At 50.9% G+C, this 57,671-nt stretch carries 53 protein-coding genes (2 of these 53 cut by a window edge); 19 read left to right on the top strand and 34 right to left on the bottom strand.

Features of this window, described 5'->3' with window-relative positions; genetic code table 11:
- Positions 1-1,184, bottom strand: partial view of a glutamate synthase large subunit gene (gene gltB, locus BOC67_RS06595; RefSeq protein ID WP_291908482.1) — the 5' end (the start) only. Its footprint begins 3,346 nt before the window's first position; the window shows 1,184 of its 4,530 coding nt (coding positions 1-1,184); its start codon is at positions 1,182-1,184; its stop codon lies beyond the left edge, outside the window.
- Positions 1,185-1,694: 510 nt separating this feature from the next.
- On the opposite strand from gltB, the gene BOC67_RS06600 reads away from it, so the two are divergent.
- Positions 1,695-2,774, top strand: coding sequence for a hypothetical protein (locus BOC67_RS06600; RefSeq protein ID WP_291908483.1), 1,080 nt, complete (start codon positions 1,695-1,697; stop codon positions 2,772-2,774).
- A gap of 196 nt (positions 2,775-2,970) precedes the next feature.
- On the opposite strand, the gene BOC67_RS06605 is transcribed toward BOC67_RS06600, so the two are convergent.
- From BOC67_RS06605 to BOC67_RS06615, 3 genes are all read right to left on the bottom strand, one after another.
- Positions 2,971-4,509, bottom strand: coding sequence for a family 10 glycosylhydrolase (locus BOC67_RS06605; protein WP_291908484.1), 1,539 nt, complete (start codon positions 4,507-4,509; stop codon positions 2,971-2,973).
- A 74-nt stretch (positions 4,510-4,583) separates the two neighbouring features.
- On the bottom strand, positions 4,584-6,203 hold the full coding sequence (locus BOC67_RS06610; RefSeq protein WP_291908485.1) for a mechanosensitive ion channel family protein: 1,620 nt from the start codon (positions 6,201-6,203) through the stop codon (positions 4,584-4,586).
- 58 nt (positions 6,204-6,261) lie between these two features.
- The gene (locus BOC67_RS06615) at positions 6,262-6,714 is read right to left on the bottom strand and encodes a methylglyoxal synthase (protein ID WP_073082560.1); all 453 of its coding nucleotides are present in this window, start codon (positions 6,712-6,714) and stop codon (positions 6,262-6,264) included.
- Positions 6,715-6,888: 174 nt separating this feature from the next.
- Between BOC67_RS06615 and BOC67_RS06620 the strand changes: the two genes are divergently transcribed.
- From BOC67_RS06620 to BOC67_RS06635, 4 genes are all read left to right on the top strand, one after another.
- Positions 6,889-7,485 (top strand): NifU family protein, encoded by a 597-nt coding sequence (locus BOC67_RS06620; protein WP_073082557.1) that lies wholly within the window; start codon positions 6,889-6,891, stop codon positions 7,483-7,485.
- 116 nt (positions 7,486-7,601) lie between these two features.
- Positions 7,602-9,287, top strand: a complete 1,686-nt coding sequence (locus BOC67_RS06625; protein ID WP_291908486.1) for a PNGase F N-terminal domain-containing protein — start codon at positions 7,602-7,604, stop codon at positions 9,285-9,287.
- A gap of 58 nt (positions 9,288-9,345) precedes the next feature.
- Positions 9,346-9,972 carry a nicotinamide riboside transporter PnuC gene (pnuC, locus tag BOC67_RS06630; protein ID WP_291908487.1) on the top strand — a complete coding sequence of 209 codons (627 nt, stop codon included), beginning with the start codon at positions 9,346-9,348 and terminating at the stop codon, positions 9,970-9,972.
- The gene (locus BOC67_RS06635; protein WP_291908488.1) at positions 9,969-10,490 is read left to right on the top strand and encodes an ATP-binding protein; all 522 of its coding nucleotides are present in this window, start codon (positions 9,969-9,971) and stop codon (positions 10,488-10,490) included. The genes pnuC and BOC67_RS06635 overlap by 4 nt, the downstream gene beginning before the upstream one ends.
- Here BOC67_RS06635 and mtgA read toward each other — a convergent pair whose 3' ends face one another.
- On the bottom strand, positions 10,491-11,225 hold the full coding sequence (mtgA, locus tag BOC67_RS06640; protein WP_291908489.1) for a monofunctional biosynthetic peptidoglycan transglycosylase: 735 nt from the start codon (positions 11,223-11,225) through the stop codon (positions 10,491-10,493). It abuts the gene before it with no gap.
- A gap of 71 nt (positions 11,226-11,296) precedes the next feature.
- On the opposite strand from mtgA, the gene BOC67_RS06645 reads away from it, so the two are divergent.
- On the top strand, positions 11,297-11,914 hold the full coding sequence (locus BOC67_RS06645; RefSeq protein ID WP_291908490.1) for an L-threonylcarbamoyladenylate synthase: 618 nt from the start codon (positions 11,297-11,299) through the stop codon (positions 11,912-11,914).
- 163 nt (positions 11,915-12,077) lie between these two features.
- Entirely contained in the window at positions 12,078-12,368 is a 291-nt protein-coding gene (locus tag BOC67_RS06650) for a hypothetical protein (protein ID WP_291908491.1), read from the top strand.
- Positions 12,369-12,485: 117 nt separating this feature from the next.
- Here the strand turns inward: BOC67_RS06650 and BOC67_RS06655 are convergent, their stop codons facing one another.
- The 3 genes from BOC67_RS06655 to polA all read right to left on the bottom strand — a co-directional run bounded on the left by BOC67_RS06655 (position 12,486) and on the right by polA (position 17,223).
- Positions 12,486-13,631 carry a C1 family peptidase gene (locus tag BOC67_RS06655; RefSeq protein WP_291908492.1) on the bottom strand — a complete coding sequence of 382 codons (1,146 nt, stop codon included), beginning with the start codon at positions 13,629-13,631 and terminating at the stop codon, positions 12,486-12,488.
- 97 nt (positions 13,632-13,728) lie between these two features.
- On the bottom strand, positions 13,729-14,274 hold the full coding sequence (locus BOC67_RS06660) for a GNAT family N-acetyltransferase (RefSeq protein ID WP_291908493.1): 546 nt from the start codon (positions 14,272-14,274) through the stop codon (positions 13,729-13,731).
- A gap of 129 nt (positions 14,275-14,403) precedes the next feature.
- The gene (gene polA, locus BOC67_RS06665; RefSeq protein ID WP_291908494.1) at positions 14,404-17,223 is read right to left on the bottom strand and encodes a DNA polymerase I; all 2,820 of its coding nucleotides are present in this window, start codon (positions 17,221-17,223) and stop codon (positions 14,404-14,406) included.
- A 112-nt stretch (positions 17,224-17,335) separates the two neighbouring features.
- Here polA and BOC67_RS06670 point away from each other — a divergent pair, with 112 nt between their 5' ends.
- Positions 17,336-17,665: an arsenate reductase family protein gene (locus BOC67_RS06670; protein WP_291908498.1), complete on the top strand. Its 330-nt coding sequence runs from the start codon at positions 17,336-17,338 to the stop codon at positions 17,663-17,665.
- Between the two features lie 53 nt (positions 17,666-17,718).
- Here BOC67_RS06670 and BOC67_RS06675 read toward each other — a convergent pair whose 3' ends face one another.
- Positions 17,719-18,813, bottom strand: a complete 1,095-nt coding sequence (locus tag BOC67_RS06675) for a glycosyltransferase (protein WP_291908499.1) — start codon at positions 18,811-18,813, stop codon at positions 17,719-17,721.
- A 335-nt stretch (positions 18,814-19,148) separates the two neighbouring features.
- Here BOC67_RS06675 and BOC67_RS06680 point away from each other — a divergent pair, with 335 nt between their 5' ends.
- Complete coding sequence (locus BOC67_RS06680; RefSeq protein WP_291908501.1) at positions 19,149-19,397, top strand: hypothetical protein; 249 nt, start codon at positions 19,149-19,151, stop codon at positions 19,395-19,397.
- A 117-nt stretch (positions 19,398-19,514) separates the two neighbouring features.
- Positions 19,515-20,654 carry a formimidoylglutamase gene (locus BOC67_RS06685; protein ID WP_291908503.1) on the top strand — a complete coding sequence of 380 codons (1,140 nt, stop codon included), beginning with the start codon at positions 19,515-19,517 and terminating at the stop codon, positions 20,652-20,654.
- Positions 20,655-20,749: 95 nt separating this feature from the next.
- On the opposite strand, the gene BOC67_RS06690 is transcribed toward BOC67_RS06685, so the two are convergent.
- The 6 genes from BOC67_RS06690 to BOC67_RS06715 all read right to left on the bottom strand — a co-directional run bounded on the left by BOC67_RS06690 (position 20,750) and on the right by BOC67_RS06715 (position 26,448).
- Complete coding sequence (locus tag BOC67_RS06690; RefSeq protein WP_291908505.1) at positions 20,750-21,163, bottom strand: lysozyme inhibitor LprI family protein; 414 nt, start codon at positions 21,161-21,163, stop codon at positions 20,750-20,752.
- Between the two features lie 66 nt (positions 21,164-21,229).
- Complete coding sequence (locus BOC67_RS06695) at positions 21,230-21,625, bottom strand: lysozyme inhibitor LprI family protein (RefSeq protein WP_291908506.1); 396 nt, start codon at positions 21,623-21,625, stop codon at positions 21,230-21,232.
- Positions 21,626-21,637: 12 nt separating this feature from the next.
- On the bottom strand, positions 21,638-22,918 hold the full coding sequence (locus BOC67_RS06700) for a pitrilysin family protein (protein ID WP_291908507.1): 1,281 nt from the start codon (positions 22,916-22,918) through the stop codon (positions 21,638-21,640).
- 41 nt (positions 22,919-22,959) lie between these two features.
- Positions 22,960-24,198 carry a pitrilysin family protein gene (locus tag BOC67_RS06705; protein ID WP_291908508.1) on the bottom strand — a complete coding sequence of 413 codons (1,239 nt, stop codon included), beginning with the start codon at positions 24,196-24,198 and terminating at the stop codon, positions 22,960-22,962.
- Positions 24,199-24,260: 62 nt separating this feature from the next.
- Positions 24,261-25,187 (bottom strand): retropepsin-like aspartic protease, encoded by a 927-nt coding sequence (locus BOC67_RS06710; RefSeq protein ID WP_291908510.1) that lies wholly within the window; start codon positions 25,185-25,187, stop codon positions 24,261-24,263.
- Between the two features lie 13 nt (positions 25,188-25,200).
- Complete coding sequence (locus BOC67_RS06715) at positions 25,201-26,448, bottom strand: aspartyl protease family protein (RefSeq protein WP_291908513.1); 1,248 nt, start codon at positions 26,446-26,448, stop codon at positions 25,201-25,203.
- A 172-nt stretch (positions 26,449-26,620) separates the two neighbouring features.
- On the opposite strand from BOC67_RS06715, the gene mqnC reads away from it, so the two are divergent.
- The 3 genes from mqnC (at position 26,621) to BOC67_RS06730 (ending at position 29,229) form a co-directional block, all read left to right on the top strand.
- Positions 26,621-27,745, top strand: coding sequence for a cyclic dehypoxanthinyl futalosine synthase (gene mqnC, locus BOC67_RS06720; protein WP_291908515.1), 1,125 nt, complete (start codon positions 26,621-26,623; stop codon positions 27,743-27,745).
- Between the two features lie 228 nt (positions 27,746-27,973).
- Positions 27,974-28,597, top strand: a complete 624-nt coding sequence (locus BOC67_RS06725) for a hypothetical protein (protein ID WP_291908516.1) — start codon at positions 27,974-27,976, stop codon at positions 28,595-28,597.
- 89 nt (positions 28,598-28,686) lie between these two features.
- Positions 28,687-29,229, top strand: a complete 543-nt coding sequence (locus BOC67_RS06730; protein WP_291908517.1) for a GNAT family protein — start codon at positions 28,687-28,689, stop codon at positions 29,227-29,229.
- Here BOC67_RS06730 and BOC67_RS06735 read toward each other — a convergent pair.
- Positions 29,223-30,677, bottom strand: coding sequence for an amino acid permease (locus tag BOC67_RS06735; protein WP_291908518.1), 1,455 nt, complete (start codon positions 30,675-30,677; stop codon positions 29,223-29,225). The genes BOC67_RS06730 and BOC67_RS06735 overlap by 7 nt on opposite strands.
- A gap of 138 nt (positions 30,678-30,815) precedes the next feature.
- Positions 30,816-31,685, bottom strand: coding sequence for a TIM barrel protein (locus BOC67_RS06740; RefSeq protein ID WP_291908519.1), 870 nt, complete (start codon positions 31,683-31,685; stop codon positions 30,816-30,818).
- Positions 31,686-31,879: 194 nt separating this feature from the next.
- On the opposite strand from BOC67_RS06740, the gene BOC67_RS06745 reads away from it, so the two are divergent.
- On the top strand, positions 31,880-32,170 hold the full coding sequence (locus BOC67_RS06745) for a hypothetical protein (protein WP_291908521.1): 291 nt from the start codon (positions 31,880-31,882) through the stop codon (positions 32,168-32,170).
- Between the two features lie 83 nt (positions 32,171-32,253).
- Here BOC67_RS06745 and BOC67_RS06750 read toward each other — a convergent pair whose 3' ends face one another.
- The 3 genes from BOC67_RS06750 to BOC67_RS06760 form a co-directional block, all read right to left on the bottom strand.
- On the bottom strand, positions 32,254-34,014 hold the full coding sequence (locus BOC67_RS06750; RefSeq protein WP_291908523.1) for a carboxypeptidase-like regulatory domain-containing protein: 1,761 nt from the start codon (positions 34,012-34,014) through the stop codon (positions 32,254-32,256).
- Positions 34,015-34,155: 141 nt separating this feature from the next.
- On the bottom strand, positions 34,156-37,059 hold the full coding sequence (locus BOC67_RS06755) for an outer membrane beta-barrel family protein (RefSeq protein WP_291908525.1): 2,904 nt from the start codon (positions 37,057-37,059) through the stop codon (positions 34,156-34,158).
- A gap of 40 nt (positions 37,060-37,099) precedes the next feature.
- Positions 37,100-37,930 (bottom strand): GLPGLI family protein, encoded by an 831-nt coding sequence (locus BOC67_RS06760; RefSeq protein ID WP_291908527.1) that lies wholly within the window; start codon positions 37,928-37,930, stop codon positions 37,100-37,102.
- Between the two features lie 141 nt (positions 37,931-38,071).
- Between BOC67_RS06760 and BOC67_RS06765 the strand changes: the two genes are divergently transcribed.
- Positions 38,072-39,520: a HAMP domain-containing sensor histidine kinase gene (locus tag BOC67_RS06765; protein ID WP_291908529.1), complete on the top strand. Its 1,449-nt coding sequence runs from the start codon at positions 38,072-38,074 to the stop codon at positions 39,518-39,520.
- A 17-nt stretch (positions 39,521-39,537) separates the two neighbouring features.
- On the top strand, positions 39,538-40,221 hold the full coding sequence (locus tag BOC67_RS06770) for a response regulator transcription factor (RefSeq protein ID WP_291908531.1): 684 nt from the start codon (positions 39,538-39,540) through the stop codon (positions 40,219-40,221).
- On the opposite strand, the gene BOC67_RS06775 is transcribed toward BOC67_RS06770, so the two are convergent.
- Positions 40,218-41,072 carry a sensor histidine kinase gene (locus BOC67_RS06775; protein WP_291908534.1) on the bottom strand — a complete coding sequence of 285 codons (855 nt, stop codon included), beginning with the start codon at positions 41,070-41,072 and terminating at the stop codon, positions 40,218-40,220. The genes BOC67_RS06770 and BOC67_RS06775 overlap by 4 nt on opposite strands.
- A gap of 174 nt (positions 41,073-41,246) precedes the next feature.
- Here BOC67_RS06775 and BOC67_RS06780 point away from each other — a divergent pair, with 174 nt between their 5' ends.
- The 3 genes from BOC67_RS06780 to BOC67_RS06790 are packed head-to-tail and all read left to right on the top strand — an operon-like array spanning position 41,247 to position 44,173.
- Positions 41,247-42,275, top strand: coding sequence for a phenylalanine--tRNA ligase subunit alpha (locus BOC67_RS06780; RefSeq protein WP_291908538.1), 1,029 nt, complete (start codon positions 41,247-41,249; stop codon positions 42,273-42,275).
- Between the two features lie 9 nt (positions 42,276-42,284).
- On the top strand, positions 42,285-43,133 hold the full coding sequence (locus BOC67_RS06785) for a 3-hydroxyacyl-CoA dehydrogenase NAD-binding domain-containing protein (protein ID WP_291908540.1): 849 nt from the start codon (positions 42,285-42,287) through the stop codon (positions 43,131-43,133).
- 56 nt (positions 43,134-43,189) lie between these two features.
- Positions 43,190-44,173: an NAD-dependent epimerase/dehydratase family protein gene (locus BOC67_RS06790; protein ID WP_291908544.1), complete on the top strand. Its 984-nt coding sequence runs from the start codon at positions 43,190-43,192 to the stop codon at positions 44,171-44,173.
- On the opposite strand, the gene BOC67_RS06795 is transcribed toward BOC67_RS06790, so the two are convergent.
- The 13 genes from BOC67_RS06795 to BOC67_RS06855 all read right to left on the bottom strand — a co-directional run.
- A complete protein-coding gene (locus BOC67_RS06795) occupies positions 44,159-44,833 on the bottom strand; it encodes a hypothetical protein (protein WP_291908547.1) in 675 nt (224 codons plus the stop codon). The two genes, BOC67_RS06790 and BOC67_RS06795, sit on opposite strands and share 15 nt — an antisense overlap.
- 72 nt (positions 44,834-44,905) lie before the next feature.
- Positions 44,906-45,853, bottom strand: coding sequence for a UDP-3-O-(3-hydroxymyristoyl)glucosamine N-acyltransferase (locus tag BOC67_RS06800; protein WP_291908549.1), 948 nt, complete (start codon positions 45,851-45,853; stop codon positions 44,906-44,908).
- Between the two features lie 497 nt (positions 45,854-46,350).
- Complete coding sequence (hemN, locus tag BOC67_RS06805; RefSeq protein ID WP_367115538.1) at positions 46,351-47,724, bottom strand: oxygen-independent coproporphyrinogen III oxidase; 1,374 nt, start codon at positions 47,722-47,724, stop codon at positions 46,351-46,353.
- Entirely contained in the window at positions 47,714-48,424 is a 711-nt protein-coding gene (locus tag BOC67_RS06810) for a sulfite exporter TauE/SafE family protein (protein ID WP_291908554.1), read from the bottom strand. Before BOC67_RS06810 ends, hemN begins: the two co-directional genes overlap by 11 nt.
- 5 nt (positions 48,425-48,429) lie before the next feature.
- Positions 48,430-48,867 carry a FixH family protein gene (locus tag BOC67_RS06815; RefSeq protein ID WP_291908558.1) on the bottom strand — a complete coding sequence of 146 codons (438 nt, stop codon included), beginning with the start codon at positions 48,865-48,867 and terminating at the stop codon, positions 48,430-48,432.
- 28 nt (positions 48,868-48,895) lie between these two features.
- On the bottom strand, positions 48,896-50,287 hold the full coding sequence (gene ccoG, locus BOC67_RS06820) for a cytochrome c oxidase accessory protein CcoG (protein ID WP_291908560.1): 1,392 nt from the start codon (positions 50,285-50,287) through the stop codon (positions 48,896-48,898).
- Between the two features lie 3 nt (positions 50,288-50,290).
- Positions 50,291-51,358, bottom strand: coding sequence for a cbb3-type cytochrome c oxidase N-terminal domain-containing protein (locus BOC67_RS06825; RefSeq protein ID WP_291908563.1), 1,068 nt, complete (start codon positions 51,356-51,358; stop codon positions 50,291-50,293).
- 8 nt (positions 51,359-51,366) lie between these two features.
- Positions 51,367-51,537, bottom strand: a complete 171-nt coding sequence (locus BOC67_RS06830; RefSeq protein WP_291908566.1) for a CcoQ/FixQ family Cbb3-type cytochrome c oxidase assembly chaperone — start codon at positions 51,535-51,537, stop codon at positions 51,367-51,369.
- Between the two features lie 11 nt (positions 51,538-51,548).
- Entirely contained in the window at positions 51,549-53,777 is a 2,229-nt protein-coding gene (ccoN, locus tag BOC67_RS06835) for a cytochrome-c oxidase, cbb3-type subunit I (protein WP_367115539.1), read from the bottom strand.
- The gene (gene ccoS, locus BOC67_RS06840) at positions 53,716-53,874 is read right to left on the bottom strand and encodes a cbb3-type cytochrome oxidase assembly protein CcoS (protein WP_291908570.1); all 159 of its coding nucleotides are present in this window, start codon (positions 53,872-53,874) and stop codon (positions 53,716-53,718) included. The genes ccoN and ccoS overlap by 62 nt, the downstream gene beginning before the upstream one ends.
- A gap of 195 nt (positions 53,875-54,069) precedes the next feature.
- On the bottom strand, positions 54,070-56,496 hold the full coding sequence (locus BOC67_RS06845; protein WP_291908572.1) for a heavy metal translocating P-type ATPase metal-binding domain-containing protein: 2,427 nt from the start codon (positions 56,494-56,496) through the stop codon (positions 54,070-54,072).
- On the bottom strand, positions 56,496-57,119 hold the full coding sequence (locus tag BOC67_RS06850) for a hypothetical protein (RefSeq protein WP_291908575.1): 624 nt from the start codon (positions 57,117-57,119) through the stop codon (positions 56,496-56,498). Before BOC67_RS06850 ends, BOC67_RS06845 begins: the two co-directional genes overlap by 1 nt.
- Positions 57,120-57,143: 24 nt before the next feature.
- On the bottom strand, positions 57,144-57,671 hold the 3' portion of the coding sequence (locus tag BOC67_RS06855) for a Crp/Fnr family transcriptional regulator (RefSeq protein WP_291908577.1). Its footprint extends 180 nt past the window's final position; only the last 528 of its 708 coding nucleotides appear in the window; its start codon lies beyond the right edge, outside the window — the gene reads right to left on this strand; it ends in the stop codon at positions 57,144-57,146.

Below are 57,671 nucleotides of genomic sequence, written 5' to 3' on the forward strand. Positions count from 1 at the left end.
ACTCCGGCTTCGGAGGCCATGATCACGCGATCGTCTTTGGTTACCACGAAGCGGCTTGGGCGCAGACCGTTACGGTCGAGCGTAGCGCCGATGATTTTACCATCTGTGAAGGAGATGGAGGCTGGTCCATCCCATGGCTCCATCAGGGAGGCGTGGTATTCGTAGAATGCTTTTTTCACCGGGTCCATATCCTCGTTGCCGTCCCATGCTTCGGGAACGAGCATCATCATTACATGCGGGAGGGAGCGGCCGGAGAGGGTCAGCAGTTCTATTACGTTATCCAGGCTGGCGGAGTCGGACTGTCCGTCTGCTACGATAGGCAGGAGCATTTCCATTTCTTCAGGGGAGAAGTATTTGGAAACGAAGTCTCTTTCGCCGGCGCGCAGCCAGTTGAGGTTTCCTTTCAGGGTATTGATTTCCCCGTTGTGGGCGATGTACCGGAAAGGATGCGCGAGGCTCCAGCTCGGGAAGGTGTTGGTGGCGAAGCGGGAGTGTATCAGCGCGAATGCGGATACCATTTTCTCGTCAGACAGGTCAGGATAATAATGACGCACCTGGTAGGTGGTCAGCTGGCCTTTATATACAATGGTCTGATAAGAGAGGGAGGCGATATAAAATAACGCCTTATCCTTTGGAATGGAGTTGCGAACAGTTTTGGACACGTAGTTACGCAGCACGAAGAGTTTACGTTCAAAGCTGGTAGCGTCGCTGATATGATAAGGGCAGGCGATAAATACCTGCTCAATTTCAGGTTCTACAGACAGTGCGGTTTCTCCGATACCATCGGGGCGCACAGGCACCTTGCGGTAGCCAAGTATTTCCAGGCCGAGCTTTTCAGCGGAGCGTTGGAGGATTTCACGGCACTCTTCGCGCCAACGAGGTTCTTTAGGGAAGAAGATCATCCCCACACCGTATTTTCCGAACTCTGGTAAGCGGATACCCAGTTTCAGGCACTCATCATAAAAAAACTCGTGCGGCATCTGAAACAGAATACCTGCACCGTCGCCAGTGTTTTGCTCACAGCCGCAGGCACCGCGGTGTTCCATGTTTTCAAGCATGGTCAGCGCATCACTGATGATCTGGTGGGATTTACGCCCTTTAATATGAGCGGTAAAACCTGTTCCGCAGGCATCATGTTCGAATTCAGGACGGTATAAACCTTGCGTTTGCTTCACTTCATCCATTGATTTGATAGATTTAATTCTTAGGCACACTTCTCCCATTGACTTGCGCCATGGGTGATGGTGTACGATATTTTTCGGGAACGGTTTAAAGATACTAAAGGAATGCGACTTTTTTTATACAAACTTTTGTTATAGGCCTAAAATTTAGAAAAATTGAAAATAAAACCCTGTCAGGTTTAAATTTTTTAAAAAAATGGAGTTGCGCAAAGCCATCTGAAGCCGGCCGGGGAGGAAGTAAATCTATAATCTGAATATTTTTTTAGCAAGGAAAGGTGAATAATGGACCATAAATGGTCAAAATATCATACAGTGGCGGATTTGCGGCGGGTCAACTTATCCAGCGGTATATTAAAATATAATAATAGGTAGATAATAATATATGTATGTGGCGTAGGTATCATACCCTACAACAATTTTCGGGGGCCGGTGGCGGCCGATTACATTTCTCTTTTTATCTTCGTTAGTCTCCGACCAACATCAACCTATATCTATCATATTAACTACTACGCTATGCCTGTTCTGAATAAAATGAAACTATCAGCAGCCCTGCTCCTGTTTGCAGCCGCCGCCTATGCCCAGGACCCTGTATATAATGATACCGCTGCAGTATCCAAACCATCGGTCAAAACAATTAAGCTGAGCGACAGCCAGCGAAAGCTCTCCTCCTCCTCTACCCGCCCGATTGCAGGTATAGAGGTGGTGCAATACCTGTGGGACAGCACGCATATCGGCTATGCGCAAAAAGGGATGATGAACAGCATGGTCATTGCCGTGCCGGACACTAACGCGACCGCCTATCTGCAAAATCATATCAACAGCGCTTACGGCCACCTGTATAAGGCGGGCGGCGTGCAGGTGCTGATGGTGGTGGAAGCCCTGCGTATCGCCGAAAGGACGGGCAGCATGAGCGAAAAGGCTTACCTGCGTTTTAAAGGGACAACGTACGGCGCTGTGGACGGGAATAACTTCGTGGAACTGGCCCGCGCCGATATAGCGAAAAATAATGGCGGTATGGACGTGACGCACAAGCACAAAACCAATATCGCCAATGCCATACAGGACCTGGTAGATAGCACCATTGCGGTGCTGGATCATGCGCTGGCGCAAAACGCCGGCGTGCTGTCCAAAGAAGGTATATTGAACCTCTATGAGGCCAAAAGGAATATTCCCGCGCTGAAAGATTCCCTCGTGGACGGCGTGTATATGACCTTTGAAGAATTTAAAGCCAACAAGCCGGCGATCAGCGAATTTGATATCACGCAGGTAAAAAGGAAAATACTGGTGGTGGATAAAGCAGGGAAGCCGATTGATTGCTGGGGCGTGGTGAAAGGCGGAGAAGCTTTCAGGAACCTGGGATATACGGTATTGCCTATTTCAAGATACCAGCATGGGTTTATTATTTCGAAATACCTGGAGAACGCCCGGAAGCGGAATAGCGCTATCATCTGGTCTACCGTGGCCGGCGGGGCGATTGCCGGCGCTATTGTAGGCAAAACGGTGCAGCTGGTGAATGCGGATGCTTTTCCGGAGTTGAGCCCGCTGCCGAATGGGACGGCGATAGATATGGAAACCGGTGCATTTATTTTTTAAATGCAGGGGGAGTGGATTTGAAGTATGGAGACCGGTGCATTTTTCTTAAATGCAGGGGAATGTATTTGAAGTTGGATGGGATAGATATGGAAACCGGTACATTTTTTAAATGCAGGGGGAGTGGATTTGAGGTTAGATGGAGACCGGTGCATTTAATAATAAATGCACCGGTCCTGTACAACCAATAATTTCCCGCCTACGGCTCAAACTCAAACATCGTCTTCACTCCCGGCCTTACCCGCAGCGGCTCGCTGGCCAGGCTCTCATTCTGCAACCGATCCAGCGCAGTCACCACATACGTATAACTCTTCCCTTTCACATACGACGCATCCCTGAACTCAGGATCCGGCGCCTGCGGCACAATGGCTATAATTTTCGTAGGGTCGGTAAGGTTAATCACCTCGTTGCCCTCAAAGCGGTACAGCACATACTGCTTCGTATGGCCTAAAGTATCATTATCCGACCAGTGTATTTCCAGCCCAAAGTTGCGCTCGAAAGCATCGACAAAATAAGGCGCCTCCGGAGCCATATTCGGCAGCCACGGCATGGTCGGGATCAGCGCGGGGTATTTGTACAAATGATTCCGGAGCGTGTCCTCAATGCCGAGCGGGTTGCCGGCAAACGACTTGGCGCTGTAAAAGAAGCTGCCCTGCACGGTGTTGAGCGTCCTGGCTTCTTCTATCTGCCGGGGTATCTCATTCGGGTTGCGCCAGATGCTGTTGCTGTTGATTTTATAAACACCGTGGCCGATATAGACGTGCTTATCATAGCCATGCTGGCTCCACCAGTTCAGCAGTATTTCATAGGCTACCAACCGGTGGCCTCTCTCCCAGTATAATTGCGGCGTTACATAATCGATCCAGCCCTTTTTGAGCCACTTCAGCACGTCCGCATACAGGTCGTCGTAGTTGGACATGCCGCCGCGGGTGTAGGAGCCTTCCGGGTCACGGTCCCGGTTACGCCATACGCCAAACGGACTGATACCAAATTTCACATAAGGCTTTTCCGCTTTGATGGCCTTGCTCAGCATTTCGATGATGAGGTCCACATTCTGCCGGCGCCAGTCATCCTTGTTCATATTGCCGCCATACGTGCGGTAGGAAGCATTGTCCGGGAAGTCTTTCCCTGGCACGCGGTAAGGATAAAAGTAGTCGTCAAAATGAATGGCATCCACATCGTAGCGCTTCACTACATCCCTGATGATGTTGGTCACATATTCCCGTACTTCCGGCAATGCGGGATCAAAATATTTTTTACCGTCGTAGGTGAGGAACCACTGCGGATTGCGGCGGGTGATATGATCCGGGCTCACGCTGCTGCGACTAACGTTGAAGACTGCACGATACGGGTTGAACCACGCATGGAATTCCATGCCGCGCTTGTGCGTTTCTTCAATCATAAACGCCAGCGGGTCATAGTATGGATAAGGCGGGCGGCCTTGTGTACCGGTGAGGTATTCGGACCAGGGTTCGTACAGGGATTGATAAAAAGCGTCGGCTACAGGCCGTACCTGTACCACCACGGCATTCATGCCGTTCCTGCGCGCCTGGTCCAGCAGCGCAATGAATTCCTGTTTTTGTTGGTCTGAGCTGAGTCCGCGCCTGGAAGGCCAATCGATATTTTCTACGGTGGCTATCCACACTGCCCTCATTTCCCGCTTGGGCGGTAATTGTGCCCATGCCTGTTGCATCAGGCATATCCATAAGATTGCGCCGGCTATTAATTGCTTCAACATCTTCGTCGATTAAATCCGTGAAATGCGAAAATAGGAAAACGGATGCGGAGAGTGTTTAATTATTTGATTAGCAGTTATTCCTTTGAGGACAGGTGAACATTGAATGGAGGGGTCTGGTAATCCTTAGGCCGGTTCTCCGGCGTGATGGTGGTGTGATTGCCATCCCGGTGGGCAACATAACCGGGGGACATGATTTCCACCCCTGCCGCGTCAAATGCAATATGTATCTGCCGGTGCAGGTCGGAATAAATCACCGCCATTTTATTGGGCTGATCTGTATAAACATTCAGCTCATAGGCCACGGCAAAGTCGTTTAAAGCCGTCTGCAATACAAACGGCGCCTTGTCTTTCAACAGGCCCTCCGTAGCCATGGCGGCTTTTAGCAGCAGGCCGTGCACCACATTCCAGGGCACGTCATACCCGATGGTAACGGTAGTATGGAGGATCAGGCCCAGTTCCTGTGAGGAGGTGGAGTAATTTATCGTATGCCCGTTCAGGATACTGGCGTTCGGCACCGTGATCTCTTCATTTTTGATCGTCCGCAGGCGGGTTACCAATAAGGTTTTCTCAATCACATCCCCGGTAATATCGCCCAGTTTAATACGGTCCCCGATGCGGAAAGGGCGCATATACGTAATCACAAATCCGGCAATGATGTTGGAAATTGCCGAGGAGGAGCCCAGGGAAAAGAGGATACCCAGGAAAACGGAAACGCCCTGGAATACCTTGGAGTCCGAACCAGGCAGGTATGGGAATATCACCACAAACATAAAGGCGTACAGCAAAAACTTGATGCCGCTGGCGGTAGGCCGCGCCCAGTCCGCATAAAAGCCTTTGATCACCAGGTTGCCGTTCGCCACTTCTTTAGACAGGAATCCCACCAGCCGCACCAGCCCCCGGGTGATCAGGTAGATTACGATGATGGTTAATAATTTAGGGAGATATGCTACCGTCTTTGCCAGTACGGTTTTTAAAGGGTCGAGCGTCCAGTGAAGCAGCGTATCCGCCAACCCCTTCGTCCACGGGAAAATGCTGAATACGACAGGTAGCGTAAAGTACAGCACCAGGAGGATGACGGCTATCCGTATCATCCGCAGCACCGTAAAGGCAAATGCCAGCTGCCGGGAAGGGTTCATAATGGCGTACCCGCTGAGGTGCAAGCCTTTAAAAAGGCGCTCTTTCCGCTTGATCAGCCGCATTTTTATCTTCCGGAAAACAAAATTTATCAAAATCACGAGCCCGGTGAAGATGGCAATTACCAGGGCAAGCCACAGCAACCGGTATAGCAGCGCCTTCCAGCCAAATTCCTCCTGGTAGTTGCTGACGGCGTGGCCGATCTGGCTTTTATTATACCTGGCAATGGAGTCCCTGGACTGGTGCAGGATGACCGAATCCCTGGCGGTAACGGAAAAGAGGATCACCTCGCCGTAGCTGACATCCAGGTTGTCCTCATTGGGGGAAATAATCAGGGAATCAGGGCTGAACAGCGGGTTGTCCGCCAGCATCTTTATCTTCCGTTCAATCTGGGCGGCCCTTTCCGCCGGCGCCAGCGGTCCAATTTTATTGTAAATGAAAAACAGGGTGTCGCCAAAGGGTTTAACCGGCACACCCGGTTTCAAGTTATTAGCGGAGTCTGATTGTGCATAGCCGCTGAGTAGCAGGCAGCAACAGATGATGGAGCATAACAATCGCATTCCCGAACCTTTCTATTAAAATACGGAAAATTATCGACGTTAGACTCCGTTACCGGGGCTAGACCTTCCTACCCAGGTATTGCGTATAATCCGGCAAAATCACCTCATAATCCTGGTGCATCAGCGGGGAAGTCAGCAGAAAATCAGCAGTAGAGCGATTGTTCGCGATCGGAATGTTCCAAACCACGCCCAGTCGCAGCAATGCTTTGATATCCGGATCATGCGGCAACGCTTCCATCGGGTCCCAGAAGAAGATGATCACATCCAGCGCCCCTTCGGCCACCAGTGCGCCTATTTGCTGGTCGCCCCCCAGCGGGCCGCTCAGCAGTTTACGAACCGATACATCCAGCGCCTCTTCTATCAGCTTGCCGGTGGTGCCGGTGGCGTACAGTTCATGGCGACTCAATACCGTTTTGTTGTAGGTGGCCCACTCGATCAGCTCTGCCTTCTTGTGGTCGTGCGCGATTAACGCGATGCGTTTGCGTGCTTTAAGCGTTTTAACTGTTTGCATATGTACCGCAAAAGTAATATAGGATGTGGAATAAATAAATGTTGATTAAATGTAATATTATCCGGCGAATTGTTTTTGCCTATAATGATATTGTAAAATTCGATCCTAAAACGGGAATTCCCCCGGGGAAAACTCCCCTAAAAATGTTACCTTTGTTGCGTAAAATTGGATAAAATGATTAAAACAGGAAATCCCATTATCAGCATATACACCGAAATGACGCCTAACCCGGAAACCATGAAGTTTGTGGCCAACAAACTCCTGTATCCTGGTAAAAGCATTGATTTTCCGGACGAAGCCAGCGCTAAACCTTCCCCGCTTGCAGTGGAGCTGTTCAGCTTCCCTTTCATCAGAGGGGTGTTTATCATGGCTAACTTTATCACCTTAACCAAAACTCCGGAAACGGATTGGAACGATATTATCCCTACAGTGAAAGCTTTCCTGAAAGAATACCTGGAGGATAACCGTCCCGTTGTTAATGAGGATGAAGTGGTGGTAACCAAAACTTCCGCCACCAACACCGTGAGCGCGGATGACAGCGATGTTGTTAAACGCATTAAGGAACTGCTCGAAAACTATGTGAAACCAGCCGTAGAAATGGATGGCGGCGCTATCCAGTTTAAAGACTACAGCGAAGGTACGGTTACACTGATGTTGCAGGGTTCCTGCTCCGGCTGCCCTTCTTCCATGATCACGCTCAAAGCCGGTATCGAAGGCATGATGAAGCGTATGATCCCCGAGGTGAAAGAAGTAGTGGCAGAAGCAGAATAAGCCATAGTTGAGTGAATGATAGTGTTAAATGAAAGCACAGTCTTAGTGGCTGTGCTTTTTTCTTTATACCCGATTCAAATCTTTTTATACCCGATTTCAAAAAAGCAATGAAAAAAATGAAAGGACTACTCGCCTGGATTTGCATCGCCGCCGCCCTGCCAACTGCGGCGCAAAAGAAAAAAACCGACAGCACCGTTGCCGTCATTACCTACGGATTTGTAAACAACGGCAAGCCTTCCGGCGGCGAAGGCCTCCGCATGGCGGTTGATCACGACCGCGTTCACATCCTGCCGGGCGGAAAAGCGCAAAAAGAGCAGCAATACCTGGATTATAACAATAAAACCACCCTCCAGGTCCTCGCCCTGCCCAACGGGGAAGTATATACGCTGCAAAAGCCGTTTGCCGAACATCCCCAGCCGGAACTCCTGCCGGATACCGCCACCATCCTGGGTATCCCCTGTAAAAAAGCCAAACTCTTTGTGCGTTCCAATACCATCGAAGTATGGTACACCAACGCGCTGAAAATAAAAGGTACGCCTACCCTCAGCTACGGGCCGGACCTCGGCCTCGTACTGCGCATCGTCCGCAATGGTAACAGCGAAACCATCGCCCGCAAGATCGAATACCGCAAGGTAACCCCGGAAGAGCTGGCATGGCCCGCCAATAAAGGCAATGTAGTCAATGACGCAGCTTACATGCGCGCCGTGATCGACAGCCGCTACACCACCCTGCCAATCTTCGAACAGGAGCAGATCAGCTGGGGCAACAATACGCCCAACCCGGAAGGCGACCAGCTCAATAAAACGTATCACTACGCCGGCGGCACCATCATCCTCAAAAAAGTAAAACTCCCTGAATGGAAAAAAGGCTATAACCTGTTTGCAGAACTGGTGCAGTATTCCAACGGGGATGCCTACGACCGCACCGGCTCCGTATTCATGATTCCCGCAGGTACGGATACCACCTTCCTGGACGGACTCAAAAAAGGCGCTGCCGCGCTGCCCGTCTACCACGCCCGCAACGGCAAGGCCTACCAGGGAATGGTAAAAACGCCTTCTTTCACCCCTCCGCTGGAAATCATCCGCTTCTTTACCCCGTTTGGCGTACGCCAGTTTAACAACCAGGTGCAGATACAGGGTTACCACTGGGCGGACTCCGTCATCTACAAACAGGATATCACCGAGCTTTCCAGCGCCCTGCAGGGCGAAGTATGGCTGGGCGTGTACATCGGCAACTACGATAAAGGCGGCCATAAAGTAAGCCTCGCATTTAAATATTATCCGGGTTACGACGATGAGGAACAGGGAGCCGGCACTAACTGGGTAATGCCGGTGTTTAACACCACCAATGTGATGGAAATGGCCGGACAGGAATATGCCACCCTATTCGATAAGGATTCTCTGACCGTGACGGTTGATGTCCCGCAGGGCATAAAAAAACTACAACTCCGCTACCTTACCACCGGCCACGGCGGCTGGGGCGGCGGCGATGAGTTCAATCCCAAACAGAACGAAATTTTTGTGGATAACCAGCGGGTGTATCACTTCATCCCATGGCGCACGGATTGCGCTACCTACCGTTATTCCAACCCGGCCTCCGGCAACTTCGGCAACGGGCTGTCCTCTTCGGACCTGAGCCGCTCCAACTGGTGCCCGGGAACCCTTACCACGCCGGTGTTCATCAACCTGCCGGATGTAAAACCGGGCAGGCATACCTTCAAAGTGGCCATCCCGCAAGGGGCGCCGGCCGGTACCAGCCAGAGCTTCTGGAACGTATCCGGTACCCTCCTGGGAGAAAAATAATTACACGATGGAAGCCGTAACCATGCGGCTTCCATATTTTCGTTTTAATTTTAACCCCATGAACGAAATATACCAGGGCCTGCTGAACGGATTTCACGAGATGACGACCTTAGAGATCATCGCCGTATTTTTTGCCGTATTGTCCGTCATCTTCCAGAAAAAAAATAATATTCTCGTATATCCGACGGGGTTAGTCAGCACTGGTATTTACGTCTACCTGCTCTCCCATTCCCACTTCAAACTATATGCAGAGGCCGCGCTCAACGCGTATTACTTCGTCATGAGCGTATATGGCTGGATTTACTGGGCCCGCCGCAAAGGAGCGTCGCAGGAGCCGGTAAAGATTAGCTTCAGCTCCGCCCACACCATGGGCGTCGCTATCGGCATCGCGGCGGTGGGCTGGGCGGTTTTCTACATCCTCCTGGCAAAATTTTCAGACTCCACCACTCCTGTTGTCGACAGCTTCGTTTCCGCCACGGCCTGCGCCGGCATGTGGCTGCTGGCCAAACGCAAGGTGGAAAACTGGATATTGTTGAATATTTCCAACCTCGTAGCAATTCCGCTGTTATTTTATAAACACCTCTACCTCACCTCGCTCCTGACGATTTTCTTATTCATCATCGCCATTTTCGGCTACATCAGCTGGAGAAAAGAAGGTTTGGCAAACGAAAGCGCACACGCATGAAGAAAGTAGTAGTAATAGGCCCGGAGTCCACCGGCAAAAGTACTTTAAGTGAGATGCTGGCTACGCGTTTCCATACCGTATGGACTCCCGAATATGCCCGCGAATACATAGAGCGGCTAAACAGGCCTTACGAAAAGGACGACCTGTTAAAAATCGCCGAAGGGCAGCTGGCGCTGGAACAGCAGCAGCGGGCAAAGGCCGCGGATGTGCTGATTTGCGATACGGATCTCTATGTCATAAAAGTTTGGAGCGAACATAAGTACGGGGATTGCGATAACCGCATCCTGGGGATGATCGCGCAGCAGCAGTGCGACCTGTATCTCCTCACCAACATCGATCTCCCCTGGGAGGAAGATCCCCAGCGGGAACACCCTGAACCGGAAATGCGCCGTTATTTCTACAATATCTACCGGGATATAGTCGTTCAATCCGGCGTTCCGTTTGCGGATATCAGCGGCAGTTATGCGGAAAGGGAGGCCATTGCCGCCGCCGCTGTGGAAAAGCTCCTGGAAGGTTAATTATTTTTCTTTTACTGATTTACCGGCGCCGGTCACCAGTTCGGCAATGTCCGGATCGGGTGCAATGTTGCGCATCTGGACGAGTATCTTGCGCTGGCGGTAGGCGGTAATCCTGGCAGGCGGCACTACCGTGTATTTGACAGGGTTAGGAAGCGCCGCGGTAATCATAGCCGCTTCCTCGCGGTTGAGTTGCGCCGCCGGCTTGTGGTAGTATTCCTGTGCGGCGGACTCAAAGCCGAAGATGCCTTCCCCTGTTTCGGCCACATTGAGGTACACTTCCAGTATCCGTTGCTTTCCCCAAATCTTTTCAATCATAAAGGTGAAGTACACTTCCAGCCCCTTGCGGACCCAACTTCTCCCCTGCCATAAAAAAACATTTTTGGCCACTTGCTGACTGATGGTACTGGCGCCGCGGATTTTCTTACTCTTAGCATTGTGCTTCATCGCCTTTTCGATGGACTTAAAATCGAACCCGTCATGGTCGGTGAAGAGCTGATCCTCGCTGGCAATAACGGCCAGCTTGGCATGCTGGGAAATCTCGTCGTAACCGGCCCAGCTTTTGTGAAGCTTTTTATCGGTTCCCCAGAGGCTGAACCAACTGGAGATTTGCGTGAGCGTAATAGGGGGATTCACCCACTTCGTAATAATGATATAGGCAAATTGGGCAATAATTAAAACTAAAAGCACTCTCTTCAATCTCCTCCACATTCTCGGAACAATTCCTTTAAGCTTCATCCAAGTAGGTTTAGAAAAATCGGCCGAAAGTTAGTAAGATAATTTGACATCCATTTTCGTTAAATTTGAATATGCTTTTACAAGTTCACCCAGATAACCCGAATCCCCGCAACATCAAAACGATTGTTGAATGCCTGAAAGATGGCGGGGTGATTATCTATCCGACGGATACCGTGTATGGTCTGGGCTGCGATATCACGCAGCAGAAGGCCATCGAGCGGGTAGCGCGTATCAAGCAGATCGATCCGAAGAAGGCCAATTTCTCCTTTATCTGTTACGACCTGAGTCATTTATCAGACTACGCAAAAAGTGTGGACACGCCCATTTTCCGTATGCTGAAAAAGGCTTTGCCGGGCCCTTATACGTTCATCCTGCCAGCCAGCAAACTGGTGCCCAAACTCCTGAAAACCAAAAAGGATACGGTGGGTATCAGGGTGCCGGATAACAATATTTGTCGTACCATCGTGAAGGAGCTGGACAATCCGATCATGAGCACCACCCTCCCGATCGATTACTACGTGGAAGAATATACGGACCCGGAGGTGATCTACGAGAAGTTCGGGAAACAGGTGGATATCGTCGTGGACGGCGGCCCTGGCGGTATGGGATTTTCCACCGTGGTCGACTGTACCGGCGATGCGCCGGAGCTGATCCGTGAAGGTATCGGGAGTTATGAGGCGATCGCCTGATTTTTTAGGGGGGAGAGAATCAAGGCCGCACGGCAGCAGCGCCCCGGCCTCCGCAACAATGCCCGCCCCGGCACATCGATTCGCCGGCGCCCCGCAACACGGCAACAGCCCTCCTTACCCTCGATGAATACGCCCGCTGCCACGCAACAAAATATTTTATGAGATGAAAGGACCCAACAAAGTGAAAAGCCTCGCCTTAAGCCTCCTGCTGCTCGCCGCCGGTCATATCGCCTTTGGCCAGGGATTCAAACTGAAACCGGTGCACATCCTCCCGCCCGCGCCTAAGACCGCTGAAAAAAAGCCGGCCCCGCTGCCGCCTAATCTCTATTACAACCAGTGTTTCGGGTTTTTCTGCAAGCAGGAATGGAAAGTCCAGCAACGCACGGGGCTGCCGGTAAAAATCCGCCTGGGCGATTACTCCACCACGCAACGTATTGAAAATAAGCCGTATTGACTTTGTCAATTATTTTTAATTGACGAAGTCAACAATCTAAAACGGCATAAAAAAATCCCGCCGGAGCGGGACTTTTTTATGGGAAATATCTTACTCAAACAAAGCCGGTATAGGACCTTATTTAATTCCCAGCTTCTTTGCGATATCGGCAGGCAAAGCCTTTTTGTTGACCATGTAGCAGGTAGTTTTGTACTGGAAGTAAGGCAGGGAAGCGTAGAAATAACCCTGTCCGAAGTTGTCAGTACCCCATGAGTTTTTCACACGGAAGTATTTTTTACCTGTCTGGTCTTTTACCAGTCCTACGATATGCATGCCGTGGTCGTCCTGGGTTTCGAAGTTATCGAAAGCCTCCTGACGTACTTCAGCAGTAATATTTTTTTCCTGGATAGGTTGCAGGAATGCGTTTTTCCTTTCTTCAGGCGTCATATCAGCCCAGTCTTTTTCCGGAACGATGGCCAGGCCGTCTTTGAAGTTGAAACCTTTTTCGCTCACATCCGCCGCCCAGGCGATGGTGTAACCGTTGGTCAGCGCGTGTTCAGCGATAGTGGTGAAATCAGCCAGGTTTACGTTGTACACTTTTTCCCAGTTCCAGTTGTCCGGTACTTCCAGCACAAACTGTGAATTGTACGGGTGGTGGATAAAGGAAGAGATGTAGATATAATCATCGGCATTCAGGCCCAGTTCTTTTGCGAAGGACTGCGGCGTGTATTGTTTGCCGTTATACTCGAATTTGGCAGGCGCTTCGCCCATGTAAGCATTCAGGATGCCTTCGTAGGCTTTTTTCCAATCCGGGTTGATGGTACCGTTGGAAGCGCCGATTTTGGTTACCAGGCCTTCCAGCAGGCTAACCATTTCAGCGTGGTTATAGGTTTTCTGACGGTTGCCATCATATGCGCTTTGCGGTACCAGTCCGTACTCGCGGAGGCAGAGGATATCATCCGGGAATCCGCCGCCTTCGCCGAAGTTGGCTTTACCATGCATGCGAACGTAGTTGGCGGCTTTTAATGGATACATGTTGCGTACTACGTACATTTCGCTCAGGTTCACTCCCTTGCCCTTGCCGGCGCGCAGCGCTTCGGACTCCAGGAAGGACATGCCGGAGAAAGACCAGCAGGTACCGGTTCTGCCCTGGTTTTGTACGTCAAAGGCATCCATGTTCTTAATGGTGGTAAACTCAAGTTTGCTACCCTGTATGTTGGTGGTGGTTTGTGCAAATGCAGCCGTAGAGCAGAGCATTACGGCGCCTAACATCCAATTCTTCATGTGGTTAGATTCTGTGTATTTTTGTAACAAAGGGCCAAATATAAGGGAAACGGCCTTCTTTGCCGACGAAAAGTTTGATGAGCGGAGGGGAAGCTGTTTAGCCTTTGGCGCCTCCCTGCGGTGCTTTTTCGAATTGTTCACGGGTGATTTTCCACTCCCATAATTCTTCATTGTCCTTGTTCCTGATAGCTCCCACGAAAGACATCCCTACTTTTTGTAATATTTTAACGGAGGCATTATACTCCTCCTCCGTATGGGCGATGACGTTGGTAACGTAAGAGTGACCAAAGGCAAAATTGATCAGCGCCTGGGCCATCTCCGTACCGTAACCCTTTTCCCGGTGCTCGGGGCTGATCTCGTAGGCTATTTCCACCGTGCCATCGGCGCTGGGCTTGCCTTTGAAACCGCCGGCCCCTATCAGCTGTTTGCTTTCTTTCAGTATAACCATGTAGAAGAACCAACCCAGCAGCGTCGGGTCGTTCCGTAATTTGTCGTAAGTAACCAAAATCACTTCCGGATATTCTATCCAGTTTTCCGAAATAGTAATATCCAGTTGGCTCGCCAGTACGTCACTACCCTGAAGGAACAACTCAAAATGGTGTAGCGTACACGGCATCAATTGCAGGTGCTTAGTAAGGATCATGTTGGTAACGAGTAATGCTTTGGGAATATACAAAATAGGTTTTTGGGATTCAATAAGCAATAAGAGGCAGGATGTAAAGCATAAGCCATACACAGTAACATCCTGCCCCTTAAAAAATGAATTACAGTATTAATGCGCTTCCAGCCAGTTATTGCCGATTCCCATCTCGGCTTCCACCGGTACGGCCAATGGCAGGGCGTTTCGCATACAATCCAGGATAATAGGTTTAATAATATCAATCTCCGAGCGATGGGCGTCAAACACCAATTCGTCATGCACCTGCAGGATCATTTTTGATTTCAGGTTATGGGCTTTAAACGCCTTATGAACGGCTATCATGGCCAGCTTGATCATATCGGCAGCCGTTCCCTGGATGGGCATGTTGATGGCGTTTCGTTCGGCAAAGCCTCTCACCACCGCGTTGGAGGAATTGATGTCCTTCAGCCAGCGCTTGCGGCCGAGGATCGTTTCCACGTAACCTTTTTTCTGCGCGGATTTCACCTGGTCCTCCATGTACTTTTTAATGGAAGGATACTGGGCAAAATAGTTATCGATGAGCGTTTTGGCCTCACTGCGGCTGATGCCCAGGTTTTCGGACAAGCCGAAGGCGCTCACCCCGTAGATAATACCAAAGTTGACGCTCTTCGCATTGCGGCGCATATCGGACGTTACTTCCTCCAACGGCACGTTATAGACTTTCGCAGCAGTGGCCGCGTGAATATCCGTGCCGCTGCGGAATGCTTCGATCATCTGCTCATCCCCGCTGATGGCGGCAATAATGCGCAGCTCAATCTGCGAGTAGTCGGCAGAGAGCAGCACGTATTCCTCATTGCGCGGAATGAAGGCCTTGCGTATCTCCCGGCCGCGATCCGTACGGATCGGTATATTCTGCAGGTTAGGGTTATTGGAACTTAAGCGCCCCGTCACCGCCACCGCCTGGTTATAGGAAGTGTGAATCCGGTTGGTGCGTTTGTTCAGCAATAACGGTAACGCATCTACGTAGGTGGATTTGAGCTTGCTCAGCTCACGGAAAATAAGGATATCCTCCACGATCTGGTGTTTGGAAGAAAGCTTCTGCAGCACGTCTTCGCCGGTGGCATACTGCCCGGTCCGGGTTTTCTTCGCTTTCGGGTCCAGCTGCAGTTTTTCAAACAGCACCTCTCCCAGCTGCTTGGGCGACGCGAGCTTGAACCTTACGCCCGCCTGCTCGTACACGCTCTCCTCCGCCCTGCGGATTTCTGTTTCCAGCTCCGCGGAGTAATCGGCCAGCGCTTTGGTATCGATGGCGATGCCTTCAAACTCCATATCTGTAAGCACTTTCGTCAGCGGGTTCTCCACTTCGTAAAATACTTTTTCAACGGATTTAGCCGGCAGCATCGGCAGGAAGACCTCTTTCAGCTGCAGCGTAACATCTGCATCTTCTGCCGCGTAGTTGGCTACTTTTTCCACCTCCACGTCGCGCATGCTCAGCTGGTTCTTGCCTTTGCCGATCAGCGTTTCGATGGACACAGGTTCGTAGCCCAGGTATTGGGCGCTGAGGTAATCCATACTGCGGCGGCCTTCCGGCTCTACCAGGTAGTGCGCCAGCATGGTGTCGAATATCTGGCCTTTGAGTTCAAACCCATACCACTTCAGCATGATCATATCATACTTCAGGTTTTGGCCGATGAAGGTCATGGATTCCTTTTCAAATACCGGCCTGAATTCCTCCAGGATGCTGATCACGGCTGCTTTATCGGCCGGCAGCGGGATGTAGTAGGCCTCCCCTGCTTTAAAGGAGAAGCTCATTCCTACCAGGTCCGCCTCATTCGGGTCTTTGGCGGTGGTTTCCGTGTCAAAGGCGATCTCCTGCTGTTGCAGCAACTGCGCGATGAGCGCAGCGCGTTTTTCGGCAGTATCCGTGAGGTGATAGGTATGCGGAGTGTTATGGATATTTTTTTCCGGGTTGATGAAGCTGCCGCCTCCTTCTTCCGGGGCGGGAGCGCCGGTATCTTCGGCAGCGGCTACAGCGCCAAACAGGTCCGCCTGTACAACGCCGGGCCTTGCGGCCGGTTCCGCAGCGCCTGAACTGGCAAAGGAATCCCCGAGGATACGTTTGCCAAGGGTTTTAAATTCCAGCTCAGTGAATATCTCCACGAGTACGTCGCGGTTGTATTCCTTGAGGCAAAAATCTTCTTCGTGGAAGGTCACCGGCACATCGGTGATGATGGTGGCCAGCTGTTTGGAGAGCAGGGCGTTTTCGCGGCCGGCCTTGATCTTTTCGGCCATTTTACCGCCAATGGCGTCTGCGTTTTCCAGCACGTTTTCCAGTGTTTCATATTGCGCCAGCAGCTTCATGGCGGTTTTTTCCCCAACGCCGGCAATGCCCGGGATGTTGTCCACCGCGTCGCCCATGAGGCCCAGGATGTCTATCACCTGCGATACGTCTTTGATCTGCCACTTTTCACACACCTCCCTAGGGCCCATAATTTCTTCCTTACTGCCCATGTACGGCGGTTTGTAGATATACACATTATCCCGTACCAGCTGCCCGTAGTCCTTATCCGGCGTCACCATATACACGGTGTAACCCGCGTCGGCCGCCTGCCAGGCCAGCGTGCCGATCACGTCATCGGCTTCATACCCGTCTACTTCCAGCAAGGGGATGTTGAATCCCTGCAGGATGCGGCGGATATCGGGAAGCGCGTCCAGGAGGTCTTCCGGAGCGTCTTCACGGTTGGCTTTATAATCAGTAAAGGTAGTATGACGTTCAGTAGGAGCATGCGTATCAAACGCCACTGCTAAGTGCGTTGGCTTTTCTTTATTGATGAGATCCAGTAATGTAGTAGTGAATCCGAACTGCGCATTGGTGTTGCGCCCGGTGCTGGTCATGCGCGGATTTCTGATCAGGGCGTAATACGCTCTGTAGATCAATGCCATGGCATCCAGTAAAAATAATTTCTTTTGCATCGCTAAACCTACAAGAATTAATTTGAATGTACAAAATTAAGGGATGCCTCTGAGTATTCTTTACAGAATATCTGAGCGGAAAATTTACATTTGCTACCTGAAAAAAACGGATATGAAAAAGATATACCATCTTTCTACCTGCGGTACCTGCAAGAAGATCCTGGAAGAAACCCGGGCTGTAGACCGGGGCTTCGTATTACAAGATATAAAAAAGGAAAAAATTACGGATGCCCAGTTAAAAGAAATGAAGGAACTGGCCGGCAGCTATGAGGCGCTGTTTAGTCGCAGGTCCCAGAAGTACCGCCCCATGGGCCTTCACGAGAAAGAGCTGACAGAAAAAGATTATCACGACCTGATACTGGAAGAGTATTCTTTCCTGAAGCGCCCGGTAGCAATCGTGGATGGAAAAATTTACATCGGCGCTGATGTGAAGAATATTTAATGGAGCAAGTCCGCCATTGGCGGACTTGCTGCCGGTTTATGAAGCGTGTACGCTTATAATGATTTGATGAAATCCTGCACGACTGCCTTATAGCGGGTCATATCCTGCAGCTGGAACGATTTGAACGGGAACTTCGCAGCCTGTTCCAGCGCTGTTTTCAACTGAAATTTTTCCTGGGGAAGAGAATAGAAATACCCTTTTTCCATGAGGTATTCGCCCAAATACACTTGTTCCGACTGGCCCGGCGTAGGCACCAGTATCGCTTTTTTATCCAGTTTCGCGAGGTCCATCAGGGTGGTATAGCCGGAGCGGCTCAGCACCATATCCGAAGCCAGCATGGCTTTGTTTAACTCCGTGGCATTCAGGTGGTTAACCTGCGTTACGCCGGGCGCAATCTCTTCCTGTTGCGGTGTACCCGGCTTGCCGCTTACGATCAACGCCGTAATGCGGAGGTCTTTTATCTGCGTGATCACCATTTTTTCCAGGTTGGAGCGTTGCGGCTCCGGGCCTGAAATCAGCACCAGCAGATCGTATTTCTTTTGCACATTCTCCTGTGGTTCAAAGCGGCTAAGGCAGCCCAGGTACGTGGTCTTAACAGCTGGTAGTGCAGCAGGGTGCGCCAGTTCGCCGGAGAGGTTGTTATCTCCCTCGAAATCCGGAATCCAGCAGGCGCTGTATTTGCGGATATAACTGTAGTTGATACGCTGTAAAGTCCGCTCAATCCAGCCGCCAAACGGCGTTTTGATAAGCAGCTGGTGCGTGATGAACACCGTGGGAATATCCTTGTGATAGAGCCCGAAACGGTTGTCGGAAATAACGGCGTCTATCTGGTGTTCTTTCACTATTTTTTGCAGCCAGCGTTGCTCGTGCTTAATAGCGCCGATAATTTTCGGGATCTGCTGGATAATCTTAAGTCCGAAGAATTTGCCCTTCTGCGCATACTGGATGCGGTATCCCGGCAGCGGAAAGATGGTGATGTCCGGGAATTCCTGTTGTAAAAGCGCCGCATGTTTGCCCTCCGCAGCAATAAAAACTTTACATCCTGCGTTTAGCATTTCATGGATCAGGGGAATATCCCTGGTGGCATGTCCAAGGCCCCAATCCAGGGGAACTACAAGAATTTTTTTGGGAGAGAGGATTGTGGACAAATATTTAGATTTTTTTTGCGAATTTAGCTTAAATTACAAAAGGGCATTGTTAAGAAAAGGTAAAGTCTGAGCTAGGAATAAACAATTTAGATTAAGCATATAATCATCAGTATGAATAAGATAAAATGGGTGGTAATTATTCTTCTTTGTGGCAGTTTGGCGATGGAGGGTTGCAAGGTTTTTAAGAAAAATGATTGCGGATGTCCCACCATGAACAAAAAAAGAATGCATTAATACCCACGTTTTGAGCAAAACGGCAATGATTAGCCTTATCTTTTGGGTTATCCCATGAATACCTGACCAAACAATATTTCGGGGAACTTCAAATTTTTTTCATGAAACCTGTAGATAGAGATTTACTGATCCTGCTACACGAAGATAGGTACACTGAGCAGCAAATTCAATCTGCCGTTAGACAGATCAGTGAGATGCTGACGCTCATCGAAACGATGGATTATCTCTGTGCCGTTATGGAAGTAGCCAACTGTAACAAAAGCAAAGTGACCAATAAGAGAACTGTGCTGGAAAAAGCCATTTCACGCAAGGCGCACAAACCTTTCGAATTCATTATACACAAGAACTGATTGTTGCCAACACTGTATATTGTGCCTGTGCATTTTATGCCCATACTTTAGTGTTTTGCTTTGACGCTTAATTAAAATTCTTGTTGTACGTTTGCCATCATTAAATCCTATAAACTGATGGCTGATTTTTCGCACCTTCAGGATTTTCTGAATCCTATCTCCAAAGACTATCTCAATGACGACCAGGAATACGACGCCTTCCAGGTAGGCGGCGTAATTGACGCTTATCAGGCTAACCATATTCCTGATATCGACAGCGCGGAGATTGTGTTGCTGGGTGTGGGAGAAGAGAGAGGAAGCGATTCCGGCAAAACCGGCACCACCGGGCCGGACGTGATACGTCGTGAATTATACCGGCTGTACAACTGGCACCGGGACATTAAGCTGGCCGATGCCGGCAACCTGCGCTCCGGCGCCTTCCTGGCCGATGCGTATGCCGCCATGAAAGCCGTGGTGGGCGATCTGATTCAGGCAGGTAAAACGGTGATCATCCTCGGCGGCTCACACGACCTCACCTATGCCCAATATAAAGCCTACGCTTCCCAGCAGCTCATAATCGAAGCTACCGTTGCCGATGCGTTGATCGACCTCCGGGAAGATTCCAGCATTCGCAGCGAACGCTTTCTCATGGATATTCTTACCGAACAGCCCAACTATCTGCGGCATTACAATCACCTCGGCTTCCAGAGCTATTTCGTACATCCGAGGATGTTGGAAACGCTGGATAAGCTGCGGTTCGACTGCTACCGCCTGGGCCGCATCCGGGAAAATATGGAGGAAGCCGAGCCCGTGCTGCGGCATTCGGACCTCTTCAGCCTTGATATCAATATCATCCGCCATACCGACGCACCGGCCAACCACCTCTCCCCTAACGGTTTCAGCGGGGAGGAAAGCTGCCTGCTGGCACGCTATGCCGGCATGAGCAGTCGCCTCTCCAGCTTCGGCATCTATGGCTACCGCCCGGAAAAAGATAAGGAAAACCTCACCGCGCGCCAGATATCACAAATGATCTGGTATTTCATGGACGGCAGGGCCGTGAAAAATAAAGAAGCATTACTGGAACACCGGGATGCCTTCTGGGAGTTTCATATAGCCTTCTCCGATATAGACACCGTTTTTCTGAAAAGCAAGAAAACCGGCCGCTGGTGGATGCAGCTGCCCGACAGGGAATTTGTGCCCTGCGCTTACAATGACTATCTGCTGGCCAGCAACAATGAAATTCCGGAACGGTGGCTCCGGCACCAGGAGCGGTTTTAACATACATTAACCTGCAGTATTTTTTCCGCTATGCCGGAGGAAATATTGCAGGTTGGAAAACGCATTTGCCCCCGCTGGGCGGAACGCAATAACAACTAGCCAAGCTCATATTCCCTGTACAGCTCTACCAGCCTGTTCTTCAGGAAAGCGGCCTTATTATCGGTAGAAATCATGTCGTCATCCAGCCCCTGCATCGTGCTTTTATGCAGCTTCTCCACCCTTTCGTCTATTTTTTTGAAATAAGCATCCTTCCGCTCTTCCCAGGCAATCTGGTCCTGCTGCAGCTTATTGACGGAAGCGGCGCTCAAATGCCCGTATAAATGCTGAATGGTGGCAGATAACGCGCTGTCAATCGCCTGGTAGTAAAGCGTAGCGCAGTTAAACATATTGGAGCTTTGGGCAAGGCAACGCTGGTAGCGTTCCTCAATGATTTCAACGGGATCCTTATGCTGTTGCGCATAAGCCGTTATGCTGCCAAAGATGGCGAGGATAGCAAGTAGGTGTCGCATAGGGATAGTGGGTAAATACGCGACAAAACTACGAAATATATATGAATAAAAAATAATTCGTGAGGGTTACTGCTTCGCACCTACGGAGCCCGTGCAGGTTTCGCCGGCAGGAAGTCCGTTTAGCCATACCCGTAGCGCCTCTATCCGCTGGGTAGTGAGCAGGGCAAGGTAGTTGGATTTACAGACGGGGAACATGCTGCCGTATTCCTTGGCCGCTTCCGGGAACATCGCTTTTACCTGGGCATCCCTGAACTGCACCCAGAGCCGTTGTGCGTCCCGCAGGTTTTCCAGGAACTTTTTATTGGCGGCATATTCCTTCTGGATAGCCTGGTAGATGTTGTTCAGCTCTTTATCCGCCTGGCGGTAAGCTTCCGTGGCTTTTTTATTCATCTCTGCCTGCGACTGTCCGAAGCCTTTGCTGGCGGCAGCTAACAGCAACAGGCAGATGATGAAGTGTTTCATATGTTCGCTCAATTAGATCACCACCAGCTCAAAGAAGTCGGCAGGCGTAAAATATTGCTTCGCAATATGCTGCAACTCTTCTGCGGAAATGGTTTTGATGGTTTGAATATTATTGTAGAAATAATTTTCGTCCAGATCGTTGAGAATGAGGTTTTTCCAGCGTTGGATAATCTGGAATGCGCCATCCAGGTCGCCCAGGATAGAGCCGATCATGTAATTGCGTACCAGGTCCAGTTCTTCCTGCGGTACCGGCACGTTTTGCAGCGTTTGCAGCTCTTTGTAAATCTCCTCGATGGTAGCCTCGCAAACATCCCGCCCAGCTTCAGTTTGGATGTTAATGGCGCTCACCTGGCGGAAGTTGTACAGCTGGGAGTAGATACCGTAGGTGTACCCCTTCTCTTCCCTGATGTTACTCATTAACCGCGAGCCGAAGTAACCTCCCAGAATGGTGTTGAGCACCAGCATTTTCGGGAAGTCAGGATGGTAACGGTTCGGGAACGGCCGCGCTACGCGCACGGCGCCCTGCACCCCGTTTTCATCGTTGAAGATCCGGAACTTCTTCTCTTCCGCGGGCTGAATGGGCAGGTCCAGCCGCATCACGTGCGACTCCCCGTTCCATTTCGTACCCCCGAGGTACTGGTTCAGCAGGGGGATCATGTTCTCCGGCAGGTTGCCGGCCACAAATATTTTACAGTTGTTGTAAGTGTAATGGTTTTTGTAGAAACCTTCCAGGTCTTTGGTTTGCAGCGCGTCGTAGCCCATCATGGTGCTCACCCGGCCATACGGGTGGAATTCCCCGAACAGGTACTGGTCGATGTAGCGGTTAGCCACAAAGTCGCATTTCTGCAGGTTTACAGCCAGCTTCTGCTTCTGGTTCTGGGCATAGATGCTCAGTTCCTCTTCGCGGAAAACCGGGTCTAAAATCACTTCTGACAATACCGGCAGCAGCTCGCCAAAATGCTTCGTGAGGCAGTGCAGGGTATAAGTCGCGTTTTCATGGAAGGTATTGCGGTTCAGGTAGGCGCCGTAGTACTCAATGCTCTCATTGATCTCAAGGGCATTGTGCTTGCTGGTACCGGTTTTCATGAGAAAGTTGGTTGCCAGGGCCAGCATGCTCTTGTTTTCGTACCAGGTGCCGGCAGGGAATACCAGCTCCAGCTGTAAAGTTTCCTGTTCGTCGGACTTTACAACGTACACGGGTATCCCGTTATCGAGGGTGAATTTTTCGTATGGTTTGAGCTTCAGGTCAAACTCCACGGCGTCTTTTATGGCAGGAGGAATACTTCTGTTCATCTTTTGGATTTTTGGGCCGTTGCTTTAAACACTTGACAGTATTAGTTTTCGGCGTAATAGTAAATAGTGTTGGAGTTCCTTTCGTCAAACAGCGCTTTGGCCTCCCGGTGAATATCTTCGGTCGTTACCTGTTCGTAATTGCTGAACTCCTTGTTCATCAGTGCGGCATCGCCCAGCAGTTCGTAAAAAGCCAGGTTGTTGGCGCGGTTCAGCAGGCTCATATCCTCGAAGGCGAGCAGGCTTTCCACCCTGTTTTTTACTTTCTGCAGCTCTCTTTCGGAAATCACTTCGTTTTGCAGCTTTTCCAGTTCCAGCTGGATCGCTTTTTCAGCGTCCTTCATCTTCACGCCTTTTACCAGCTTCCCTTCAATGGTGAGCAAACCGGCGTCGATGCTGCCGAAATGGTAGCAGTCAATATTGGAGAATAATTTCTTTTCTTTTACCAACACCTGGTGCAGGCGGGAAGAGCCGCCACCGCTGAGGATATCAGAAATCAGGTCCGCGGCGTAATACCGCTTGTCCGACCTGGCCTGCATATGGTAGCATTTATAAATAGCGTCCAGCGGTACATTGGCTTTTACTTCCAGTTTGTGCGCCTCCGTTTGCTCCGGTTCTACGGGCAGGTTGCGTTGGTATTTCTCCCCGGAAGGAATATCGCCAAACCACTTTTCCGCCAGGGCTTTTACCTGCTCCAGCGTTACGTTGCCGGCTACGGAAAGGATGGCATTCACGGGGCGGTAGTATTTGAAGAAGAAGGCCTTTACATCTTCCAGCTTCGCATTTTCAATGTGCGAGAGCTCCTTGCCGATGGTCATCCAGCGGTAGGGATGCGTTGTATAGGCCAGGGCCCTCATTTTGTGCCATACATCCCCGTAGGGTTTGTTGATGTAATGCTCCTTGAACTCTTCCGAAACTACTTTCCTTTGCACATCCAGGCTTTTTTCGCTGAAAGCGAGGGACAGCATGCGGTCGCTCTCCAGCCAGAAGGCCGTTTCAATGTTTTCTGCCGGGAGGGTGATATAGTAGTTGGTGAGATCGCTGGTAGTGAAGGCATTATTTTCTCCGCCTGCCATTTGCAGCGGTTCGTCGTACTCGGGAATATTGATTGACCCGCCAAACATCAGGTGCTCAAAAAGATGCGCAAATCCTGTCTGTTCGGGGTTTTCGTCTCTTGCTCCTACGTCATACAACACGTTCAGTACAGCCATGGGCGTTGTATGGTCCTCGTGCACAATAACCCGGAGCCCGTTCGCTAAAGTAAATTTATTATAATGAATCATAAGCCAATTGATGTTGTGGATATTAGTAAAGATAATCTCTTCTCGTCAACCATGCGTCAACGCTATTCAAGAAACAGTTCTTTCTTGTTATAATTGATGGTAACGGTAAATTGTTTCCATACGGAAAAGCCGATGGCGCCCGCTATCTCGACGAATGCGCCCACATCGTCCACATCCTTGCAGTAGCTGACGGGCACATTGCTTATCTTCTTACCTGCCATCTGCAGCTCGCTCACCGTGCTGTTGATGTAGTAGAGCACTTTTACCATGTCCTTCACCCTGTCCGTATTGATGGTGGGCAGCTGCGTATTCAGCTGGTATTTTTCCACATAGGGCCAGTTGAAGAGGATGCCATAGTCGCCCCCCGTGGTAACGTGGTATTTCCCCATCAGCGTAGTGCCGTTAGGGAGCCTGATCACCGCATCTATCACGGGCGTGGTGAAGTTAAGCGTAAAGTGCAGCAGTTGCCCGGCGGTATTGACTTTTGTTTTCCCATTGGGGTAGAGAATCAATTGCCTGTTGCGGTAATCTATCTTTACGATGTACGCCTTCATGAGGGCCACGCCGATGACGCCGTCTATCGGAACGGCATCCGTGCCTATGTCCCGCAGGTCTTCCAGGTAGGCGGACAAATAAGGCATTCGTAAATCCTTGATATATAAAGCATTGATAGTAACGACCGGCACTTGTATCATGCCGTTGTTTACCCCGCTCATAAAGGCCTGTTTGCCGCTGTTGAGTTTCATTTTTTCAGCGGTGCGTGTATGCATGACCGTAATTTCCGCGCCACTGTCGAAGATAAATTGCAGCGTGTCCGTGCTACCGGATACGGTAACAGGAAATACGATATGGTTATTCACCAGCCTGAATGGGATGACCGCAGCAGGCTTGGTATTGTCTGGTTCCGCCGTTGTGTTGTGCTTGCGTTGAGCGCTTAATTGGGTACAGGCGGCGGCCATTGCTATTACTGTCCAAAAGAGTCGCCACATGCCACAAATAACGTTAAAGAATACTTTTTATTGGTAATTTTTTAACTGCCAGTTCATTATCTCTTCTGATTAATACAAATGCCCGGGTGCCGATGGCCTTCAGGAGTTCGCGGAAAAGCTGCAGGTTATTGCCCATGTTATTGTTGATACCGAGGATTACATCGCCCCGCTGGAAGCCGGCTTTTTCCGCCGGGGAGCCTTTGATCACATCGGTTACTTCCACCTGTCCGTTAATGAGGTAGATGATCAGCCCCGTGTACGAGTAGTCGAATACATCCCGGTAATGGGTATTGGGCAGGAGGTAAATCTCTTTTTTGGCGTAGTTCAGCGTGAGGTTGAAGCGCCGCAGCAGGTCGTTCCCGATCATACCGCCCAGATAGGGGTAGGACGTCACGTTATACGTATCGTCAAACAGGTAGGTGGGCACATTCCGGAAGCTGTAATTGCCGATACGGAATTCCTGGATGGTGGTGAGGGACATGGTCATCCTGCCGCCCAGGCCCTGGGCTTCCGTTTGGATCACCCTGGCCCTGCGCCTTTTATCCGCCAGGAGGTTGCTGTCCTTCACAAACTGGTTGGAAAGCAGCAGGCACATACCTGCGCCCGTGTCGAAAAAAAAGCGGTTGCTGGTGCTGGTACGCCCGTTTTTGAGGGGGGCGTACACCAGCGGTATCTGCGTCAGGCTGGGCTTCAGCATCATGCCGCCACGGGGATAATTGTATTTTCCTTTTGTGTAGATGCCGATTTCCTCTTTATCGTAATCCACCGTCACTATATATCTGCTCAACAGGCTAAAGCCGATAATACCGTCCACCTGAAGGCCATACACCTGGCTGATCAGCTCATAATCGTTGACATGGAAGTCGAGGCTATCCACCTCCAACCCTGGCAGCAACAGGGATTTATGTTCCACAAAGGATACCTGCTTTGCTCCCGCCAGTCCTTTTACCACCTTGTCCGATGGTACGGGCTTCAGTCCGAGCCGCACGCAGGTGGCGGTATCCAGGGAGATGCCGGCGCTGCCGGTGTCCAGGATGAACTGCAGGGTATCCGGGTATCCTTTGAGTACGGCCTGGATAATCACAACGCCTCCGTAATACTGTTTGAACTTGAACCGGGTAATCAGCACAGAATTGGCGGTGGTATCAACTTCGGTGTAATAGGGCTGCTTATTGTCAGCGTATAACGTGGTGGCAGTGGCTTGCTGGCAAAAAATTGTTCCTAAGAACAGGGTAAGGCTGAACAGAATTAGCTTAAACATGTTGGGGACGATGTAGGTATCGCATTTGTATAAATTTAACATTTAAATGCTTTCGTATAAAATATTTTTATTACGGACGGTATAATAATTACTTGCGCAATCAATCGCATTAGATATATGCAATTACACTACCTTTGTTTCGGTTTAGCCGTCAACTTTTAAGGAAAGCACAATGGAACTACAGGATTTATACAAAAAGGCGCAACAATTTGAATTCCTGACAGCAGAGGAAGGAGTATTCATGTTTGAGAACGCGCCGTTGGCAGAGCTGATGCACATCGCCAACGAGCTGCGCAAAATACAGGTGCCTCATGGTAAAGTGACCTGGCAGATAGACAGGAACGTTAACACCACCAACGTATGCACTGCCAACTGCAAGTTTTGTAATTTTTACCGCATCCCCGGTCACCCGGAAGCCTATATCACCGGCATCGACGAATATAAGCGTAAGATTGAGGAAACCCTGAAATACGGCGGCGATCAGCTGCTGTTACAGGGCGGTCACCATCCTGAGCTGGGGCTCAGCTTTTATGTGGACCTGTTTAAGCAATTGAAACAGCTCTACCCTACCCTGCGTTTGCACACCCTCGGCCCCCCCGAGGTAGCTCATATTACCAAGCTGGAAAAAAGCACCCATATCGAAGTGCTGAAAGCGCTGAAGGAAGCGGGTATGGACAGCCTTCCCGGCGCCGGTGCTGAAATCCTGAACGACCGTGTACGCCGCCTGATCTCCAAGGGTAAATGCGGCGCGCAGGAATGGCTGGACGTAATGCGTGCCGCCCATAAGCTCAACATTGCCTCCTCCGCTACCATGATGTTCGGCCACGTGGAAACCGTGCTGGAACGCTTCGAACACCTGGTAGACATCCGCCAGGTACAGAGCGAAAAGCCGGAAGGCCACTATGGCTTCACCGCCTTCATCCCATGGACCTTCCAGGATGTGGACACGCTCCTGGCCCGTATCCGTGGCGTGCATAACATGACCACTGCGGAAGAATATATCCGCATGATCGCCATGAGCCGCATCATGCTGCCGAATATCAAAAACATCCAGGCATCCTGGCTTACCGTAGGTAAGCAGGTAGCGCAATTGTGCCTGCATGCCGGCGCTAACGACTTCGGGTCTATCATGATCGAAGAAAACGTAGTAAGCGCTGCCGGCGCGCCGCACCGCTTTACCTACAAATCCATGCAGGAAGCGATCCGCGAAGCGGGATTCGAACCGCAGCTCCGTACGCAATTGTACGAGTTCAGGGAAATCCCGGCCAGCATCGAAGAACAGGTGATTAATTACTAATAATTATACCGGCAATTGCCGTAAATAAGGGTTGCGCCGCAGGCGCAACCCTTATTTTTTACCCCTTCCCCGCGGGAGCTGGAAAACTTGAAAAGAAGGCGGAAATAAATTGTTCATTAGCAAGACATTAACAACTCTAAAAATATTGTTAAAACCAGCAGGCAGATGTTACAAATCAGCCCCTTCTCCGTCTAACAGGTACACACATACTAAATCAAAGGAGGGTATATGAAAAAGCTGGGTTTAATGATAGCAGCCATTGCGATTTTTGCAACGGCATGTACAAGCACAAAAGTTACTTCCTCATGGAGAGCGAATGATGCGCAAAAAATTCAGAAAGACCAGAAGGTAATGGTGATTGCCCTGGTGCCTGAAAAGGACCGCACGCTCCGCAGCCAGATGGAAAATTATACGGTAACTGAGTTGAGAAGGAAAGGATATAACGCTGTTTCCGCATTCCAGGAATACGGCCCGCAGGGATTTGGTAAAATGGGTGAAAAACAGGTGGTGAACAAGCTGAAGAACAGCGGCGCCAACCAGGTACTCACCATTGTAATGCTGGAAAAAGGTAAAGAGAAACAATTTGTTCCGGGCTCCATATATTCCCCTTACGGATATTATGGTTTCTGGCCTTACTACTCCTGGTACAACAGGATGTACGCCCCTGGCTACATCGCTGTAAATACCAAATACCAGTGGGAAGGTAACCTTTACGATTTGCAGAGCGGACAGCTGTTGTATTCCGTACAGTCCAGGTCTTTCGATCCGCCAACCACCGAAAGGATGGCCGTGTTGTATGCGCAACAGGTGGTGAAAGATATGGCGCGGCAGCAGTTACTGGCCAACAACTAAGAAATTTGTGCCCATGCAAAAAAGCGGGAACGGCGCCATGCTGTTCCCGCTTTTTTTTGTAAGTTAGCCCCCTTTATTCCTTTCCCGCTATGATTGAGCTACCAGTAAACGATGAAATATACCTGAAACAACTACAGCCACTGGATGCTCCCGCACTCTATCAGCAGCTGGACGTTTCCCGTAAACACCTGCGGAAATTTTTACCCTGGGTAGACTACAATACAAAAGAGGAACACAGCCTCCGTTTTATTGAAATGATGCAACGCAAGGCAGAGGAGCAGGAGGCCGTCGCCTTCGGCATCTGGTACCGTAACGCCTTCTGCGGCGTGATCGACATCCACAGCTGGGACCGGGAATTGCATATTGCGGAAATCGGTTACTGGGTGGGAACGGCTTTCCAGGGCAAAGGCATCGCTACCGCCGCCGCAAAAGCCGTAATCAGCTTTGCTTTTAAGCAATTACATCTCAACAAAATAGAAATCCGCTTTGTGATGCAAAATGAGCGCAGCGGCCAGATCCCGATTAAGCTCGGATTCTGTAAAGAAGGCGTGCTCCGTTCCAGCGCCAAGCTGCATGGCCAGCTGGTGGACATGGTAGTCATGGGCATTCTCCGGGAAGACTGGCCTTACTGACCTATCGTCGCCCGTACCTTACTTCTCTTCTTTCCATACGCATAGTAGATGACCATACCCAGGGCCATCCAGATGATGAGGCGCAGCCAGGTGTCCAGCGGCAGCGAAACCATCATGGCCAGGCAGGAAACAATGCCGAGAATTGGCACCACTGGCACCCATGGGGTACGGAATGCCCTTGGCGCATCCGGCATGGTGTACCGCATGATCCATACGCCCGCGCATACGATCACGAAGGCCAGGAGCGTGCCTATGCTGGTCATCTCCCCTACTACCTTCAATGGTACAAAGGCGGCAAAAAGGCTGATAAAAATGCAGAAGAGGATATTGGATTTCCACGGGGTCCGGTAACGGGGATGGATATCGGAAAATATCTTTGGCAGCAACCCGTCTTTGGACATGGCGTAAAACACCCGGCTCTGGCCCAGCAGGTCCACCAGGATGACGGAAGTGTACCCCACGATGATGGCCAGCAGGATGGCCTGCCCCAGCCAGGTGTACGGCGTATGCGCGATAGCGATAGCCACCGGCGCGCCGCTGTCCTTAAATTCCTTATAAGGCGCCAGCCCGGTCATTACATGGGCAAATAATATAAAGAGGATAGTACATATGGCGAGAGAGCCGAGAATGCCTATAGGCATGTTCCTCCGTGGATTCTTTGTTTCCTGCGCGGCAGTACTGATGATGTCGAAGCCCAGGAAAACGAAAAATACGATACCGGCGCCTCTGAAGATTCCCGAAACGCCGAAGTCGCCAAAGTTCCCGGTATTGGCCGGAATGTAAGGCACGTGGTTGGCAGGATTGATATACTTCCAGCCCAGTGCGATGAAAACCAGTACCACACCCACTTTCAGCGATACTACTATCGCATTCCAGATGGCGGAGCCTTTAGTGCCCCGGATCAGTATGAGCGACATGAAAACTACTACCAGCGCGGCAGGCAGATTCATGATGCCGGACAGCGTTTGCCCGTTATGCGCCACAAATGTTTCAAATGGGGAATGCAGCCATCTTTCCGGCAGGTAGATGCCGTAGTTGTCCAGGAACTTCACCAGGTAGTTGGACCAGCTGATGGATACGGTAGCCGCGCCAACGGAAAATTCCAGCACAAGGTCCCACCCGATGATCCAGGCAAACAGCTCTCCCATGGTCGTATAGGCGTAGGTGTAAGCCGAGCCGGCAACGGGTATCATAGACGCAAATTCCGCATAGCAGAGCCCTGCAAAGGCGCAGCCGATGGCCGCTACTACAAACGACAAGGTTACGGCAGGCCCGGCGTGGTTTGCCGCAGCGATGCCGGTCAGGGAGAACAGGCCGGCGCCAATGATCACTCCCAGCCCCAGCATGGTGAGCTGAAAGGCGTTGAGCGTACGTTTCAGCGTTTTGGCGCTATCGTCTTCCGATTCTGCCAGCAGCCATGCCAGCGGCTTTTTGTAGTACTGTTTCATTATTACCCTACTTGATTTGTGGACTAATTGGCGGCAAAGGTAAGGGGCCGTACATAACAAACAAAATAAACATCCGTTTGACCGCTGTGGTTCAAACGGATGTTATTGGTATTTAATGAGATGGAAATAATAGCGAGGTTAGGCGATATCGCAGATATGCACGGCATCGCGGAGGGATGCCAGCTTATCGGTGTGTTTGGGAATGAATTCCTGCGCCACATACCCTTTGAAGCCGGTTTCGTAAATGGCTTTCATGATGGCAGGGTAATAGAGCTCCTGCGATTCGTCGATCTCATTACGACCCGGCACGCCGCCGGTATGGTAATGGGCGATGTACTGGTGGTGGTCGCGGATATTGCGGATCACATCCCCTTCCATGATCTGCATGTGGTAGATGTCGTACAGCAGCTTAAAGTTCTCCGAACCGAGGGATTTGCAGAGCGCTACGCCCCATGCGGTATGATCGCACTGGTAATCATGGTGGTCCACTTTACTATTGAGCAGCTCCATCACCAGGGTGACGTTTTTCTTTTCCGCATAACCGATGACGCGTTTCAGTCCTTTGGTGCAGTTATCGATACCCTGCTGGTCAGTCAGGCCGTTGCGGTTACCGGAAAAGCAGATCAGATTTTTAAAGCCCGCCTTTGCGGTAGCATCGATATATTCCTTGAAGTAAGCTTCCAGCTTATCGTGGTATTCCGGGTTGTTAAAACCCCGGGTAATTCCCCATTCGGGGCCGTTGCTGGCTACCATGGCGCAGGTAAGCCCGTGCTTCTTCAATACGTCGAAGTCCTTTGGATTTACCAGGTCAATGGAGGTAATTCCTATTTTTTTTGCAGCCTGGCAGAGTTCATCCAGTGAGATGTCGTTGTAGCACCATTGGCAAACGGAGTGGTTGATTTTTCCTTTCAGTTTTTCTTCCATAACGTTTTCATGTGCCGATACTCTGTTGGCCAGGGAAGTGATACCGGTGGTAGCAACCGCCATGGTGGCTACTTTCTTTATCATATCACGGCGTGAGTTATTCTGTGGCATAATAAGTGTTTAAAATACGATTAAAAATAGGTGAAATAAACCGTAAATGCAACCGGATTTGTTGCAACCGGAAAAGTTGCCGGCTGAAGCGCTGGAACTGCCTAAAATCCTACCTTTGTTAAAGTTGGTAAGTAATTTGTTTATGTATTGAAAAGCGGAGGTTGAATATGGATAAAAAGTACACCCCCAAATTATGGATCTGCGTGGTGCTCGACCTGTTAGGGTGCGCCAGTTATGCAGTCCCCGTTTTAGGCGAAGTAGCCGATATTGTTTGGGCCCCGGTTGCTGCCATTATTTTCTACCGCCTCTTCGGCGGTACCTTAGGTTCCTTCGGCAGCATGTTTACCTTTATAGAAGAGCTTTTTCCGGGAACAGATTTCATCCCTACTTTCACATTATCATGGGTGATCAGGCGCATATTTGTGGCACAGGAGCGCAGCAGTGTGGTTTCAAGGTGACGCTGCCCGCCATTTATGCAGGGTCCTTACATAAAACGAGGGTGTATCAAACTCTGATACACCCTCGTTTCTTATTTAGCGTTTTATTGCCTGCGCTGTATTTTGAAAGTACCATTAATAGGTAGCTTGCTGGAAGGAACAGTAGTGGAATCATCTACCGTACCGGAAATGGTGCCTGATAAATATTGACCGGGATTGGCTGTTTGGGTAATTGTAACAGTGATATCACTCCTATAATACCGGTTATTTAACCGTATGCTCTGGGTTATAGGAGTATGGGCGCCTGCATCCAGGCTGTTGATCTGCCAGAAAATATCATCTGCGAAGCCGCTTTTTCTACTGAAGGAAAACGAATGGATATTATTATAACTACTTAGGGTGGCAGAATCGGCAATACTGTTCAGCGAGTAGGTTGTACCGGATAAATTCACAGAAATACTGCTAAACTGTACTTCGTCACATGCTGAAAGATTAACGTTGTAACTACCGGTGGATACTACGATGTCGCTGGCGGCCTGTTTGGAATTGTCAAGATCCGTAACGATTACGTTAGCAATGACGTCGCCCTGCTGGCAACGGAGTATGCTCAGTTTATACTTACCATCTTTGATAGTGCCAGCATACCTGATACTGTCAAGCGTTACTACAACTACACCGTTGTTAACCGCTGTGCCGGCACAGGTATTGACAGTTCCGCTGATATTCGTAAGATCGTTAACGGGTATATTAATCGTAAGTGCGCCTGCATCGGTATCCCTGGTAAACGGCCCTACTGCCTGACCTTGAAACTCCTGACCACAACGATTTTTCACGGAGAGGGTAAGGGTTTCATTGGTTGGGATCATGCCGGACACCATCCCGTTTATATCCGTATTGCCGTAGCCGGTAGAGCCGTTGGGGCGCGTTATCAGTACTTGCGAGTTGGCCAAAGGCGCGCCAAACTGGTCCTTCAGCGCTACTTTGAAGTTCACCACCGGGAACTGCGCATCACAATTCCAGAAAGAAAAATGCTTCACCTTACCGATATAACTATCGCCAGATTTTGTCGCGCTGCCTTCTTCTTTCCAGAGGCCATCTTTTTCATCAAAATGCCAGAGCGGAATAGTACCGGGTGCAGTGGCCTGTAACGATGCAGGGATGGTCATTTTGATCTCTACTTCTTTAAGCCCGTTCAGGTGAAGCGCTTCGCCGGTTTCGCTTTGCAGCTCCACGGCCATCATCCCGAAGGACTGGAGGCCCACCTCTTCGTTTTTGTTATTGACGCCACGCAGGTCGCCGGGGAGCATTTTCCCAAATTCGGGATGTTCGGGATTGATAGGCGCATATATCAGGGATACCGTGCCGGTATAAGGCTGGTTTTTACTATCCAGCACCATGCCGGGGCCGAAGGTAAACCGGGCGTTGCTGGCGGTTACTACGCCGCCTTTGCCGGCATCAAAAGCGCCTGCCACCTTTTTGGGCAGCAGCATGATTTGTACAAACTGGATCTGATTTTTTCCTGTTATCACGATGGTGCGGTTACCACTGAAATAACCGGGTTTATTAACCTTTACCACGGCGGCGGCTTCCGTCATTTTCGCATTGGCGATGAGGAAAGCGCCGGCAGCATTTGTAACGGCCCTGCCATCGCCACAGGTAACCATTGCGCCTTGTACCGGGTCATTGTTTTCATCCACGATGATCCCCTGTATGCCGGCCTCGGTTTGCCTGGTGGAAATGGGGGAAGGCTGATTGGTTACGGGAGGTTCGGGGTTGAGCGGATAATCGCGCTCAATGCTGGTTTTATCACAACCTGAAAGGATAGCCAGGAGGAAAGCCAGGGATAACAGAAAATACTTACTCATAGGTTATAGTTGATACTTACCGGGCAAAGGTAGAATATAAAATATAACTTTATTTCATGATAAGATTGCGGTACAAACCATAAAAAAACCTGTCAGGACTATCCTGACAGGTTCGGTAAATATTAGTACTACTAAGGCCTTTTAGAATCGTCCGCCAGGGCGGAAACCGCCTCCCCCGCCAGGACCCTGGAACATGCGTATGTTGCGCTCCATGCCTCTTTCCATCGTGCGCTGCCTGTCGCCCCCGCGGTTGTTGGCGCCGCCAAACCTGTTCAGGAAGTAGGTAACGCTCAGCATAAAGTACTGTTGCAGCACATTGGACCGGGTATCGCGGATGAAGTTATCCGTAACAGAACGGGATATGGAGGCATACTGCCGCAGCAGGTCGAAGCCCTGCAGCTTCACCAGTAATTGTTTTTTAGGGAGGAAATATTTGGCCACATTGGCATTCCAGAGCGTAGAGCCGATATTGTTACCATCGGTTAAGCCGGTTGTCATAATGTAGTTAATATCTGATCCTACCATGAAACCCAATGGCAGCGTAACATTTACGTCCCCGTTAAGGGTATATTTCAGGTAATTGGCATTGGAAGATTTGGTGAGGGAATAACGGATAATGTTATACGAAATACTACCGCCGGCAGAGAGGTCCAGCCACTCCTTCAGCATATAGTTCACGTTGGCGTTTTGTGACAGCACGAGGGTGTTGCTGAAATTCTTCTGCATATCGTTAAACGACACGTCTTTATCATAGGAAATGTTGGTTCCGGTATTCATGTTCTGGCCCGGCGTTTTGGACAGCGGGATGGAGTTATGCATACTGGCGTTGATGCTGTAATAACCGTTTACGTTTACCGGCATGCTGATCGTTTTACCGGTAACGGAATCATAGCGGTTCGCATTAATGATCTTATTGGTTCCAAAATTGGAATTCACCTGCACAAACATGCCTGTGAAATTCTGGAAGTTGAAGGTGTTGTAGTTAACGCTGATCGTGTTGTTGTACGCGGGTTTCAGGTTAGGGTTACCCTGCTGGATATACAACGCGTCGCTATTATCGGGTACCGGTTGCAGCTGTTGCACCGTAGGCTGCGTGGTGTTACCGTTATAGTTTATTTTCAGGCGTTTGTTTTTGGAGAAAGTGTAATTGAAATAGGCATTCGGCGCAAAGTTTACGGTACGTTGCGTGATGGTGCTATCTCTCTTTGTCCGGAAGGAATAGGTATTGTTATCCAGGTGGTTGAACACCACATCCAAACCGATGCTGTAGTCATACTTGAGCTTCACCGTGCGGATGGCCAGGCCAGCGCTCTGATTGATGGTACTGTTATCGAAGATATTACTCAGCGAATCGTTGCGGTGCGTGTATTCATCCTTGACGGCATCATGATCGTAGGTAAAGCGCTCCGCATTGCTCTTGTAATGCGTGATGCCGTAGTTTACTTCCAGGTAGTTATCCTTGAATAAAGGCTCTGAATAAGTAGCCTTCAACGACATATTCCTGCTGTTGCTGTTGTTGGTGCTGCGCTGGTTATAAGCGGAATCCCTGCGGGCGCCATTGTTGTAAAACACCGTGTTGGAAATAACGGTGGATACCTGGTTGTTGGTATTGTCGTTATAACCCAGGTTGATACTGAATGCGCGGCCTTTCTTTTTGAAACGTTGCCGGTAGAGGAGTTGCCCGCCGAAGGTGGAAGTGTTGCCCTGCCCTTCGTTACGGGTGATACCACTGTTGATCGTGTCTTTATTATTGCTCGCCAGCGTCGTGTAATCGTTGAAAGAGGTGTTGTTGGCATTCGTCAGCGAATACGTGGGCGTAAACACGATGGAGTGGAATGAGTCGATATTGTATTCCATCCGTACGTTGAAGCGGTTGTTCGCATTCTCTGTATTGGATGCGCTGTTAGTGTACTGGTAGTTGGAATAGCTGGGCTGAATGTTTTGCTGGGTGGTGCTTTGCAGCACGTTTACCTTGCTGTCGTTAAAGAAATAGCTGCCATTCAGCGTCAGTTTATCCGTATAGGTTTGATTGAAGTTGATACCTGCATTCCAGTTGCTGGTAATACCGGCCGGTACGCTGGTGCTGCCGCCCCCGCCGAATCCGCCGCCACCACGGCCGCCGCCCCCGCCGCCGGCAATTCTCATTCCACCGCGGCCGCCGCCTCCGCCGAAGCTCATCTGGCCTTGTGGGCTGAAGCCGAGGTTGTTCACGTTATTGCCGCCGCCAAGAACGGACATTTGCTGGTTTTCCCGGAAGCGGTTGATGTTGGCAGTGAGGCCATAGCGGCTGTCCGTACCATAGCCCGCGGTACCGCGGCCAAATACGCCTTTGCGTTTATCTTTCTTGATAACGATGTTGATGGCTTTTTCAGTCTGCCCGTCATCGATCTGCGTGAATTCTGCCTGGTCGGATTTTTTATCGATCACCTGCACTTTATCGATGATATTGGCAGGCAGGTTTTTAGTCGCGAGTTTGGGATCATTGCCAAAGAAGGGCTTACCGTCTACCAGTACTTTGGTAACGGTCTGGCCTTGTGCGGTAATACCGCCGTCCTTATCTACCACCACGCCGGGTAATTTCTTCAGGAGGTCCTCCACTACTGCGTTTTCCCGGGTTTTAAATGCGTCTGCATTAAATTCCAGGGTGTCTTTTTTGATAACGATAGGCGGTTTTTCTTCCAGGATTTCTACGCCTTTCAGGTCTACGCCGGTATGTTCCATGGCAAGGTTGCCAAGGGTAATAAGTTTATTCTCAGGGGTGATGTTGATTGGTTTATAAACTGATTTATAGCCCATGAAGCTCAGGAAGAGGCGATAGGAGCCTTCAGGGATGCCGGTAAACTCAAAGTTTCCTTTATCATCAGAAATAGCGGTATTGGCAACGGAGGAGTCTTTAGCATGCAATAGAACGACAGTGGCAGCGGGCAACGCTTCTTTGGTTGTCTGGTCGGTTAGTTGGCCTTTAATCTTTCCTTGTGACGACTGAGCATGGGCGCCAATGACGCCCAAACTCAATACCAGCAAGATGCTTAGAAGTTTCTTCATATAGTGAATAGCAGGAAAGTTGGAAAGTTATTAATGTTTTTTAGTTCTGTTGTTGCCGCTTACGTAATTTTTCCATCTCTGCCCTGCGTATATCTCTCAATTCTTCGGGGGTTACTTTCTGTGCATCAGCGGGCACGGAAAGATCAGTATCCGTAACGGGTTTCAGGGAAATCTTCTTTGCGGTGAACGAACGGGAACTACTCTCTGCGGATAATACCACAGCATTGCTATCAGGCAGCAGGCCATTAATTGGCGAATAGCTGAAAGGCAATTCTGTAGTGTACCACACTGTATATGTTTCATCTTTCAGCTTAACAGTGGCCTTTTTGCAGGTATAGCCAGCGATCTTTTTAGTTTTATCACTGCGCTCTGCATTTGGGGCAATCACATAGTCTTCCTCTGATAGATACGTTTTCTTTTCGTCTCCGGATGTCGAAAACAGCGTTTCGTACTTTTTATTTTTAAGATCTACGAGCTGGCCGCCACCAAATCCCCTTTGCGGGCCAAATCCGCCAAACCCACCAGGTCCACCGCCCGGCCTGCCCTGGCCGCCTGCGCCATCCGGGCGCTGCCAGCGTTGCCGTGCCGTATCGCCGTCCGGGTTCCTTCTGCCGCCGAAGCCCTGGCCGCCAAAATCCGGCCGGTCGGTGGTCAGTTTGCCTATCCCGTTATTGAAAGTGAAATGCTGCTGCAGGGTGATGACATTGGGAATATCGCCTCCTTCCCCATTGCCGCCCTGGAAGCGGGCCATACGGGCGGGGTCTATCCGTTGGGTGACTTCATAGTCTATAACGCCTGATTGTTGTGCAAACAGGGCGGAGGAAACCGGCAGCATGGCGGCTGCCATAATCAGTCGGGGTATCAGATTCATAATCGCTAATTTTTATATGCAAAAATCTTCATTCATCCAGTGATTAAGCGTTAAAAAGCATTATTTACTGTTAATTATTGTTAAGGTTTTGGCCGCTTTCCGGGCGGATTAGATAGCTTTGTTGTAACTCAAAGTCAATTAATGCGCCAACGTATCCGAATTATTCTGACCCTCATGATCGTCTGTATCCTTGGAATTTTTCTTTTCCAGGGGTACTGGCTCTATAATTCATATAAGCTCAACCAGGACCAATTCGATAAAGAAATTAACGACGCATTAAGAAATGCCGTCTTTAACCAGAACTTTCAGGACGTCCGCCGCTATATCAGGTACTATGGAAAAGACAGGGATTCGGTAAAAAAGCCCATCAAAGGGTATGTGATGCAGTTGGAAGAGATTGGCATGCCGAGGGAAAACAGACCCCCTTCCAAAGCCAGGATAATGCGTATGGAGGATTCCATGCGCCCGGGGCGCCACGAAGGGCCGCCACCCCGGTTGTTCGCCGATACGCTGGCCCGCCAGATATCGGAATACCTGGTTACAAACCATTACAATGATAGTGCCGCTTTGATCAAACTGGATTCCTCCTTCAAGGCAGAGTTAAGCAGCCGGCAGATCATACCCAAATACAAGCTGGATACCTTTCATATGAGCTTCAGCGGATTTGAAAGAGGCAGCTTCAGGGATAGCATCCGGCGCCGCGAGCCCGGGCAGACCCGCAAGATTCCCGTAAACCCTAATACAAATCTTTTCGTACAGGCGACGTTTGAATCGCCCCTGGAATTCATCATTCAAAAAATGCTCGGCACCCTGGTGGCTTCCGTGATATTACTGGTGCTGATTATCCTCTCTTTCGTGTACATGCTGCGCACTATCCTGAAGCAAAAGCGCTTGTCGGAAGTGAAAAATGATTTCATCAACAATATGACGCACGAGCTGAAAACGCCCGTGGCTACAGTATCGGCGGCAGTGGAAGCGCTACAGAATTTCAATGCCCTGAACGATCCACAGAAAACGCAACGGTATCTCGCCATATCAAAACATGAACTGCAGCGGCTTTCAGACCTGGTTGAAAAAGTATTGCATATAGCCGTGGAGGAAAAGGAAGAAATTGAACTGTTCCGGGAAGAAACGGACCTCAATGACATCATCGACAACATCCTTTCCAATCACCAGATCAAGTCCACTCCGCTGCAACTACGATATGACAACAATCTGAAACGCGAAACTGTTTACGTCGATAAAACGCATATCTCCAACGCGATCAATAACCTGATCGACAACGCCATCAAATACTCCGGGGAAACGCCTGTCGTACACATCCGCGTATGGGAGGAGAAAGGTATGCTGAAGATCCGCGTAAAAGACAATGGCATCGGCATTCCGAAGGTGTACCAGGATAGCATCTGGGATAAATTTTTCCGCGTGCCTACCGGGAATATTCACAACGTAAAAGGCTTCGGCCTTGGCCTCAGCTACGTGAAAAAGATCGTGGAGCTGCATGGCGGTACCATCAGCGTTCACAGCGAGCCGGAAAAAGGCAGTGAGTTTACCATCACGATCCCGGCATCGAAATCCGCATTAAAATAACTGATCCAAATTACTATATGGCAAAAGTATTACTGATCGAAGATGAATGGCAGCTCGGACAAATTGTGAAAGACAGTCTGGAAATGCGCGGCTTCCATATGCTCTATGCCTCCGATGGCAAAGAGGGCCTGCAGCTGTTTAACCAGGAGCATCCGGATGTGGTAGTGCTGGATATCATGATGCCCCATATGGATGGCTTTTCCGTGACCACGGAAATCAGGAAAGTGGATAAGTACACTCCCATCATCTTCCTGACGGCAAAATCCCAGACGGTGGACGTGGTAAAAGGCTTTGAACTGGGCGGGAACGACTACCTCAAGAAACCTTTCAGCATGGATGAGCTGATCGTTCGGATCAAAGCTCTGTTGAAGCGCTTTGACGACCAGCCGGTGCGCAACCTGGAAGAAGGCGCCGTGGCCATTGGTCAGTACATGTTCAACTACGCCAAACAAACCCTTACGCGTAACAATACTACCGAGTTCCTCTCCCACCGCGAGGCGGAAATCCTGCGCCGGCTATACGATCACCGCAACGAGGTAATGGAGCGGAAAGCCGTACTGCTGGACCTCTGGGGCGATGATAACTTTTTCAACGCCCGCAGCATGGATGTGTTTATTACAAAGCTGCGCCGCTACCTGAAAGATGATACGAAAGTGCAGATCGTCAATATCCGCGGCGTGGGTTATAAGCTGATATTTTAGGCGGTGAGCGCCTCCTGCATGGCTGCACTCACTTCAAACGTGATGCTAACCCGGGTGCCTTCCGGGGCATTGCTGGCATCGGTAAGGTCTTCTATCTCGATATTACATTTGGAGTTAAAGGTATTCTTATAAAGCTCTATCCTTTCCAGGCATATTTCCATGCCTTTGGACTGGTGCGGCGCGCCCGCTTTCAGGTCCACATTACAACGGAGCGCAGCCAGGTTCCTGCCGATGCCGTTATCTTCCACTTCGCAGTGTAACAGGTTGTCGCCCAGGTGTTTCCACCGGACGGACACATGCCTGTTCCCTTCTTCCTTGGTCATGAGGCCGTGCCAGATGGCGTTTTCCAGGAAAGGTTGGATGAGCATTCCGGGCACCAGGGTGTCCTGCGGACTGATAGCGGGATCGGTGTACAGCGTATAGTCGAACGCGTCGTTGGTGCGCAGCCTTTCGAGGCGGAGGTAATAGTCCAGCATTTCCATCTCTTCCCGCAGGGAAATGAGGTTCCTGCCGGAAAGCATCAGTACCATGCGTAATAACCTTGCAAAGCCGGAGATATATTCCTTTGCCCGGGCGTTTTCGCCGGTGATGACGGCGCTATGTATCCCGTTGAGGCAGTTGAAAACAAAGTGGGGGTTGATTTGGGATTTGAGAGAAGTCAGCTTTATGTCTGCCAGCTGCCTGCGTAAGAGGGCCACTTCCGTGGTCAGGAAGTTACAGCGCGTTGCGGCCGCCTGCAGGTCCACCCGCGCTTGTAGCAGCTGGCGGCGGCTGCGGAAGTACAGCACAGCGCATACTACCATTGCGGCAGTAACGGCAAAGAGTGACAGGATATATAGCTCAGCAGACATATGGTGATTTGCGACTGAAAATATACGACTTTTCAGGTGTATTAGCACTTTTTGCCCTCCGGCAGAGGGCTGCCGGGGCCCTTTTCCCGGCAGACGGGAAGGGCTTTTACAGCGGGCTTAAACCTCTCCCGGAAAAAACCTAAAAAATGTCCTAAACACTTATCTTTGTTGTTTATGGAACAGTTAGTACAGCAAATAGCCACTCACAAGGAAGAAATAATGGGCTTCACCCCTGCTTCGGCGGCGGACCTGGAGCAATACCGCATAAAGTATCTCGGGACCAAAGGCATCGTGAAAGCCCTTTTCGGGGAAATGAAGCAGGTGCCTAACGACCGCAAAAAGGAATTCGGACAGATTTTAAATGAATTCAAGCAGCTGGCAGAGGCCAGGTACGAGCAGTTTGCCGACCTGAAAGAAACTGCCGGCGCTGTGGCAGCAGACGTGGATTTTACCCTGCCGGCAGAGCCGCACCGCCTGGGTACCCGTCATCCTATCAGCCTGGTACGCAACAAAATCATACATATTTTCGAACGCCTGGGCTTCACCATTGCGGAAGGCCCGGAGATCGAGGACGACTGGCATAACTTCACGGCGTTGAACCTGCCGGAGAACCACCCTGCCCGCGATATGCAGGATACGTTCTTCATCAGTAAAAATCCGGACTGGCTGCTCAGAACGCAGACTTCCTCCGCGCAGGTGCGCGTCATGGAAGAGGGCAAGCTGCCTATCCGTATCATCAGCCCGGGCCGCGTGTACAGGAATGAAACCATTTCCGCGCGCGCGCACTGCTTCTTCCACCAGGTGGAGGGACTCTATATCGACGAAAACGTATCTTTTGCGGACCTGAAGCAAACGCTTTATCATTTCGTAAAAGAGATGTTCGGGGAAAACACCGGCATCCGTTTCCGTCCTTCCTACTTCCCGTTCACAGAGCCAAGCGCCGAAATGGATATTTCCTGCTTCATCTGCGGCGGCACCGGCTGTAATGTGTGTAAACAAACCGGCTGGGTAGAAATCCTCGGCTGCGGTATGGTACACCCTAAAGTACTGGCCAACTGCGGCATAGACCCGGAAAAATACACCGGCTTCGCTTTTGGTATGGGTATAGAACGCATTACCATGCTCAAATACCAGATCAAAGACCTCCGTCTCTTCTCGGAAAACGATACCCGTTTCCTGGAGCAGTTTCAGGGGACAGTATAAAGTACAAATATGATTCAAACCATCGCAGTTTGCGGCGCCGGCACTATGGGCGCCGGCATTGCTCAGGTAGCCGCTTCCAGCGGTTTTTCCACTATCTTATTTGACATCGCTCCCGCGATGCTGGACAGGGCCAAAGCTCAGATTGAAAAGAGCCTGGCCCTGGCTGTTGATAAGGGCAGGATTACCCCCGAAAACAAGGCAGAAACCCTGCAAAAACTCCGTTTTACCAGCAATATGGAGGAATGTATCGCCGATGTGATTATCGAGGCTATAATCGAGAAAATGGAAGCGAAAGTATCCCTCTTCAACCAGCTGGCAGAATGCAACCATGCAGATACCATTTTCGCCACCAATACCTCTTCCCTCTCTGTATCCGCCCTTGCTGCCGCCATCAGCGTAAACCCTTCCCGCGTGGTAGGAATGCACTTCTTCAACCCTGCCCATGCCATGAAGCTGGTAGAGGTGATTTCGGGTGCGCAAACCTCCGAAACTGCCGCCGGCGCCATTTACACACTGGCCAGGCAGATGGGCAAAACGCCTGTAAAGGTGAAAGACTCCCCGGGATTCATCGTAAACCGGGTAGCCAGGCATTATTATCTGGAAGCCATGAAAATTGCGGAGGAAGGCATTGCCGATTTCAGCGGTATCGATCAGTTGCTGGAAGCCGCGGGGTTCAGGATGGGGCCATTTGCCCTGATGGACCTCATCGGCAACGATATCAACCTGGCCGTATCGCAATCGCTCTACAACGCCTTTGACCAGGCGCCCCGCTTTAAGCCAAACCACCTGCAGGAGCAGCGGGTGAAGGAGGGCAAGCTGGGCAGGAAAACCGGCCTTGGTTTCTATCGTTACGAGTAATATCCAAACAAACAGCCTATTTTTGAGCCTGCGATTGTAAAAAAGAAACACTTCACATGATTTTAGTAACCGGCGGAACTGGTCTTTTAGGTAGTCATCTTATTCGTTCACTTGTGGCAGCAGGGAAACCTGTCCGCGCATTGTACCGTAAGCAACCGGCTACGGCGTTGCAGGATATACAGCACAAAATAGAATGGGTAAAATGCGATATCCTGGACGTAATAGAGCTGGAACAAGCCATGGAAGGCATTGAGCAGGTATATCACTGCGCAGGCGTCGTTTCTTTTACACCCGGCAATAATGACCTCCGGCAGGTAAACGTGGAAGGGACGGCCAACGTGGTGAACCTGGCCCTGGATGCCGGCGTCAAAAAACTGGTGCATGTGAGTTCGGTAGCTGCCCTGGGCCGCGTGAAAGACGGTATTCACATATCAGAAGAAAGCGAATGGGAGCAGAGTAAGCACAACTCCAAATACAGCATCAGCAAATATGAAGGCGAGATGGAAGTATGGAGAGGCATTGCCGAAGGGCTGCCTGCCGTTATCGTCAACCCTTCCATCATCCTTGGCGCAGGCAACTGGTCAGAAGGTTCCAGCGCCCTCTTCAGGAACGCCTACAAGGAGTTTCCCTACTATACCAACGGGGTAAACGGCTTTGTGGACGTACGGGATGTGGTGAAAGCGATGATGCTGCTGATGGACAGTCCTATTACCGAGGAGCGCTTTATCCTCTCTGCCGATAACTGGAGTTATAAAGAGCTGTTCACCGCCATGGCGAAGGCGATGAATAAAAAACCGCCTGCGAAGGAAGCCACTCCTTTTATGTCAGGCATTGTATGGAGAGTGGAAAAACTGAAACACCTGTTTGGCGGTAAATCCCCACTTATCACCAAAGAAACGGCCCATACGGCCCAGCTGAAAGTGTACTACAAAAACGACAAGATCCGCGAATGTTTACCGGGTTTCAACTTCCGGCCGCTGGCTACCACTATTGAGGAGCTGAGCAGGCAGTTCCTGCAGGACGTGTCAGCGCAGCAGTAACGCGCCTATGGCCGCAGTCAGTACCCGGGTTGTGGCCGGATCGAGCCCGTTGCGCACCCATACCTCGGGCGTGGCGCCTGGTATTACCGCGGCCACCGACTTCTTCCCTGATTTAAATACATAACACAGGTTTTCGTACGAATTGGCCGGCCCGAACCGGTTATTGGCAGTGATACGGATATTTTCCCCGGCGGTGCGTAAAATGCCGGCAGGTTTGTCCGCATTCAGCTCCATGTAGGTGGAGGATTTCAGTATCATCTCCCAGCGTTGCTGCCCTTCGTTGGCAGGCAGGTCAAACAGCGCGTAAAACAACGTGGCTTTGTCCGACGCTTTGGAGAGGAAATCCGGCAGGTCGCTGTTCAGAAAAGCGATATGCGTGACTTCCGCTGTTTGCACGGTAGTGGTGGTACCGTTGCCGCTTACGTTAAAATAAAACGCTTTGCCGGGAGTTTTGATGGTGGGGGCGAGCGCGGGGGATATCCCGTTTTTCCGTGAGGAGGTGGAGTAATCCCCATAGGTGATGGTTTTGGCGGTAAACCAACCATCGTCTATGGATACACGCCATTGGTGAGCGGTGTCGTACAGGTCGTCTTTGGGAAAACGCTGGGCGGTTGCGGTACCTGCAATGAGCAACAGCATTATTACGATCATTGAGCGCATGGGCTATGCTTTAAAAACAACAGAGGAGCATATGGTATGCTCCTCTGCGAATGTAATATTTTGCGGCTGATATCAGGAAAGGTGTTTGATCTTTTCCCAGATTTCCGGAATACGTTTGATCCAGGCCAGTTCTTTTTTCTTGGTGCGGGCTTCTTCCGCAGGGTAACCGAAGTACACCTTACCGCCTTCCAGCGAGCTGGGCACGCCGCTTTGCGCGAGCACGACAGCGTTTTTGCCGATCACCAGGTCCTTGGAGACGCCCACCTGACCCCAGAGGATCACGTTATCTTCGATGATGGCTTTACCGCCGATACCTACCTGTGCGGCAAACAGGCAGTTCTTACCGATGATGGTACCATGCCCGATGTGGATCATGTTATCGAACTTGGTGCCCCTGCCGATGATGGTATCGCCGCTCACGCCCTTATCGATGGTGCAACCTGCGCCGATTTCCACATCATCTTCGATGATCACCCTTCCGCAGCTTTCCAGCTTGTCGTACATCACTTCCCGGTCCGCCCTTTTCTTGAAATAAAATGCATCCGCGCCTATGATGGTACCTGCCTGGATGATCACATTATCCCCGATCACGGAGTGGTCGTAAATGGTTACGTTTGGATGGATAATGCAGTTGCGGCCGATGCGCACATGATTGCCAATGAATACGTTAGGTTGAATAACAGTTCCTTCTCCTATCACCGCGGTATCGCTGATGGCTTTTGTTGCCGGCTCAAACGGACGGTAGTACTTCACCAGTTTCACGTAAGCGCTGAACGGGTCGTTTACCACGAGCAATGCTTTGCCTTGCGGACAATCCACCTTCTTGTTGATGATGATGATCGTGGCTGCGGAATTCAGACTTGCTGAATAGTATTTTTCAAAGTCTACGAAGGAGATATCTCCCGGCGTAACTTTATGTATCTCGTTGATGCCGGTGGCCATCAACTGGCTGTTACCAACCAGCTCCGCGCCTATCATGTTTGCGATTTCCGTTACGGCAACAGGTGCTTCGAACTTCATATGAACTGAATTATAGAATAAGATTTAAAGAGCAACAAAGGTAGTAAATCAGAGAGTGCAATGTAGTTTTTCAGCGCGGAAGTTGCAGCTATTTTCGAAGGTGCATTCTGTTGTTATCCACAATTATTTTAGTAGTGTGAATAAAATTTTTTGTAAAATTTTTCTTTTGTCATGAAATTATTTTTAATATTGTGTAGGGAATTTTGTTTCCCTGTACTTACTAACCCATTCACATAATAAGAAAGTCTGATTGTCTACACAGTCAGACTTTTTTTATTGCCTCTGAAATCCGCTGCAGCAGCACGTTTCAAGCGACGCGTATTTTTCTCCTCTGCTTTTATGCACCAACCCCGCACATGATTTTCCACTTCAAGGTAAAGTAACGTGTTCCGGTGGATAACTATCAAAAATTGAATTTTGGGGAGATAGGGATGCCGGACAGCCCGATTTTTTCTTATTCTGAAAAAATCGGGCTTATCCGGGAGCCGATGTCAGCATTAAATGGCGCTGCTGAAGAGTTGAGATGCCGGCAACTTACGCCACAAACGCGCATCGAACGCCATGCAGATATTCCTTATAAACGTTCTGCCCTGGGGCGTTACAACGATCCTGTCCGGCAGTACATCCACCAGTCCGTCCCTTTCCAGCTCCTGTAATCTTTCGATACCATCCACAATCGCATCACACTGCGTGTCTGCCTTGCGCCAGGTAGTGGAAAAGCGGCACATCAGGTTGTGAATATGACCGCGGATCAGCAGGTCTTCTTCATTGAGCAGGTGACCGCGCACTACCGGAAACTTTCCCTGGCGTACCTTTTCCTGGTAGTCGGCGATGCGCTTTTCATTCTGCACATAAGCATACCAGTTATCGCCGATGGAAGAAGCGCCCAGGCCCACCAGCAGGGAGGTATGCAATACGGTATAACCCATGAAGTTACGGTGCAGCGTACCGTTGTTCCGGGCATGGTATAACTCATCGGCGGGGAGTGCAAAATGGTCCATGCCTATCTCTGTATAACCTGCTTCCACAAACAGCGCTTTGCCCGTTTCATACAACCTGCGTTTCTCCCCTTCTTTCGGGAGATCAGCCTCATCGTATTTACGCTGCCCCACTCCTTTGATCCAGGGCACGTGGGCATAACTGTAGAAGGAGATCCTGTCCGGCCGCAGCAACGTCACCTTTCTGATCGTGTCTTCCACGGTTTGCACCGTTTGCAGCGGCAGCCCGTAAATGAGGTCGAAGTTGACCGAAGTAAACCCGATGGTTCTGGCCTGCCTGACCACCGCTTCCACTGTGTCCGCATCCTGTACGCGGTTGATCATGTCCTGCACTTTCGGGTCAAAGTCCTGTATGCCCAAACTGATCCTGCGGAAGCCGAGGCGATAGAGCAGCTGCAGGTGTGCCGGGGTGGTATTGCCAGGATGGCCTTCGAAGCTCAGCGCTGCATCGGGTAGCAGCGTTGCGTTTTCGAACAAACCTTCCATCAGTTGACTCAGGTGTTCCGCACTGAAGAAAGTAGGCGTACCGCCTCCCAGATGCACTTCCGTGATGCGGGGCTTGCCGTCAAAGGCATTGAGATAAAGTTTCCACTCCTGCAGTAAAGCGGAAATGTAGGGCGTTTCCACGCTGTGATTGACGGTAATATGTTTGTTGCAACCGCAGTAGGTGCATAACTTTTCACAGAACGGAAGGTGGATATAGATGCTGATGCCTTCCTTGTCGTTCGACTCCCGGAATGACCGCCTTAGCAAAGCCTTCCATTCTTCCTCATTAAAACTTGCTTCATCCCAGTAGGGAACGGTGGGATAGCTGGTATAGCGTGGCGCTGCCACGTTGTATTTTTGTAGTAAGCTCATTGATTCAGGGTTTATGGCAGTGAATAAAATCAGTGGGCGACTGTTCGTTTAGCTGCGGGCTGAGGTAGGGAATGCCCAGGTTCATGCCCCGCATGATGAGCATGATTGCCATGATGGCCACCATAACGGGTACCATCCTGCGCATGTAGTTGCGGATACCTGCGCTGAGCAGCTGCCCGAACCAGGCGGCAGCTGCCATGGCGGGCAGGGTTCCGGCGCCGAATGCCGTCATGAAAAGCATTCCTTTTTCTACAGTGCCGGTAGATGCAGCGCCGGCAATTCCCATATACACTAACCCGCAGGGCAACAAACCATTGAGTACGCCTATGGTGAAGAGGGTATGAAAGCGTTGGGCTGCGAGTAACCGCCCGAGGTACGATTTTATACGCGCGGTAACAATACCCGGAGCGGATAAACGAAGTTTCCGGTGGAGGGTGAGCGATTGCAGCAGCAGCCCAAATAAGAGCAGCAGGCCCGCTGTAACGGACAGCCATTGCTGAAAGCCCGCGAGGGATGCCTGTTGCCCCAGCCAGCCGAAAATAAGCCCTAAAACAGCATACATGCTTATCCTGCCGGCATTGTACAGCAGGATGCCGCCCAGTTTCTTAACGCCTTCCAGTCGCCTCACCGGAAGGGTAAGCGCAATGGGCCCGCACATTCCCACACAGTGGAAGCTGCCGGCAAAGCCAACCAGGAAAGCGGAGAGTGTGAACATATGGATTAGTTAATGTGTAAAACCTGTTCGTGGTAATAAGGCTTGTTATTCATTTCCCAGCTCACCTTTACGCGGTAGTTGCCAGGAACGAATTTTTCCCTTCCAACTACCTGAGTACCAGCTGCATCAGGGTGCAGCGGCACGCTAAAATCCCTGCCGGCATCAGAAGGGCGGTAGAAGTTCACGGCGCCTTTTACCGGCGTGCCTACCAGCTCCTGCGGGACGCGGATGGTGACCGCTTCCGCCGGCTGGGTGATGGTGACGGGCGATGAAAGCGCGCCTGCATTAGCACGGCCTTCGATCACTTCCTGGTATTTAAGTTCTTCGCTGTAGTAATCTTTGGTCACCATGTCCACCTTCGTGCGCATGCTTTTGGTAACCAGTGTGAGTATGCCTGCGGCAAACAACACAAAAACGATGATGATGCTATGTCCCCAGTTCATGATAAATAATTGAATTTGTGTGCAATAGCTACTGCTCCACCGGTCCGGAAAAGGTGGTGGTAAGCGTGGCTACCGGCTGGTTATGTTGATATAATCCTACTTTGATCTTCGACTTTCTGCCGTGTACTTCCGTGCGGGGCAGTACGATAAAGAAGGCGCCTTCCCCCTGCCCTTCCGCTTTGACGGTGATAGCAGGTTTACCGATCATTTCTATCTGGCCGGATGCGTTTTCCAGGCGGAGTTGCAGCGGGATGGCAGCCGTCGTTTTATTGATCAGCTTTATGCGGTAGAGGTTGGAGACGCTATCCGTACCCCGTTCCTGGTAGAGCATTCCCGCGGTGCGGATAATCGTGCCCGTTACCGGTTTGCGGCTCGCGAGCATAAAGGTGATGGCCCCGAGGATCAGCGCCAGGATGGCGCTGTAAACTTTCATGCGGGGGGTGAAATGCAGCTGTTCCTTTTTAGCAATGCCGTTTTCGGAAGCGTAACGGATAAGTCCACGGGGACGGCCTGTTTTCTCCATCATAAAATCACAGGCATCGATACACGCGGTACAGCTCACGCATTCCAGTTGCGTACCGTTCCGTATATCTATCCCCGTCGGACAAACCCTTACGCACTGCATACAATCGATGCAGTCGCCCTTATCATGATTCCCGTTTTTGGCGTATTTACCGCGGGGTTCTCCCCGGTTGTAATCGTAGGCCACGATCACGGAGTTTTTGTCCAGTAAAACGCCCTGGAGGCGTCCGTACGGGCAAATAATCGTGCATACCTGCTCCCTCAGGAAGGCATACACGCCATAAAAGACCCCTGAAAACACGAGGATGGCGATGAAGCCGCCGGTATGCGCTTCAAAGGGGCCGGTAATAATTTTTCCCAGCGCTTTGGCGCCAATGATATAAGCGAGGAAGATGTTGGCAATGAGGAAGGACAGCCCGTAAAATACCAGGTGCTTGGCGGATTTACGGAGTATTTTTCCCGTATTCCACGGGGCTTTGGCGAGCTGCTGCTGTTGGGCGGCGCTACCTTCTATCCAATATTCCAGCCTGCGGAACAACATTTCCATGAAAATCGTCTGCGGGCATGCCCAGCCGCAGAAGAGGCGGCCGAATGCCATGGTAAACAGCACAATGAAGAGGATAAATGCCAGCATGGCCAGCCCGAAGATGAAGAAGTCCTGCGGCCAGAAAATAAACCCGAACAGGATAAACTTCCCTTCCAGCACATTGAGCATAAACAAGGGCCTGCCATTTATGGAAATAAACGGCAGGCTGAAAAATGCAATGAAATAGAAAATGCTGAGTACAGTGCGGATCCTGTAGAAACGGCCGGACGGCTGTTTGGCGAAGATCCACCTGCGTTTTCCCTGTTTATCAACTGTGGCTATGCTATCTCTGAATGTTGTACTGTCTTCCATCTGCTACTGTTCTTTTTCGCCCTGGGGCGCTTTTGGATTGGGAGGGTTGGAGCCTTTGATCGATTCGATGTAGCTGGCCAGCATGGCTATCTGCCGTGGGGAGAAATCTTCCTGCCAGGCTTTCATCCCTTTTTCCGGTACGCCGTACTTAATGGTTTTGAACACATCGTTGATCCTGCCGCCATGGAGCCAGTATTCGTCCGTCAGGTTGGGGCCTACTACGCCCTGCCCCTGCGGGCCGTGGCAGGGTGCGCAGTTGCTGGTGAACAGTTTTTGGCCGGCGGCCAGGTCATCAGCGGAGGTGAGCATTTTCACCGTGTTTTCGTCTACGTTATTGGCAGCATTTTTCAGGAATTCCGCTTTGGCGGCAGCGGCTTTCTGTTCCGCCATGGCCAGCTCCTCGAGCTGGGTGGGCGCTGTGCCGGAAACATAACCCCGCCAGAGGTACACAACGGCAAAGGCTATACTGAAATAGAAGCCCCATTTCCACCATGGTGGGGTGGGGTTATTCAGCTCGCGTATTCCATCGTAGTCGTGCCCCATGTCCTGCTCTGCTTCGGAGGCGGCATCCACTGTTTTAGTGTTGTTGAGCTTCTCCAGCCAGGTGATGCGGGGCTTGCCCGCAACGGGAGCTTTCTTTGGCCTGCGCTTTCGCTGAATACCCACCAGGTGTTTCAGGGTAAAAAGCAGACTTATGATTACCAGGATTTCTAGAAGGATAACGGATACCAGCGTCCACAGGGAGGTTTTGGACAAAATGCCGCTGGTAGGCGCTTCCACGAGCGCATCGGCGGCGTGGGCCTTCAGTGCGCCGGACATGGCCAGCATGATTACGCCGATGGTGATCATGGCCTTGCCGGCATCTTTTTTCATTCTTTCACGGAAGATGTCCATCGCGCCCATGACCGCGTTGGCGAGTACGGCGATCGCTATCAGCAGGAAGCCGGCAATGATCAGCAGCACCAGCGCTACGGGGTCGGCAAGCTCGGAAGGCTGAGGCTTTCCGCTGGCCAGCGTCGGCACGCCCGCAAGCGTACCGGCTGTTAATATAAGAAGTGATCTGATGTTCATGTTGGTGATTAATTTTCGTCTTGATCCAGTGGAATACGGCTTACATGATCCATCATTCGTTTATCGGCGCTGAATGCCAGGAAGGCGGCTCCGATAAAGAAAAGGCAGAAGATCAACAGGGATGCAAGCGGGTAAATGCTTACGCCGGTGATGGATTGCAGGTAGTTGATGAATTTCATGATAACTGGTTTTAGAAGTCAGTGTTGGCGGTAGCTGCAGGCTGTTCCCTGATATCCTTTCCGAGGCGTTGCAGGTAGGCAATGAGCGCTACGATTTCCCGGTCCTTCCCTACCGGCAGCTTATCCTTTTTCAGGTTGGCAACGATGCCGTTGGCCTGCGCTTCCAGTTCGTCGTTGGCTTTGGTTTCGTATCCCTGCGGATAAGGAACGCCCAGCTTACGCATGACGCTGATCATGGCCGGCGTCCTGCTTTTATCGATCCGGTCCTCAAACAGCCATGGATAGGCCGGCATGATAGAACCGGGCGACATGGAGGTTGGGTCCAGCATGTGGTTGAAGTGCCAGGAGTCAGGATATTTACCGCCCAGCCGCGCCAGGTCCGGCCCGGTGCGTTTGGAGCCCCACTGGAACGGATGGTCGTACACAAACTCGCCGGCTTTTGAATATTCGCCGTAACGCGCTACTTCATCGCGGAACGGACGGATCATCTGAGAGTGGCACGTATAACATCCCTCCCTCAGATAAATATCACGCCCGTGCAGTTCCAGCGGTGTATAGGGTTTTACACTGGCGATAGTGGGAATATTACTTTTAACCAGGAAGGTGGGGACCATTTCCAGCAGGCCGCCAATACCCACCACGATGAGGCTGAATACCACCAATTGAACTGGCCGCCTTTCGATCCAATTATGCCAATGGGTTTTACCGTGGGTGGTAATCATTTTCGGCAAGGGCGCTGCCCCGGCAGCCTCATTGGCAACAAAACTGCCGCTACGTATGGTTTTGCGGAGATTCACTATCATTAATATCACCCCCCCTAAATAAAACAAACCTCCTGCTGCACGCAGTGCATACATGGGCAGAATGGCGCTCACGGTTTCCAGGAACTGGTATTTTAAAGTGCCCTCTTCTGTGAACTGTTTCCACATCATGCTCTGTGTAAAGGCCGCCCAGTACAGGGGAATGGCATAGAAGATAATGCCGAGCGTGCCCAGCCAAAAGTGTGCGTTGGCCCATTTGCGGCTGTAGAGCTGCGTATTGAATATTCTCGGGATCATCCAGTAGAGGATGCCGAAGGTGAGGAATCCGTTCCAGCCCAGCGCTCCCACGTGTACGTGCGCAATCGTCCAGTCGGTATAATGGCTGATTGCATTTACGTTTTTGAGGGAGAGCATCGGCCCTTCGAAGGTGGCCATGCCGTAGCAGGTAAGGGCGACTACGAAAAACTTCAGGATAGCGTCTTCCCGCACCCTGTCCCACGCGCCGCGGAGCGTCAGCAAGCCATTCAGCATACCGCCCCAGGACGGCGCGATGAGCATGACGGAAAATACGGTGCCGAGGGACTGGGCCCACTCCGGCAGCGCCGTGTATAACAGGTGGTGCGGGCCTGCCCAGATATAAATAAAGATCAGTGACCAGAAGTGTATGATAGACCAGCGGTAGGAATATACCGGCCTGTTGGCCGCCTTGGGTACGAAGTAGTACATCAGCCCCAGGTAAGGCGTGGTGAGGAAGAAGGCCACCGCATTATGACCGTACCACCATTGCACCAGCGCATCCTGCACGCCAGCGTACCAGCTGTAACTTTTGAATAACGCGACCGGATACTCGAAGGAGTTAATGATGTGCAGCATCGCAATGGCTACCCAGGTGCCGATGTAGAACCAGATTGCCACGTAGAGGTGCGACTCCCGGCGCTTTAAAATTGTGCCCAGCATGTTGGCGCCAAACACCAGCCACACCAGTGTGATGGCAATATCAAAAGGCCATTCCAGCTCCGCGTATTCCTTGCCGGTAGTGTATCCCAGGAAGAGCGTGAGCGCGCCGCCGGCAATGATGGCCTGCCAGCCCCAGAAGTGAATTTTGCTCAGCAGGTCGCTGAACATCCGCGCTTTACATAAGCGTTGCAGGGAATAGTACACGCCCATGAAAATACCGTTGCCTACAAAGGCAAAGATGACGGCGTTGGTGTGTACCGGGCGCAGACGACCAAAAGTGGTGGGCGCAAAACCGAGGTTGAGGTCGGGGATTACCAGCGCGGTAGCCGCCCACAGCCCTGCCAGCATGCCTATGAGGCCCCAGAAGACACAGGCGTAGGCAAACCATTTAACCGTTCGGTTGTCGTAATAAAAATGTTCTAAAGACATAAGTATGATGGATTGATGTGCGGAATTACGTTTAGTCGTTCTTGTTAGCCTGGCGGTCTTCAAACAGGATGCGGTGCGCAGGAGAAAAATCATCTTCAAACTGCCCGTGTTTCACGGACCAGATAAATGCGGCCAGGAACCCGAGCGCAACGGCAAGACTCGCGCCCAGTAAGAGAATGATGACGCCCATAGCAACAGTAGTTTGGTGGTCGTAAGCTTCCCGTGCGACAAGGGTTACCCGTTGCCCCGCAAACAACCGTTTGCGGGGCCCATTTCAATTACGGGCAATTCATACTAGCGCTTTGGAGTTCTTACTATGTATATGTTTCGTGTCGGTAGCAAAGGTAATTTTGGCGTACAGGCAGTACAATGATATAACTCACTGTCAAACATGATTTTTGTCAGGCATTCGCTGAAATCCTTTGTCAGACAGCCTTTTGCCGTATGCTTCACTCATACTCCACGTGAGCAGGATAATGCTGATGGAGCTGGCGGGCATCAGGATAGCCGCTACCAGCGGGGATAGCATGGCCTGTACGGCGAAGTAAAGTCCGGTGATGTTATACGCCAGGGACATGAGGAAGCTCACGATCACAATATGCCGGTTGGCTTTGCATAAGCGTATGAATGCCGGCAGCATGATCAGTTGTTGCGCTTCGATAATGCCATCGCTGGCGGGCGTAAAATTGTTGGCGCTTTCTGCCACGGAAATGCCGGTATCGCTTTGCCGGAGGGCGCCGGCGTCGTTTAGGCCATCGCCGATCATCAATACTTTTTCGCCCTGTTGCTGTAGTTGGATAATGTAATCCAGCTTGTCCGCAGGCTTTTGCTCAAAGCGCAGGGTGGCGCTGCTTCCCATGAGTATGCGCAGGCTTGCTGCTTCGCGGGTATTATCCCCGGAAAGCACGGATAACGTATAATGATTGCGGATAGTTTCCAGCATGCTTCTTATGCCGGGCCGGTAGCCGTTGCGGACGGTAAAAAGGCCGGTGGGCGCACCGTTGAATCCAACGTACACGATGCTGCCATCGTGCTCATCGGACCGGGGAATGCCTACAAATTCAGCGCTGCCCATGCGGATGTACTGGTCTTCTATCCATCCGGAGATGCCTTTGCCTTCGTATTCTTTAAAATCCTTTACGGGGTGTTGACTGCTATTGCCGCAGTAATTATTGATAGCGTTGCTGAGCGGGTGGGTGGATTGCGCCGCCAGGCTGCTGATCATCATTTCCTGCGCGGGGCTGAGGGTATTGCCGAAGTAGCGTACTTCCGTGCCTGACTTGCCCATAAGCGTACCGGTTTTATCGAAAACAATATGCGTGGTATTGGCCAGGTTTTCGATGGATTGCGCGTTGCGCAGGTACAGCTTGTGGCGGGAGAGGATGCGCAGTATATGCCCGTTGGTAAAAGAAGAAGCCAGCAGCAAGGCGCAGGGGCAGGCAATAATTAATATAGCCGTTACCGATGGCCAGATGCGGGACGGATCTTTGACGGCCCATACGGCGGCGGTGACAACCGCAATGAGCAGCACCACCCAGGTGAAGTACTGGCTGAGCAGGTGTACGAACGAAACGTTGCGGTCATCCTTCTTTTGCAGTTCATCGCGGTTCCAGAGGCTGGTGAGGTAGCTCTGCGCTACCTCTTTGATGGTGAGTACTTCGATATTACTCCCCATTTGCCTGCCTCCTGCGTACACGATTTCTCCGACGGATTTTGTGACCGGCGCGGCTTCGCCGGTAACGAAGCTATAGTCGATCAGCGCTTCCCCGCGGGAAATAATGCCGTCTGCCGGGATCAGCTCCTGGTGATGAATCAGCAGGGTATCGTTTGTTTTAATGTCCGGCAGCGTGGTAGGTACGGGTTTGCCGTCCTTTATAACGGAAACGGCTATGGGAAAATAGGACGTATAGTCGCGGTCAAATGATAAGCCCTGGTAAGTTTTTTCCTGCAGGATGCGGCCGATGAGCATAAAGAAGACGATGCCCGTCATGGAATCGAAGTAGCCGGATTGCCCTGCGGCCACTTCCGTCAGGCTCCGGATGAAGGTGACGAGGATGGCCAGTACGATGGGCACGTCGATATTGAGGAAGCCGTGTTTGAGCCCGGCCCAGGCGGATTTATAAAAGGCCTGTGCGCTGTAGAAGAATACAGGCAGGGAAAGGGCCAGGTTCATGTACCTGAACATATTGTTCATGGCGGCATCCGTGTGGCCTGACCCGGAAAAATATTCCGGGAAGCTGAGCAGCATAATATTGCCGAAGCAGAACCCGGCTACGCCCAGCTGGTACACTAGTTTCCGTTGTATGCGGGGCTTTTTTTCCTGCATATCATTGAGGGAAATGTAGGGTTCGTAGCCGACGGACGTCAATGCTTCCGCTACTTCGCGGAGGCTGGTTTGCGCCGGGTGATAGATGACCCTTGCTTCCTTTTTACTAAAGTTGACGGTTACACGCAGTACGCCCCTGTTGAGTTTATGAAGGTTTTCCAGCAGCCAGAGGCAGGAGCTGCAGTGTATTTGCGGGAGGTAGAAGGTAACGTGGGCCTGTTCCGCATCCTTATACCGGATCAGGTGTTGCTGCACCTTTTCATCGTCCAGGAAGGCGAATTTATCTTTCCTGACCTGCATGCGCTGGTTTACGCCTGGTTGTGCATTCAGGTCGTAATATTCGCAGAGGTTGTGCTGGTGCAGAATTTCATATACAATTTTGCAACCTTCGCAGCAGAAAGTTTTTTCTGCCATGACGATCGGGCTGCCGTGGCAATCCTGCCCGCAATGGAAGCAGGCGAGCTGTGTTTGCATGGTATCGGACATCAGTCAATGCTTGAAGAGTGAGGCAAATCGTCCTGCCGGATGATCATGGTTCCTGGTTTGGTAACGGCCGGGTACAGGATATTCCGGGTTACGTATATCCATTGGTGTACGAGTTGTTCCAGGGAGTACATATCTCCCACGCATAGCTTATAGGCGTTGCTCCAGGTGGCCTGTAGCTGGTAATTGTCCGTTACCTGACGCAGCTTTTGCAGCAGCAGGGTTATTTTTTGGTGAGAAGATCTGATGGAGTGATAGGTAGCAGGCTGTATGCAGCGAACATCCTCCCGGTTGCCATATGCCGTAATCACCACCGGAAACAATATAGTACCCTCCTTCCGGACAAGCTGAAGGATTTCAGCCTGCATCCGGGAAAACAGCAGGTGCTGGATATCGGTTGCCGGCGGCGCCTGCTGATCGTCCTGCCGGTCGATTGCAAAGTAGGACAATACCTGTTCTGCGGTTTGTTCTACCGGTGTATGGAATTTATGAGCGATGACCTCGCAGAGTTCTGCGGGGCATAGTTCATGAAAGTTGATAATGGCAAAAGGCAGCATCAGTACGGGCGTATTGTTGATGCAGCAAAAATACCGGGCGCGCAAAGCGCGTCCAATGACTTGCGTCAAGCGCAAAACTGATATTTATCAGGATTAGTCGTGCAGGTTAGCCGTGCGGATAATTTCCGGCATATCGAGGAGGCGGATCTTTTTACCTTCCAGTTCGATCATGCCGTCTTTCTTGAATTCGGAGAGGAGGCGGATAGCGGATTCGGTGGCGGTGCCTACGAGGTTGGCAATCTCTTCGCGGGAGAGGCGTACGTTGAGGGTATGGCCGTCCGCTTCGAGGCCGTAAGTTTCCTTGATGAAGAGCAGGGTTTCGGCGAGGCGTTCCCGCACTGGCTTTTGGGCCAGGTGCGTGATTTTGAGTTCTGCTTTACGCAGCTCGCTGGAGAGGATGCGCATCATCTCGAAGGAGAGGGAGGCGTCCTTTTGCAGCACGTTGAGAAACAGGTCCTTAGGGATAAAGCAGATGGAGGAATCTTCCAGGGCGGTGGCGGTAGCGGTATAACGTTCGTTACTGAGCAACGCTTTATAGCCCATGATATCGCCTGCTTTTACGAGGCGCACGATTTGTTCGCGCCCGTCATCGCCGCTGTGGGAGAGTTTGATCTTACCGTC

This window comes from Chitinophaga sp. CB10, assembly GCA_001870995.2.
In the GTDB taxonomy this organism is placed as follows: Bacteria; Bacteroidota; Bacteroidia; order Chitinophagales; family Chitinophagaceae; genus Chitinophaga.

Coding starts and splice junctions, on each gene's coding strand:
- BOC67_RS06790 (WP_291908544.1), top strand. CDS start 43,190: ATGATTTTAGTAACCGGCGGAACTGGTCTTTTAGGTAGTCATCTTATT.
- BOC67_RS06705 (WP_291908508.1), bottom strand. CDS start 24,198: ATGATTCATTATAATAAATTTACTTTAGCGAACGGGCTCCGGGTTATT.
- BOC67_RS06610 (WP_291908485.1), bottom strand. CDS start 6,203: ATGCGATTGTTATGCTCCATCATCTGTTGCTGCCTGCTACTCAGCGGC.
- BOC67_RS06615 (WP_073082560.1), bottom strand. CDS start 6,714: ATGCAAACAGTTAAAACGCTTAAAGCACGCAAACGCATCGCGTTAATC.
- BOC67_RS06680 (WP_291908501.1), top strand. CDS start 19,149: ATGAAACCTGTAGATAGAGATTTACTGATCCTGCTACACGAAGATAGG.
- ccoS (WP_291908570.1), bottom strand. CDS start 53,874: ATGGGCGTCATCATTCTCTTACTGGGCGCGAGTCTTGCCGTTGCGCTC.
- BOC67_RS06815 (WP_291908558.1), bottom strand. CDS start 48,867: ATGAACTGGGGACATAGCATCATCATCGTTTTTGTGTTGTTTGCCGCA.
- BOC67_RS06760 (WP_291908527.1), bottom strand. CDS start 37,930: ATGAATCTGATACCCCGACTGATTATGGCAGCCGCCATGCTGCCGGTT.
- BOC67_RS06690 (WP_291908505.1), bottom strand. CDS start 21,163: ATGCGACACCTACTTGCTATCCTCGCCATCTTTGGCAGCATAACGGCT.
- BOC67_RS06765 (WP_291908529.1), top strand. CDS start 38,072: ATGCGCCAACGTATCCGAATTATTCTGACCCTCATGATCGTCTGTATC.
- BOC67_RS06700 (WP_291908507.1), bottom strand. CDS start 22,918: ATGAACAGAAGTATTCCTCCTGCCATAAAAGACGCCGTGGAGTTTGAC.
- BOC67_RS06795 (WP_291908547.1), bottom strand. CDS start 44,833: ATGCGCTCAATGATCGTAATAATGCTGTTGCTCATTGCAGGTACCGCA.
- BOC67_RS06695 (WP_291908506.1), bottom strand. CDS start 21,625: ATGAAACACTTCATCATCTGCCTGTTGCTGTTAGCTGCCGCCAGCAAA.
- mqnC (WP_291908515.1), top strand. CDS start 26,621: ATGGAACTACAGGATTTATACAAAAAGGCGCAACAATTTGAATTCCTG.
- BOC67_RS06735 (WP_291908518.1), bottom strand. CDS start 30,677: ATGAAACAGTACTACAAAAAGCCGCTGGCATGGCTGCTGGCAGAATCG.
- BOC67_RS06725 (WP_291908516.1), top strand. CDS start 27,974: ATGAAAAAGCTGGGTTTAATGATAGCAGCCATTGCGATTTTTGCAACG.
- BOC67_RS06825 (WP_291908563.1), bottom strand. CDS start 51,358: ATGAACATCAGATCACTTCTTATATTAACAGCCGGTACGCTTGCGGGC.
- ccoG (WP_291908560.1), bottom strand. CDS start 50,287: ATGGAAGACAGTACAACATTCAGAGATAGCATAGCCACAGTTGATAAA.
- BOC67_RS06715 (WP_291908513.1), bottom strand. CDS start 26,448: ATGTTTAAGCTAATTCTGTTCAGCCTTACCCTGTTCTTAGGAACAATT.
- BOC67_RS06785 (WP_291908540.1), top strand. CDS start 42,285: ATGATTCAAACCATCGCAGTTTGCGGCGCCGGCACTATGGGCGCCGGC.
- BOC67_RS06775 (WP_291908534.1), bottom strand. CDS start 41,072: ATGTCTGCTGAGCTATATATCCTGTCACTCTTTGCCGTTACTGCCGCA.
- mtgA (WP_291908489.1), bottom strand. CDS start 11,225: ATGAAGCTTAAAGGAATTGTTCCGAGAATGTGGAGGAGATTGAAGAGA.
- ccoN (WP_367115539.1), bottom strand. CDS start 53,777: ATGATTTTTCTCCTGCGCACCGCATCCTGTTTGAAGACCGCCAGGCTA.
- BOC67_RS06745 (WP_291908521.1), top strand. CDS start 31,880: ATGGATAAAAAGTACACCCCCAAATTATGGATCTGCGTGGTGCTCGAC.
- BOC67_RS06670 (WP_291908498.1), top strand. CDS start 17,336: ATGAAAAAGATATACCATCTTTCTACCTGCGGTACCTGCAAGAAGATC.
- BOC67_RS06730 (WP_291908517.1), top strand. CDS start 28,687: ATGATTGAGCTACCAGTAAACGATGAAATATACCTGAAACAACTACAG.
- BOC67_RS06625 (WP_291908486.1), top strand. CDS start 7,602: ATGAAAGGACTACTCGCCTGGATTTGCATCGCCGCCGCCCTGCCAACT.
- BOC67_RS06635 (WP_291908488.1), top strand. CDS start 9,969: ATGAAGAAAGTAGTAGTAATAGGCCCGGAGTCCACCGGCAAAAGTACT.
- BOC67_RS06660 (WP_291908493.1), bottom strand. CDS start 14,274: ATGATCCTTACTAAGCACCTGCAATTGATGCCGTGTACGCTACACCAT.
- BOC67_RS06600 (WP_291908483.1), top strand. CDS start 1,695: ATGCCTGTTCTGAATAAAATGAAACTATCAGCAGCCCTGCTCCTGTTT.
- polA (WP_291908494.1), bottom strand. CDS start 17,223: ATGCAAAAGAAATTATTTTTACTGGATGCCATGGCATTGATCTACAGA.
- BOC67_RS06605 (WP_291908484.1), bottom strand. CDS start 4,509: ATGTTGAAGCAATTAATAGCCGGCGCAATCTTATGGATATGCCTGATG.
- pnuC (WP_291908487.1), top strand. CDS start 9,346: ATGAACGAAATATACCAGGGCCTGCTGAACGGATTTCACGAGATGACG.
- BOC67_RS06830 (WP_291908566.1), bottom strand. CDS start 51,537: ATGAAATTCATCAACTACCTGCAATCCATCACCGGCGTAAGCATTTAC.
- BOC67_RS06800 (WP_291908549.1), bottom strand. CDS start 45,853: ATGAAGTTCGAAGCACCTGTTGCCGTAACGGAAATCGCAAACATGATA.
- BOC67_RS06740 (WP_291908519.1), bottom strand. CDS start 31,685: ATGATAAAGAAAGTAGCCACCATGGCGGTTGCTACCACCGGTATCACT.
- BOC67_RS06845 (WP_291908572.1), bottom strand. CDS start 56,496: ATGTCCGATACCATGCAAACACAGCTCGCCTGCTTCCATTGCGGGCAG.
- BOC67_RS06645 (WP_291908490.1), top strand. CDS start 11,297: ATGCTTTTACAAGTTCACCCAGATAACCCGAATCCCCGCAACATCAAA.
- BOC67_RS06710 (WP_291908510.1), bottom strand. CDS start 25,187: ATGTGGCGACTCTTTTGGACAGTAATAGCAATGGCCGCCGCCTGTACC.
- BOC67_RS06780 (WP_291908538.1), top strand. CDS start 41,247: ATGGAACAGTTAGTACAGCAAATAGCCACTCACAAGGAAGAAATAATG.
- BOC67_RS06810 (WP_291908554.1), bottom strand. CDS start 48,424: ATGTTCACACTCTCCGCTTTCCTGGTTGGCTTTGCCGGCAGCTTCCAC.
- BOC67_RS06650 (WP_291908491.1), top strand. CDS start 12,078: ATGAAAGGACCCAACAAAGTGAAAAGCCTCGCCTTAAGCCTCCTGCTG.
- BOC67_RS06655 (WP_291908492.1), bottom strand. CDS start 13,631: ATGAAGAATTGGATGTTAGGCGCCGTAATGCTCTGCTCTACGGCTGCA.
- BOC67_RS06685 (WP_291908503.1), top strand. CDS start 19,515: ATGGCTGATTTTTCGCACCTTCAGGATTTTCTGAATCCTATCTCCAAA.
- BOC67_RS06750 (WP_291908523.1), bottom strand. CDS start 34,014: ATGAGTAAGTATTTTCTGTTATCCCTGGCTTTCCTCCTGGCTATCCTT.
- BOC67_RS06770 (WP_291908531.1), top strand. CDS start 39,538: ATGGCAAAAGTATTACTGATCGAAGATGAATGGCAGCTCGGACAAATT.
- BOC67_RS06755 (WP_291908525.1), bottom strand. CDS start 37,059: ATGAAGAAACTTCTAAGCATCTTGCTGGTATTGAGTTTGGGCGTCATT.
- BOC67_RS06620 (WP_073082557.1), top strand. CDS start 6,889: ATGATTAAAACAGGAAATCCCATTATCAGCATATACACCGAAATGACG.